This window comes from Pseudonocardia sp. (assembly GCF_029263155.1).
Taxonomy (GTDB): domain Bacteria; phylum Actinomycetota; class Actinomycetes; order Mycobacteriales; family Pseudonocardiaceae; genus Pseudonocardia.
Map to the genome: position 1 here is coordinate 168,121 of NZ_JAJCYB010000044.1, position 44,472 is coordinate 212,592.

General features: G+C 72.3%; 48 protein-coding genes and 2 tRNA genes (1 of these 50 only partly in view). 21 read left to right on the top strand and 29 right to left on the bottom strand.

Annotated features, from left to right (window positions below; translation table 11 throughout):
- The 4 genes in view from Q1K26_RS08550 to Q1K26_RS08565 are tightly spaced (at most 36 nt apart) and all read right to left on the bottom strand, a layout consistent with a single transcriptional unit that may run on beyond the window.
- A protein-coding gene (locus Q1K26_RS08550) for a folylpolyglutamate synthase/dihydrofolate synthase family protein (RefSeq protein ID WP_300009039.1) crosses the window boundary here: on the bottom strand, positions 1-368 show its start. Its footprint begins 1,108 nt before the window's first position; the window shows 368 of its 1,476 coding nt (coding positions 1-368); the start codon lies at positions 366-368; its stop codon lies beyond the left edge, outside the window.
- Complete coding sequence (locus Q1K26_RS08555) at positions 365-2,986, bottom strand: valine--tRNA ligase (RefSeq protein ID WP_300009040.1); 2,622 nt, start codon at positions 2,984-2,986, stop codon at positions 365-367. Before Q1K26_RS08555 ends, Q1K26_RS08550 begins: the two co-directional genes overlap by 4 nt.
- A 36-nt stretch (positions 2,987-3,022) precedes the next feature.
- Complete coding sequence (locus Q1K26_RS08560) at positions 3,023-4,453, bottom strand: GntP family permease (RefSeq protein WP_300009041.1); 1,431 nt, start codon at positions 4,451-4,453, stop codon at positions 3,023-3,025.
- Positions 4,450-4,977 carry a gluconokinase gene (locus Q1K26_RS08565; protein ID WP_300009042.1) on the bottom strand — a complete coding sequence of 176 codons (528 nt, stop codon included), beginning with the start codon at positions 4,975-4,977 and terminating at the stop codon, positions 4,450-4,452. The genes Q1K26_RS08560 and Q1K26_RS08565 overlap by 4 nt, the downstream gene beginning before the upstream one ends.
- Before the next feature lie 116 nt (positions 4,978-5,093).
- On the opposite strand from Q1K26_RS08565, the gene Q1K26_RS08570 reads away from it, so the two are divergent.
- Positions 5,094-5,795 (top strand): FCD domain-containing protein, encoded by a 702-nt coding sequence (locus Q1K26_RS08570; RefSeq protein ID WP_300009043.1) that lies wholly within the window; start codon positions 5,094-5,096, stop codon positions 5,793-5,795.
- 143 nt (positions 5,796-5,938) lie between these two features.
- Here Q1K26_RS08570 and Q1K26_RS08575 read toward each other — a convergent pair whose 3' ends face one another.
- Entirely contained in the window at positions 5,939-6,688 is a 750-nt protein-coding gene (locus Q1K26_RS08575; RefSeq protein WP_300009044.1) for a hypothetical protein, read from the bottom strand.
- A gap of 277 nt (positions 6,689-6,965) precedes the next feature.
- On the opposite strand from Q1K26_RS08575, the gene Q1K26_RS08580 reads away from it, so the two are divergent.
- Positions 6,966-7,388 (top strand): PPOX class F420-dependent oxidoreductase, encoded by a 423-nt coding sequence (locus Q1K26_RS08580; RefSeq protein ID WP_300009045.1) that lies wholly within the window; start codon positions 6,966-6,968, stop codon positions 7,386-7,388.
- A 125-nt stretch (positions 7,389-7,513) separates the two neighbouring features.
- Here the strand turns inward: Q1K26_RS08580 and Q1K26_RS08585 are convergent, their stop codons facing one another.
- From Q1K26_RS08585 to Q1K26_RS08625, 9 genes are all read right to left on the bottom strand, one after another.
- Positions 7,514-7,828, bottom strand: coding sequence for a DUF6457 domain-containing protein (locus tag Q1K26_RS08585; protein WP_300009046.1), 315 nt, complete (start codon positions 7,826-7,828; stop codon positions 7,514-7,516).
- 37 nt (positions 7,829-7,865) lie between these two features.
- The gene (locus Q1K26_RS08590; protein ID WP_300009092.1) at positions 7,866-8,036 is read right to left on the bottom strand and encodes a hypothetical protein; all 171 of its coding nucleotides are present in this window, start codon (positions 8,034-8,036) and stop codon (positions 7,866-7,868) included.
- Positions 8,033-9,427: an OFA family MFS transporter gene (locus Q1K26_RS08595; protein ID WP_300009047.1), complete on the bottom strand. Its 1,395-nt coding sequence runs from the start codon at positions 9,425-9,427 to the stop codon at positions 8,033-8,035. The genes Q1K26_RS08590 and Q1K26_RS08595 overlap by 4 nt, the downstream gene beginning before the upstream one ends.
- A gap of 169 nt (positions 9,428-9,596) precedes the next feature.
- Positions 9,597-10,877, bottom strand: a complete 1,281-nt coding sequence (gene clpX, locus Q1K26_RS08600) for an ATP-dependent Clp protease ATP-binding subunit ClpX (RefSeq protein ID WP_300009048.1) — start codon at positions 10,875-10,877, stop codon at positions 9,597-9,599.
- Positions 10,878-11,053: 176 nt separating this feature from the next.
- Positions 11,054-11,674, bottom strand: a complete 621-nt coding sequence (locus tag Q1K26_RS08605) for an ATP-dependent Clp protease proteolytic subunit (RefSeq protein WP_300009090.1) — start codon at positions 11,672-11,674, stop codon at positions 11,054-11,056.
- 17 nt (positions 11,675-11,691) lie between these two features.
- On the bottom strand, positions 11,692-12,309 hold the full coding sequence (locus Q1K26_RS08610; RefSeq protein ID WP_300009091.1) for an ATP-dependent Clp protease proteolytic subunit: 618 nt from the start codon (positions 12,307-12,309) through the stop codon (positions 11,692-11,694).
- 166 nt (positions 12,310-12,475) lie between these two features.
- Positions 12,476-13,993, bottom strand: coding sequence for a trigger factor (gene tig / locus Q1K26_RS08615; protein ID WP_300009049.1), 1,518 nt, complete (start codon positions 13,991-13,993; stop codon positions 12,476-12,478).
- Positions 13,994-14,089: 96 nt separating this feature from the next.
- Complete coding sequence (locus tag Q1K26_RS08620) at positions 14,090-14,452, bottom strand: hypothetical protein (RefSeq protein WP_300009050.1); 363 nt, start codon at positions 14,450-14,452, stop codon at positions 14,090-14,092.
- A 101-nt stretch (positions 14,453-14,553) separates the two neighbouring features.
- Entirely contained in the window at positions 14,554-14,757 is a 204-nt protein-coding gene (locus tag Q1K26_RS08625; protein ID WP_300009051.1) for a CsbD family protein, read from the bottom strand.
- Between the two features lie 165 nt (positions 14,758-14,922).
- Here Q1K26_RS08625 and Q1K26_RS08630 point away from each other — a divergent pair, with 165 nt between their 5' ends.
- The 3 genes from Q1K26_RS08630 to Q1K26_RS08640 are packed head-to-tail and all read left to right on the top strand — an operon-like array spanning position 14,923 to position 16,468.
- Positions 14,923-15,510 (top strand): sigma-70 family RNA polymerase sigma factor, encoded by a 588-nt coding sequence (locus Q1K26_RS08630; protein ID WP_300009052.1) that lies wholly within the window; start codon positions 14,923-14,925, stop codon positions 15,508-15,510.
- Positions 15,501-16,115, top strand: coding sequence for an Asp23/Gls24 family envelope stress response protein (locus tag Q1K26_RS08635; protein ID WP_300009053.1), 615 nt, complete (start codon positions 15,501-15,503; stop codon positions 16,113-16,115). The genes Q1K26_RS08630 and Q1K26_RS08635 overlap by 10 nt, the downstream gene beginning before the upstream one ends.
- Positions 16,112-16,468: an Asp23/Gls24 family envelope stress response protein gene (locus tag Q1K26_RS08640; RefSeq protein WP_300009054.1), complete on the top strand. Its 357-nt coding sequence runs from the start codon at positions 16,112-16,114 to the stop codon at positions 16,466-16,468. Before Q1K26_RS08635 ends, Q1K26_RS08640 begins: the two co-directional genes overlap by 4 nt.
- Before the next feature lie 19 nt (positions 16,469-16,487).
- Here Q1K26_RS08640 and Q1K26_RS08645 read toward each other — a convergent pair whose 3' ends face one another.
- The 3 genes from Q1K26_RS08645 to Q1K26_RS08655 all read right to left on the bottom strand — a co-directional run bounded on the left by Q1K26_RS08645 (position 16,488) and on the right by Q1K26_RS08655 (position 17,978).
- Positions 16,488-16,892, bottom strand: a complete 405-nt coding sequence (locus Q1K26_RS08645) for a PIN domain-containing protein (RefSeq protein ID WP_300009055.1) — start codon at positions 16,890-16,892, stop codon at positions 16,488-16,490.
- The gene (locus Q1K26_RS08650) at positions 16,889-17,119 is read right to left on the bottom strand and encodes a ribbon-helix-helix protein, CopG family (protein WP_300009056.1); all 231 of its coding nucleotides are present in this window, start codon (positions 17,117-17,119) and stop codon (positions 16,889-16,891) included. Before Q1K26_RS08650 ends, Q1K26_RS08645 begins: the two co-directional genes overlap by 4 nt.
- Positions 17,120-17,201: 82 nt before the next feature.
- Entirely contained in the window at positions 17,202-17,978 is a 777-nt protein-coding gene (locus Q1K26_RS08655; RefSeq protein WP_300009057.1) for an IucA/IucC family C-terminal-domain containing protein, read from the bottom strand.
- 394 nt (positions 17,979-18,372) lie between these two features.
- Here Q1K26_RS08655 and gltB point away from each other — a divergent pair, with 394 nt between their 5' ends.
- From gltB to Q1K26_RS08680, 5 genes are all read left to right on the top strand, one after another.
- Positions 18,373-22,920 (top strand): glutamate synthase large subunit, encoded by a 4,548-nt coding sequence (gene gltB / locus Q1K26_RS08660; RefSeq protein WP_300009058.1) that lies wholly within the window; start codon positions 18,373-18,375, stop codon positions 22,918-22,920.
- The gene (locus tag Q1K26_RS08665; protein ID WP_300009059.1) at positions 22,913-24,364 is read left to right on the top strand and encodes a glutamate synthase subunit beta; all 1,452 of its coding nucleotides are present in this window, start codon (positions 22,913-22,915) and stop codon (positions 24,362-24,364) included. The genes gltB and Q1K26_RS08665 overlap by 8 nt, the downstream gene beginning before the upstream one ends.
- A gap of 317 nt (positions 24,365-24,681) precedes the next feature.
- Positions 24,682-25,434 carry an IclR family transcriptional regulator gene (locus tag Q1K26_RS08670; protein ID WP_300009060.1) on the top strand — a complete coding sequence of 251 codons (753 nt, stop codon included), beginning with the start codon at positions 24,682-24,684 and terminating at the stop codon, positions 25,432-25,434.
- Positions 25,435-25,551: 117 nt separating this feature from the next.
- Positions 25,552-25,929, top strand: coding sequence for a metal-sulfur cluster assembly factor (locus tag Q1K26_RS08675; protein WP_300009061.1), 378 nt, complete (start codon positions 25,552-25,554; stop codon positions 25,927-25,929).
- The gene (locus Q1K26_RS08680) at positions 25,926-26,936 is read left to right on the top strand and encodes an amidohydrolase family protein (RefSeq protein WP_300009062.1); all 1,011 of its coding nucleotides are present in this window, start codon (positions 25,926-25,928) and stop codon (positions 26,934-26,936) included. Before Q1K26_RS08675 ends, Q1K26_RS08680 begins: the two co-directional genes overlap by 4 nt.
- A gap of 42 nt (positions 26,937-26,978) precedes the next feature.
- Here Q1K26_RS08680 and Q1K26_RS08685 read toward each other — a convergent pair whose 3' ends face one another.
- Entirely contained in the window at positions 26,979-27,257 is a 279-nt protein-coding gene (locus Q1K26_RS08685; protein ID WP_300009063.1) for a hypothetical protein, read from the bottom strand.
- A gap of 90 nt (positions 27,258-27,347) precedes the next feature.
- On the opposite strand from Q1K26_RS08685, the gene Q1K26_RS08690 reads away from it, so the two are divergent.
- Both Q1K26_RS08690 and Q1K26_RS08695 read left to right on the top strand, forming a co-directional pair.
- Positions 27,348-28,112: a 3-hydroxybutyrate dehydrogenase gene (locus Q1K26_RS08690; protein ID WP_300009064.1), complete on the top strand. Its 765-nt coding sequence runs from the start codon at positions 27,348-27,350 to the stop codon at positions 28,110-28,112.
- Positions 28,113-28,337: 225 nt separating this feature from the next.
- Complete coding sequence (locus tag Q1K26_RS08695; protein WP_300009065.1) at positions 28,338-30,149, top strand: helix-turn-helix domain-containing protein; 1,812 nt, start codon at positions 28,338-28,340, stop codon at positions 30,147-30,149.
- A 335-nt stretch (positions 30,150-30,484) separates the two neighbouring features.
- Here the strand turns inward: Q1K26_RS08695 and Q1K26_RS08700 are convergent, their stop codons facing one another.
- Entirely contained in the window at positions 30,485-31,075 is a 591-nt protein-coding gene (locus Q1K26_RS08700) for a VTT domain-containing protein (protein ID WP_300009066.1), read from the bottom strand.
- 304 nt (positions 31,076-31,379) lie between these two features.
- On the opposite strand from Q1K26_RS08700, the gene Q1K26_RS08705 reads away from it, so the two are divergent.
- Positions 31,380-31,862, top strand: coding sequence for an ATP-binding protein (locus Q1K26_RS08705; protein ID WP_300009067.1), 483 nt, complete (start codon positions 31,380-31,382; stop codon positions 31,860-31,862).
- Positions 31,859-32,554, top strand: coding sequence for a maleylpyruvate isomerase family mycothiol-dependent enzyme (locus Q1K26_RS08710; RefSeq protein ID WP_300009068.1), 696 nt, complete (start codon positions 31,859-31,861; stop codon positions 32,552-32,554). Before Q1K26_RS08705 ends, Q1K26_RS08710 begins: the two co-directional genes overlap by 4 nt.
- A 28-nt stretch (positions 32,555-32,582) precedes the next feature.
- Here the strand turns inward: Q1K26_RS08710 and Q1K26_RS08715 are convergent, their stop codons facing one another.
- Positions 32,583-32,810 carry a hypothetical protein gene (locus tag Q1K26_RS08715; RefSeq protein WP_300009069.1) on the bottom strand — a complete coding sequence of 76 codons (228 nt, stop codon included), beginning with the start codon at positions 32,808-32,810 and terminating at the stop codon, positions 32,583-32,585.
- Between the two features lie 144 nt (positions 32,811-32,954).
- Here Q1K26_RS08715 and Q1K26_RS08720 point away from each other — a divergent pair, with 144 nt between their 5' ends.
- Positions 32,955-33,458, top strand: a complete 504-nt coding sequence (locus tag Q1K26_RS08720) for a hypothetical protein (protein WP_300009070.1) — start codon at positions 32,955-32,957, stop codon at positions 33,456-33,458.
- Between the two features lie 35 nt (positions 33,459-33,493).
- Entirely contained in the window at positions 33,494-34,924 is a 1,431-nt protein-coding gene (locus tag Q1K26_RS08725; protein ID WP_300009071.1) for a protein adenylyltransferase SelO, read from the top strand.
- 16 nt (positions 34,925-34,940) lie between these two features.
- Here Q1K26_RS08725 and Q1K26_RS08730 read toward each other — a convergent pair whose 3' ends face one another.
- The gene (locus Q1K26_RS08730) at positions 34,941-35,156 is read right to left on the bottom strand and encodes a hypothetical protein (RefSeq protein ID WP_300009072.1); all 216 of its coding nucleotides are present in this window, start codon (positions 35,154-35,156) and stop codon (positions 34,941-34,943) included.
- Between the two features lie 73 nt (positions 35,157-35,229).
- Here Q1K26_RS08730 and Q1K26_RS08735 point away from each other — a divergent pair, with 73 nt between their 5' ends.
- Complete coding sequence (locus Q1K26_RS08735; RefSeq protein WP_300009073.1) at positions 35,230-36,288, top strand: alpha/beta fold hydrolase; 1,059 nt, start codon at positions 35,230-35,232, stop codon at positions 36,286-36,288.
- A gap of 101 nt (positions 36,289-36,389) precedes the next feature.
- Here Q1K26_RS08735 and Q1K26_RS28720 read toward each other — a convergent pair whose 3' ends face one another.
- The 4 genes from Q1K26_RS28720 to Q1K26_RS08755 form a co-directional block, all read right to left on the bottom strand.
- Positions 36,390-36,911: a GNAT family N-acetyltransferase gene (locus Q1K26_RS28720; RefSeq protein WP_363320446.1), complete on the bottom strand. Its 522-nt coding sequence runs from the start codon at positions 36,909-36,911 to the stop codon at positions 36,390-36,392.
- Positions 36,803-38,110 (bottom strand): pirin-like C-terminal cupin domain-containing protein, encoded by a 1,308-nt coding sequence (locus Q1K26_RS08745; protein WP_300009075.1) that lies wholly within the window; start codon positions 38,108-38,110, stop codon positions 36,803-36,805. Before Q1K26_RS08745 ends, Q1K26_RS28720 begins: the two co-directional genes overlap by 109 nt.
- A 12-nt stretch (positions 38,111-38,122) precedes the next feature.
- Positions 38,123-38,287, bottom strand: coding sequence for a hypothetical protein (locus Q1K26_RS08750; protein ID WP_300009076.1), 165 nt, complete (start codon positions 38,285-38,287; stop codon positions 38,123-38,125).
- Between the two features lie 165 nt (positions 38,288-38,452).
- Positions 38,453-39,319: a fumarylacetoacetate hydrolase family protein gene (locus Q1K26_RS08755; RefSeq protein WP_300009077.1), complete on the bottom strand. Its 867-nt coding sequence runs from the start codon at positions 39,317-39,319 to the stop codon at positions 38,453-38,455.
- 108 nt (positions 39,320-39,427) lie between these two features.
- Here Q1K26_RS08755 and Q1K26_RS08760 point away from each other — a divergent pair, with 108 nt between their 5' ends.
- The gene (locus Q1K26_RS08760; protein WP_300009078.1) at positions 39,428-40,120 is read left to right on the top strand and encodes an FCD domain-containing protein; all 693 of its coding nucleotides are present in this window, start codon (positions 39,428-39,430) and stop codon (positions 40,118-40,120) included.
- A gap of 224 nt (positions 40,121-40,344) precedes the next feature.
- On the opposite strand, the gene Q1K26_RS28725 is transcribed toward Q1K26_RS08760, so the two are convergent.
- The 4 genes from Q1K26_RS28725 to Q1K26_RS08785 form a co-directional block, all read right to left on the bottom strand.
- The gene (locus Q1K26_RS28725; RefSeq protein ID WP_363320444.1) at positions 40,345-41,013 is read right to left on the bottom strand and encodes a type II toxin-antitoxin system RelE/ParE family toxin; all 669 of its coding nucleotides are present in this window, start codon (positions 41,011-41,013) and stop codon (positions 40,345-40,347) included.
- 205 nt (positions 41,014-41,218) lie between these two features.
- Positions 41,219-41,289 (bottom strand) — tRNA-Gly (locus Q1K26_RS08775).
- A gap of 111 nt (positions 41,290-41,400) precedes the next feature.
- A complete protein-coding gene (locus tag Q1K26_RS08780) occupies positions 41,401-42,048 on the bottom strand; it encodes a sortase (RefSeq protein ID WP_300009080.1) in 648 nt (215 codons plus the stop codon).
- A 22-nt stretch (positions 42,049-42,070) separates the two neighbouring features.
- Entirely contained in the window at positions 42,071-42,775 is a 705-nt protein-coding gene (locus Q1K26_RS08785; RefSeq protein ID WP_300009081.1) for a CHRD domain-containing protein, read from the bottom strand.
- A gap of 134 nt (positions 42,776-42,909) precedes the next feature.
- Between Q1K26_RS08785 and Q1K26_RS08790 the strand changes: the two genes are divergently transcribed.
- The 3 genes from Q1K26_RS08790 (at position 42,910) to Q1K26_RS08800 (ending at position 44,186) form a co-directional block, all read left to right on the top strand.
- Positions 42,910-42,986: transfer RNA gene (locus Q1K26_RS08790), tRNA-Pro, on the top strand.
- Positions 42,987-43,479: 493 nt separating this feature from the next.
- Entirely contained in the window at positions 43,480-43,857 is a 378-nt protein-coding gene (locus tag Q1K26_RS08795) for a VOC family protein (protein WP_300009082.1), read from the top strand.
- Positions 43,858-43,901: 44 nt separating this feature from the next.
- Entirely contained in the window at positions 43,902-44,186 is a 285-nt protein-coding gene (locus Q1K26_RS08800) for a DUF1905 domain-containing protein (RefSeq protein WP_300009083.1), read from the top strand.
- Positions 44,187-44,472 lie beyond the last annotated feature (286 nt).

Sequence of the window (44,472 nt, forward strand, 5' to 3'; positions counted from 1 at the left end):
GGGCTGGTGTAGCGGCCGGTGCGCAGGCCGATCTCGGTGAGCAGGGCGTCGACCATCCGCGCCGTGGACGTCTTGCCGTTGGTGCCGGTCAGGTGCACCACGGGGTATCCGCGGTGCGGCTCGCCGAGCGCGTCGACCAGCGCGGCGATGCGGTCCAGCGAGGGCTCCATGACCGTCTCGGGCCAGCGCCGGTCCAGCTCGGCCTCGACGGCCAGGAACTCGGCGAAATCCACCACGCCGGAGGTCTCGGGGATCACCGAGGGCGAGTCGGCCCCCCGGATGGCGTCGAGAACGTGTGAGATCACCGCCTCCTCGGGGTCGGGGACGTCCCCCTCGCCCTCGGGACGGTCCTCGTGCGGCCCCGTCACGACGACGGCAGGGCGGCGAGGCGTGCCGTGACCCGCTCGATGTCGGCCACCGCGGTGGCGCGCCGCGCGCGGATCCCGTCGACGACGGCGGCGGGTGCGTTGTCGACGAACTTCGGGTTGCCCAGCTTCTTGTCGGCGGCGTCGAGCTCCTTCTGCGCGGCCGCGAGGTCGCGGCCCAGGCGCGCCCGCTCGGCGGCCACGTCGATGGCACCGGACGTGTCGAGCTCGACGTGCACCGTGGCGGACCCCAGTGCCACCTCGACCGTGGCCGTGGCGGCGAAGTCGTCGCCGGGCGCGTCGAGACGCACCAGCGACGCGACGGCGGCACGGTGCGCCCCCAGCCCGGCCTCGTCGAGCCCGACCAGGCGCGCCGCGACGCGCCGGGCGTCGGGCACCCGCTGCTCGGTGCGGAAGCGCCGCACCTCGGTGGCCAGCTTCTGCAGCGCCACGATCCGGGCCGCGGCGCCGTCGTCGACGGGGCGGCCCGCGTCGACCGGCCACGGCGCGACCACGATCGACTCGCTCCCGGTCAACGGCTGCCACAGTGCCTCGGTGATGAACGGCATCACCGGGTGCAGCAGCCGCAGCAGCGCGTCGAGGACGTGGCCGAGCACCGCCCGCGTGCCGTCGGCGGTGGCCTCGTCGGCGAGCTGGGGCTTGGCCAGCTCCAGGTACCAGGCGCAGAACTCGTCCCAGGTGAAGTGGTAGAGCGCCTCGGTGGCCTTGGCGAACTGGTAGTCCTCCAGCAGCGCGTCGACCTGCTCCCGCACCTGCCCGAGCCGGCCGAGGATCCAGGCGTCGGCGTCGGTCGGCGAGGTGGGCAGCGGCAGGGCCGGCGAGGCGTGGTTGGCCAGCGCGAGGCGCGTGGCGTTCCACAGCTTGGTGCCGAAGCTGCGCGCGGCGAGCACGGCGTCGTCGCCGATGGGCATGTCCGTGCCCGGGTTGGCCCCGCGGGCCAGCGCGAACCGCACCGCGTCGGTGCCGTAGGCGTCCATCCACGCCAGCGGGTCGACGGTGTTGCCGGCCGACTTGGACATCTTCCTGCCGTGCGCGTCGCGCACCATGCCGTGCAGGGCGATCGTGTCGAAGGGCCGCTCGCCGTCCATCGCGTAGTGGCCCATCATCATCATCCGGGCGACCCAGAAGAAGAGGATGTCGTAGCCGGTGACCAGCACCGACGTGGGATAGAACTTCTCCAGGTCCGGGGTCTTGTCGGGCCAGCCGAGCGTGGAGAACGGCCACAGCCCCGAGGAGAACCACGTGTCGAGGACGTCGGGGTCCTGCGTGTACCCGGCGGGCGGCTCCTCGTCGGGGCCGACGCAGACGATCTCGCCGTCGGGCCCGTACCAGACCGGGATGCGGTGGCCCCACCAGAGCTGGCGGGAGATGCACCAGTCGTGCATGTTGTCGACCCAGGCGAACCAGCGGGACTCCATCTCCGGCGGGTGGACCGTGACCGACCCGTTGCGGACGGCGTCGCCCGCGACCTGCGCCAGCGGCCCGACCTTGACGAACCACTGCAGGCTCAGCCGGGGCTCGATCGGCTCCTTGCTCCCGCGCGAGGAGTGCCCGACGCTGTGCAGGTAGGGCCGCTTCTCCGCGACGATCCGGCCCTGCGCGGCCAGCGCCTCGCGGACCTTCACGCGCGCGGTGAACCGGTCCATGCCGTCGAACTCGGTGCCCGTGCCCGCGATGCGCCCGGACTCGTCCATGATCGAGGGCATCGGCAGGTCGTGGCGGCGGCCGATCTCGAAGTCGTTGGGGTCGTGGGCCGGGGTGACCTTGACCGCGCCGGTGCCGAACGCCGGGTCCACGTGCTCGTCGGCCACGACCCGGATCATGCGCCCGACCAGCGGCAGCTCGATCTCGCGGCCGACCAGGTGGGCGTAGCGCTCGTCGTCGGGATGCACGGCCACCGCGGTGTCGCCGAGCATCGTCTCGACGCGGGTGGTGGCCACGACCATCGCGTCGTCGCCGTCCCCGTAGCGGATGGAGACCAGCTCGCCGGCGACCTCGACGTGGTCGACCTCGACGTCGGAGAGCACGCTGCGCATCTCCGGGCTCCAGTTGACCATCCGCTCCGCGCGGTAGATGAGGCCCTCGTCGTAGAGCCTCTTGAAGATCGTGAGGACCGCGCGGTTGGACCGGGCGTCCATCGTGAACCGCTCGCGGCTCCAGTCGCAGCTCTCGCCGAGGCGCCGCATCTGGGCGAGGATCGCGCCCCCGTGCTCGGCCTTCCACTCCCAGGTGCGCTCGATGAACGCATCGCGGCCCAGCTCACGGCGGCTGGTGCCCTCCTCGGCCAGCGCCTTCTCGACCAGCGCGTGGACCGCGATCGACGCGTGGTCCATGCCGGGCAGGTAGAGCGTCTCGTAGCCCTGCATCCGCCTGCGCCGGACCAGGACGTCGATCAGCGTGTGCTCGAAGGCGTGCCCGATGTGCAGGCTGCCGGTGACGTTGGGCGGCGGGATGACGATGCAGAACGGCGGCTTGTCGGAGGTGGCGTCCGCGGTGAAGTAACCGGCGTCGACCCAGCCCTGGTACATGCTCGCCTCTACCTCGCCCGGACTCCACTGGGCGGGCAGGTCGGCAGTACGGGGAGGAAGGGTGTCGGTCACCCTGCCAAGTCTACGAGCCACCCCCGACAGGGTTTCCTAGAGGACCAGGCTGACGGTGAACGCCAGCGCGAAACCGACCAGCCCGATCAACGTCTCCATCACCGTCCAGGTCTTCAGCGTGGTCTTCACGTCCATCTCCAGGAACCGCCCGACGAGCCAGAACCCGGAGTCGTTGACGTGGCTGAGCACCGTGGAGCCGCAGGCGATCGCGATGACGATCAGCGCGATCTGCAGCGGGGAGAGCCCCTGCGCGCCGACGACGGGCGCGATGAGACCGGCGGTGGTGGTCAGTGCGACCGTGGCCGAGCCCTGCGCGACCCGCAGCGCGGTGGCGATCAGGAACGCGGCCACGATCGCCGGCAGCCCGATGTCGGACAGGCTCCCGGCCAGCGCGTCGCCGATGCCGCTGGTGCGCAGCACGCCGCCGAACGCACCACCGGCGCCGGTGATCAGGATGATGGCGCAGACCGGGCCGAGCGAGGAGTTGACGATCTTCTCGACCTCGGCGCGGCTGAATCGCTCGCGGCCCAGCACGTACATCGCCACCAGCACGGTGATCAGCAGCGCGACGGGGGTCTGGCCGAGCAGCCGCAGCGCGCCGACCGTGGCCGCGTCCCCGTCGACCACCCCGGCCGTGGCCAGCGTGTTCAGCCCGGTGTTGAGCAGGATGAGCACCAGCGGGAGCAGCAGCAGGCTCAGCACGGTGCCGAACTTCGGCGCGGTGCGCTGCCCGGTCCGTGTCAGGGTGCTCCCGCCGCCGCCGTCGCCATCCTCGTCGGAGAGCAGGCTCGGCACGGGCACGTCGACCCGCCGCCCGATCCAGCGACCGAACAGGTAGGAGGCGATGTACCAGGTGGGCAGCCCGATCAGCAGGCCGACGACGAGAACCAGACCCAGGTCGGTGCCCAGCCCGAGGATCTCCGAGGCCCCGACCGGACCGGGGTGCGGCGGCACGAACGCGTGCATCACCGCGAAGGCGCCGGCCGAGGGCAATGCGTAGATCAGCACCGAACCGCCGAACTGCCGGGCGACGCTGAAGATCAGCGGCAGGAACACCACGAACCCCGCATCGAAGAAGATCGGGAAGCCGAACAGCAGCGAGGCGACGCCCAGCGCGAGCGGGGCATGCCGCTCGCCGAACCGGTTGACCAGCGTGTCGGCCAGCACCTGGGCACCGCCGGTCACCTCCAGCAGCTTTCCGATCATCGCCCCGAGCCCGACCAGCAGCGCGACGCTGGCCAGCGTCGTGCCGAAGCCCGCGAGCAGCGTCGGCACGGCGTCGGCCACCGGGATACCCGCGACCAGCGCGGTGAGCAGGCTGACCAGGATCAGGGCGACGAAGGCGTGCAGCCGCAGCGCCATGATCAGCACCAGCAGCAGGGCGACGGCGCCGACGGCGATGAGCAGCAGGGGCCCGGTGCCGTACACGGGCACGAACTCGTCCTGGGCGAGCACGGTGGTGATCATGGCTTGCCTCCGGCGGCGGTGGCGGCGAGGTAGCCGTCGACGAGGTCGTCGACGGGGCGGTCGAGGTCGAGGGTGAGGCCGTGCTCGTCGGCGCCCAACGGTTCGAGCGTCGCGAACTGGGAGTCGACGAGGCTGGCGGGCATGAAGTGCCCGGGCCGCCCGGCCACGCGGCGGGCGATCACCTCGGGACTCCCGTGCAGGTGCACGAACAGCTGGGTGGGTGCGGCGGCGCGCAGCACGTCGCGGTAGCTGCGTCGCAGGGCCGAGCAGCTGACGACGCCGCCGCCCGCGGCGTGCGCGGCGAGCCACTCGCCGATGCGGTGCAGCCACGGGAGCCGGTCGTCGTCGGTGAGCGGGACACCGGCCGACATCTTCTCGACGTTCTCGGCCGGGTGGAAGTCGTCGGCGTCGGCGTACCGCACGCGCAGGCGCTGGGCGAGCGCGGCGCCGACGGTGGTCTTGCCCGAGCCGGACACTCCCATGACGGTGAGCAGCGGCGGATCGGGTACGGGATGGATGGGCATCGTTGCCTCCTCGGGACGATGCTCAGCATCCACTTTAAATACTATTTATGCAATACTGTATCGATTCACATCGTATTTATGTACACAGGGCGCCCAAAGGTGACATCATTCGGCGCATGACCACCGGTTTGCACGCCGACCTCCTCGACCGACTCGGCCTGCTGGTCGCCTCCGGCGAGCTCGCCGAAGGCGCGGTGCTCCGCGCCGAGGAGATGGAGGCCCACTTCGGCGTGTCCCGCACCGTCGTCCGCGAGGCCGTGCGCGTGCTGGAGTCGATGGGCATGGTCGCCAGCAAGCGGCGCGTCGGCACGACGGTCGCGCCGATCACGGCCTGGAACGTCTTCGACCCCATGGTCATCCGCTGGCGCCTCGCCGGACCGGGCCGCGACTCCCAGCTGCGGTCGCTCTCGGAGCTGCGGGCCGGGTTCGAGCCGATGGCCGCCGCGTACGCCGCGCAGCGCGCCACCGGCGAGCAGTGCGGGCTCCTGACCGGTGCCGTCATGGACATGGCGGTCCATGGCCGCTCGGGTGACCTGCAGGCCTACCTCGCCGCCGACGTCGTGTTCCACCGCACGCTGCTCGCCGCCACCGGCAACGAGATGCTCGCCGCGCTGGCCGACGTCGTCGCCGAGGTCCTCGCCGGACGCACCCACCACGGCCTCATGCCCGCCACGCCCGAACCCGCCGCGATCCGGCTGCACGCCGACGTGGCCCAGGCGGTGCAGTCCGGCGACGCCCCCGCCGCCCGCCGGGCGATGGAGGCGATCATCTCCGAGGCCGCGGACGCGATGCTGGACGGCGACCCACACCCCCGCTGACGGCCGCCCGTGCCGGGTTCGGGTGGGCGCGTCCTTGCGCAGGCCGCCTCTCGCGCGCCGAACCGCGTCTCGCGCGCCACCGGCAGCGCGCGAGGCTCCGTTCCGCACGCGAGACACCAACCGGCGCGCGAAACCCCCGGGGGTCAGCTGGGGAGCAGGGCGGCGTGCAGGCGGTCGAAGCCGAGGACCTGGCGCAGTGCGCGGCGGCGCAGCAGGTCCAGATCCAGCACGCGGACCTGACCGCTCGTGGGTTCGTACACCGTCCAGCCGTCCTCGTGGGCTCCGAGCGCCATCACGTAGTGCCGGGGCACGACCGTGCCGACCAGCAGCGGTACCGGCCGTCCGACCTTGAGCGCCACCCCGACCGCCCCGATCAGGGCGGAGACGTCACGGGCGTCGGCGTCGTCGACCAGTCGCACGCGGTACGGCCCGGCGGACGGGACGTTGCGGCGCAGCCAGGTGACCATGCCCCACGGCGGCGTGCCCAGCGCCCGGGGCCAGAACCGCGCCGACTCGCGGTGGATCTGCTTCTGCCGCGCGTCGTAGCGCACCCCGAACCCGGCGCTGACGCCCGCTGCGGGCGCCGTCGCGATCCCGTACGACCCGCCCACCGCCGCCCGGTCGTCGGTGCCACCACCGTCCGGCCCGTCGAGGCGCCGGATCTCCGCCGGATCCGCCCAGGCCGCGAGCGCGACGAGCACCGCGCTGCCGCAGGTGGTGCCGTCGACCTGGTCGAGCTTCACCCCGGCCCGGCGTTGGTCACCGATCCGGTCGCTCAGCAGCGGGTTGCGCCCGGCGGCCAGCGGGCGCACCGCCGACACCGGCACCGCGGCCGGCCGCCAGGACCGGACGAGCCCCTGCACCCGACGCGCCCACCCGCAGACCGTCCGCATCGCCCGTCTCCCTCCGACACCCACTCCGGACCCAACAGTAAACGACAGCCGGGGCGTCGCGCGCGGCTCCGACCGACGACGCCGGGTGGTCGCCGGCACCGCGCCCACCGCGCCGAGGACCGACCCGATCGCCGGTCGCGGACCCCCGGTGACGCGCACCCTCCGGCCGTGCGCGTATGTCGGGACGTGCGCGGGTGACCGGAAGGTACGCGGCGGGCACCAGACCGCCCGGGGTCTCCGGCACGGGCACCCGGGTGTCGTTCCCTATGCTCACCAGATGGCTGAGCTGACTGCCGAGGTACGCACCTTCCTGTCCGAGGGCACCCGCACCGGCAAGCTGGGCTTCGTCGCCGCCGACGGTCGCCCGCTGGTGGCGCCGATCTGGTTCGTCGTCGACGGCGACGACCTGCTGTTCAACACCGGCCGCGACACCGCCAAGGGCCGGGCGATCGCGCGCGACCCGCGCCTGGTGCTCTGCGTCGACTCCGAGGTGCCGCCGTTCGGGTTCGTGCAGATCCAGGGAGTGGCGTCGACCTCGGAGGAGCCCGCCGAGCTGGTCCGGTCGGCCACCGAGATCGGCGGGCGCTACATGGGCGCCGAGCGCGCCGAGGAGTTCGGGCGGCGCAACGGCGTGCCCGGCGAGCTGCTGGTCCGCCTGACGCCCACGAAGGTGATCGCCCAGCTCGACATGACCGGCTGACCCGGCGGCATCGCCGGCTCTCCCCCGGGGTCCTCCCGCTCCGCCGCGGGCGGCAGCGACGAGCAGCGCGCGCGACGAGACGATGGCGGTCGTGCGCGCAACCGGGCCCGGCCGTCGAACAGGTGCTACCCGCGCTGTTCCTGGTCGTTGGCGGGCACGCCCCGCTCGGCGTCGCTCCCCCAGCCCTGCGCCAGCTTGCTGATCTTCCCGGCGAAGTCGCGGGCGGCCACGGCCGGGTCCTCGGCCCGCCCGGCCGCGACACCGATCAGGAACGCCGTGACCGGCGCGCCCGGACGGCTGACGTCGTGCGCGACGTCCGCGGTCATGTCGAGCACCGTGTCGACGAGCCCGTCGGCCTCCACCGTGTCGCCGAGGCCGAGCTCCCGCGAGACCGCGGCCAGCCAGTCGGTCAGGGCGTTCGCATCATCGCTAGCAGCCATGACCCGACCGTAGCCGCGATCGCCGCACCCCGCCCGCTCAGCTCCCGAACAGCGCCGGGATCTTGATCACGAGTTGGGAGAAGCCGTAGCCGAAGGGCACGACGACCCACAGCCAGGCGAGCGCGGTGAGAGCCGGGTGCAGCCTGCCCTCGTCGGAGCCGCCGTCCGCGGACTGCGTGGAGGTGCTGGTACCGGACTCGGTGCTCATGAGCGTGCTCCCGCCGTTGCGCTGGTCGATGTCTCGGTGGGCTCGTGGAACCGCTCGGACACCGGCCGGATCAGCTCGTTGGCGATGAAGCCGACGACCAGCAGCCCGATCATGATGCTGAACGCGAGGGTGTAGCGGCCCGGGCCCTCCACGCCGGCGGCGATCTGCGCGTCGGCGATCGCGTTGACGATGACCGGGCCGAGCACGCCCGCGGTGGACCAGGCGGTCAGCAACCGGCCGTGGATCGCGCCCACCTGGTAGGTGCCGAACAGGTCGCGCAGGTAGGCCGGCACGGTGGCGAACCCCGCCCCGTAGAAGGACAGGATCACCAGCGCGCAGGCCAGGAACAGGACCTTGTTGGTGTTGGTGGTCAGCGTGATGGTCAGGTACAGCAGGGCGCCGACGCCGAGGTACATCCGGTAGACGTTCTTGCGCCCGACGACGTCGGAGGCCGAGGACCAGATGAACCGGCCCAGCATGTTGGCCAGCGACAGCAGCGCCACGAACCCGGCCGCCGCGGCGGCGAGCGCCTGGGGGCTGGTGGCGTCGGGGAAGAAGTCCTGGTAGATCGGGGCGGCCCGCTCCAGGATACCGATGCCCGCGGTGACGTTGAAGCACAGCACCACCCACAGCAACCAGAACTGCGGGGTGCGGATGGCGTTGTTGGCCGACACGCTCGCCGTGGTGACCATGCTCTTGCCCGACTTCTGTTCCGGATCCCAGCCCGCGGGCTTCCAGCCCTCGGCGGGCACCCGGATCAGCAACCAGCCCAGAGACATGAACACCGCGTAGATCAGCCCCATGACGAGGAAGGTCTGCGCGATGCCGCCGGCGGCGGCGTTCTCGCCCGCGCCGCCGAACGTGACCAGCAGCTGGTTGGTCAGCGGCGAGGCGATCAGCGCTCCCCCGCCGAAGCCCATGATCGCGATGCCGGTCGACATGCCGGGGCGGTCGGGGAACCACTTGATCAGTGTGGAGACCGGCGAGATGTAGCCGATGCCCAGCCCGATGCCGCCGAGCACGCCGTAGCCGAACACGACCAGCCAGTACTGCCCGATGGCCACCCCGAGCGCGGAGACCAGGAACCCACCGGAGAAGAAGACCGTCGCGAGGACCATCGCCCAGCGCGGCCCGTTCTCGTCGACCTTGGTCCCGAGCACGGCCGCCGAGATGCCCAGGATGACGATGCCGAGGGTGAACGGCAGCGCGCTCAGGGTCCCGGCGATCGGGCTGCCCTCCAGCAGCGTCGAGGTCAGGGGAAGCTTGAACACGCTCCAGGCGTAGACCTGACCGATCGCGAGGTGGATCGCCAGCGCCGCCGGAGGGACGAGCCACCGGCTCCATCCGGGCGGAGCGACGATGCGCTCACGCTGCAGAAAACCTGCGGCCATGTGGACCCCCCTCACGAACCTGTGACACGACCGCGCGAACGTAAGTTGCCATGGCAACGGTCGCAACCGCTGGCGACGCACACGCCCGCGACGCCGGGCCCGGCGGTGCGGGCCCGGCGTCGCGGGGATGGATCAGCGATCGGAGGCGGGCGCTCGGGCCCGCCGGAGGTCAGGCCGAACGCTCCTGGCGGGTGCGTCGGGCCGGGGTGCGCGGCACGATCGTGGGGTTGACGTTGCTGCGCACCGTCTGCTCGGTGACGACGACCTTGGCGACGTCGTCGCGGCTGGGGATGTCGTACATGACGGGGAGGAGCACCTCCTCCATGATCGCGCGCAGGCCGCGCGCGCCGGTGCCGCGCAGGATGGCCTGGTCGGCCACCGCGTCGAGCGCGTCGTCGGTGAACTCCAGCTCCACGCCGTCCATCTCGAACAGCTTGCAGTACTGCTTCACCAGCGCGTTGCGCGGCTCGGTGAGGATCTTGACCAGGGCGTCCTTGTCCAGCGAGGTGACCGACGCGACGATCGGCAGCCGCCCGATGAACTCCGGGATCAGGCCGAACTTGATCAGGTCCTCGGGCAGCGTGTCGCCGAAGCTCTCCGACGCGTCGACCTCGTTCTTGCCCCGGATCTCCGCACCGAAGCCGAGACCGCGCCGACCCACCCGGTCACCGATGATGCGCTCCAGGCCGGCGAACGCGCCGGCCACGATGAACAGCACGTTGGTGGTGTCGATCTGGATGAACTCCTGGTGCGGGTGCTTGCGCCCGCCCTGCGGGGGCACGCTCGCCGTGGTGCCCTCCAGGATCTTCAGCAGCGCCTGCTGCACGCCCTCACCGGAGACGTCACGCGTGATCGACGGGTTCTCCGACTTGCGGGCGATCTTGTCGACCTCGTCGATGTAGATGATCCCCGTCTCGGCGCGCTTGACGTCGTAGTCGGCGGCCTGGATGAGCTTCAGCAGGATGTTCTCGACGTCCTCGCCGACGTACCCGGCCTCGGTCAGCGCGGTGGCGTCGGCGATCGCGAACGGCACGTTGAGCAGCTTCGCCAGCGTCTGCGCGAGGTAGGTCTTCCCGCAGCCGGTGGGGCCGAGCATCAGGATGTTGGACTTGGCGATCTCGATGCCGTCGCCGTCGGGCCCCCGGCCCTTGTCGCCGGCCTGGATGCGCTTGTAGTGGTTGTAGACCGCGACGGACAGCGTCCGCTTGGTCTGGCCCTGCCCCACCACGTACTGGTCGAGGAAGTCGTGGATCTCGGCGGGCTTGGGCAGCTCGTCGAGCTTGACCTCACCGGCCTCCGCCAGCTCTTCCTCGATGATCTCGTTGCAGAGATCGATGCACTCGTCGCAGATGTAGACGCCAGGCCCGGCGATCAGTTTCTTGACCTGCTTCTGACTCTTCCCGCAGAACGAGCACTTGAGCAGGTCACCGCCATCGCCGATGCGTGCCATGAGTGCAGACCCCAAATCTCATCTCGCGCGACCATCCGGCGTGCCCGGTAGGCGCGGCCCTCGTGACGGTACCCGCCGAATGCGTCACCGGGGGAGCTTCCGCGTGCTCCGATTCGGGGACGAGTCGACGGACGGTCGGCACCGGGCGGTGAGGACCGGTGCCGACCGGGTGTTCGTTAGGAGACGGCCGACAGCTTCCGGCTCTGGATGATCTCGTCGACGATCCCGTACTCCTGCGCCTCGGTGGCGGTCAGGATCTTGTCGCGCTCGATGTCGAGGCGCACCTGCTCCTCGCTCTTGCCGGTGTGCTTGGCGAGCGTGGACTCCAGCAGCTTGCGGATCCGGGAGATCTCCGCGGCCTGGATCTCGAGGTCCGAGACCTGGCCGTAGGTGCCCTCGGTGGCCGGCTGGTGGATGAGGATGCGCGCGTTCTGCACGGCCAGCCTGCGCCCCGGGGTGCCCGCGGCGAGCAGCACGGCCGCGGCCGACGCGGCCTGCCCGAGGCAGACCGTCTGGATGTCGGGACGGATGAACTGCATCGTGTCGTAGATGGCCATCAACGCGGTGAACGAGCCACCGGGCGAGTTGATGTACATGCTGATCTCGCGGTCCGGGTCGGCGGACTCCAGGCACAGCAGCTGCGCCATCACGTCGTTCGCCGACGCGTCGTCGATCTGCACGCCGAGGAAGATGATGCGCTCCTCGAACAGCTTGTTGTACGGGTTGGACTCCTTGACCCCGTAGCTGGTGCGCTCCACGAACGACGGCAGCACGTACCGCGCCTGCGGTGAGTACATGTTCCCGCTGTTGATCGTCACTGCGAGCTCCCGTCGCCGTTGCTCTCGTTGCCGTCCGGCAGCTGTCCCGCCCGCGTGATGACGTGGTCGACGAAGCCGTACTCCAGCGCGTCCTGCGCCCGGAACCAGCGGTCGCGCTCGGAGTCGGCGGTGATCTGCTCGACCGTCTGCCCGGTGTGCGCGGCGATCAGCTCGGCGAGCTCCCGCTTCAGCAGCCGCGACTGCTCGGCCTGGATCACGATGTCGGACTCGCTGCCGCCCACCCCGGACGACGGCTGGTGCATCATGATCCGCGCGTGGGGCAGCGCGTAGCGCTTGCCGCGCGCGCCCGCCGACAGCAGGAACTGCCCCATCGACGCCGCCATGCCCATCGCGAACGTCGCGACGTCGCACGGCACGAACTCCATGGTGTCGAAGATGGCCATGCCGGCCGACACCGAACCGCCGGGTGAGTTGATGTAGAGCTGGATGTCCGCCGACGGGTCCTCGGCGGCCAGCAGCAGCATCTGCGCGGCGATCCGGTTGGCGATGTCGTCGTCCACCTGCTGACCCAGCACGATGATCCGCTGCTGGAGCAGCCGCTCGTACACCGAGTCGGACAACGTCAGCGACGTGTTGTTGCCGCCGCGGCGCATGTCCGCACCGGTGGGTCGGTCCGCCGTACGCGGGCCGGTGTCTTGGGTACTCACTTCCACCCTGCCTTCTCGTCAGCTCGCGTGTGATCCGGGTCGACCCTACGCGGACGGGCACGGCGCCCGCCGCGTTCGGGCCGGATGTTCGCTCTGGGCGTGTTGGCGCCGGTCAGGCGCCGGTGGGCGACCTGTCCTCCGTCGAATCCGCGTCACCCGCGGGCGTCGCGTCGGCGGTGGCGTCGGCGCCGGCGGCTGCGTCGTCGTCGGCGGCGTCGCCGGAGGGCGCGTCGTCGCCGGCGGCGTCGTCGTCGGCGGTCGTGTCGACGACCTCGCCGGGCACCTCGGTGACCTCGACGCCGTCGTCGTCGTCACCGAGCAGGTCCGACAGGTCGATCGCCGACCCGGAGGCGTCGGTGACGGTGGCCGCACGCAGCGCCGAGAGGAGCGCCTTGGTGCGGCGCACGTCGGCGTAGATCGCGCCGAGCTGGCCTGCCTCCTGGATGCGGCGCACGAACTCCTCGGGCGGCATCTGGTACTGCTGCGCCTGGTAGACGATGCGCTCGGTGAGCTCCTGGTCGCCGACGGTCACCTGCTCCGCGTCGGCCAGAGCGTCGAGCACCAGCCGGGTACGGACCGACTTCTCGGCGTCGGAGCGCACGTCGGCGTCGAAGTCCTCGCGCGACTTGCCGTCGGCGGCGAGGAACTCGGCGAAGCGGTCCTCGTCGTGGTCGAAGCCGTGGACCGCGTCGTGGGTCATCGAGTCGACCTCGGCCGCGACGATGCTCTCCGGCAGCGGGACCTCGGTGCCGTCGACGAGCGCCTCCAGCACCTTGTCGCGCGCCGCGGTGACCTGCTCCATACGCCGGACGCGGCCGAGCCGCTCGCGCAGGTCGGCGGTGAGCTCGTCGAGCGTGTCGAACTCGCTGGCCAGCTGCGCGAACTCGTCGTCGGCCTCGGGTAGCGAGCGCTCCTTCACCGCGGTGACCTTCACGGTGACCTCGGCGTCCTTGCCCTCGTACTCGCCCGCCACCAACGTGGAGGTGAACGTGGTCTCCTCGTCGGCCGACAGACCCTGGATCGCTTCGTCCAGCCCGTCGATCAGGCCGCCCTGGCCCACCTGGTAGGAGAACCCGGTGGTGGCGGCCTCCTCGACGACCTTCCCGTCGACGGTGGCCGAGAGGTCGATCAGGACGAAGTCGTCCTCGGCCGCGGCGCGCTGGACGCCGGCGAGGGTGCCGAAGCGCTCGCGCAGGCTGTGCAGCTGCTCGTCGACCGCCTCGTCGGTGACCTCGACGTCGTCGACCGACACCGAGATCGAGTCCGGAGCCGGCAACGCCAGCTCGGGTCGCACGTCGACCTCTGCGGTGAACGCGAGGCGCTCGCCGTCGGCGATCTCGGTGACCTCGATGTCGGGGCGGCCGATCGGCTTCACCTCGTCGGCGGCGCTGACGGCCTCCCCGTACTTCGCGGGCACGGCGGCGTTGACGACCTCGTCGAGGACCGCGCCGCGACCCAGGCGGGCGTCGATGATGCGGGCCGGGACCTTGCCGGGGCGGAACCCGGGGACCTTGACCTGCTGCGCGATCTTCTTGTAGGCGCGGTCGAAGTCCGGCTTGAGCTCGTCGAACGGCACCTCGACGTTGATCCGGACCCGCGTCGGGCTCAGCCTCTCGACGGTGCTCTTCACTGTGGGGTACTCCTCGATTCCTGGATCAGGTGCGACCCGAGGAGAACCCGGGCCGCGGCGACGCGGCGTGGCCGCGCGTGCGCAGTCCGGGCGAGTCTAGGTGAACCGGCGACGCGGCATCCGTCCGGCCGCCATGGCGGGCGCCGCGGTCACGGCGGGGACGACGTCGGAGAACGTCACCTCGACCCGGACCGGCCCGAGCACGTCGCGCACCGTGGCCCCCACCTCGTCGGCGAGCTGGGGCAGCGGGACACCGAGCCGGGCGACGACGGCGATCTCGACCGGTTCGTCGCCGGTCCCGATCCGGACCCCCACGACCCTGCGCCTGCCCGGCAGGTGGGAGGCGACCGTGCCGAACGGGCCACCGTCCAGCCGGGCGATCCCGGGGTGTCCCAGTACCGCGGCGGCGACGTCCTCGACGGCGCGGTCCGCGGACGCGGCGCGGTCGGGAGCGGGCATGGGCGCAGGGTAGCCCGCGGGTGCGGCGTCCGGGGACGCCGAAGGGCGGCTCCCCCGGCTCGCACGTCCGGGTGAACCGCCCGCGGGCGCTGGGCCCGGTGTCAGCTCCGGTCGCCCTTGAGCCGCTCGCCCAGGTTCGACGCGGTGTCCTTGACCGAGTCGCCGGTCTGCTTGACGTTGCCGCTGACCTGGTCCTTCTGGCCCTCGGCCCGGAGCTCGTCGTTGCCCGTCAGCTCACCGACCTTCTCCTTGACCTCACCGATGACCTCCTCGGCCTTGTGCTTGGCCTTGTCCACGAAGCTCATGACAGTCCCCTTCGGTCGGGGGACGCGGGCGGCCGCAGCGGATGCCGGCGGCTACCGTGTCCCGTGCCAGATCTGACGCCGTCGAACCGACCGCCCTCACGGTGACGCGTGTCACTCCCGGAAACCCCTGATCGGAGCGCGGTGCAGGTGAGCCAGGGAGCGGACGTGCACGCTCCCGCACCCCGCGCCGCCGCCGAGGAGCGTGCGGGCACCCCGACCGGCGAGCTCGACGAGCTGACCCTGGTCGTCCGTGCCCAGGAGGGCGACGTGCACGCGTTCGAGGTGCTCGCCCGCCGCCACCAGGAGGCGCTGTTCCGGCTCGCGCTGCGCGTGATGGGCGACCGGGGCGAGGCGGAGGACGCGCTGCAGGAGGCCCTGCTCGACGCATGGCGGCGGATCGGGAGGTTCCGCGGGGACTCCGCGTTCTCGACGTGGATGTACCGCGTCGTCACCAACCGCTGCCTGGGGATGCTGCGGCGCCGCAGGCCCCTCCCGGTCGAGACGATCGAGACGCCCGCCCCCGCGCAGGACTCCCCCGAGCGGGCCGCCGAACGCGACGCCGGCATGGCCGCGCTCACCCGCGCCGTCCAGGGACTGCCCGACGACCTGCGCGTGTGCTGGGCGCTGCGCGAGATCGAGGGACTCGGGTACGCCGAGATCTCGGCGATCACCGGGGCGGGCGAGGATGCCGTGCGCGGCCGGATCCACCGGGCGCGCACCAGGCTGGCGGAGGAGATGCGCGCATGGCGGTGAACCCCTCCCCCGAACCCGGCGCTCCCGAACCCGGCGCTCCAGAACCCGGTGGCCGCCTCGCCTGCGGACGGGACGCCGCGCTCGTCTGGGACCGCGCCGCCGCGGGCGAGACGCCCGACGCCCACGAGCGCGACTGCCCGCACTGCACGGCCACGGCCGCCGACGCCCGCGGGCTCGACGCGCTCGTGCACCGCATGGCCGCCGAGCCGCTCGAGCCGCCGCAGTCGGTGCTCGACCGCGTCATGGTGGCCGTGCGCACCGAGCTGCGCCCGCACGACGTGATCGTCCTGCCCTCACCGCACGGCCCGGCCCGGCTCTCCCGCGCGGCCGCCGCCGCGGTGCTGCGCCACACCGTCGACGGGATGGGCGGGCTGCGGGCGCGCAGCTGCCGGATCGACCAGGTGGCCGACACCCTGGCCGGCGACCCCGGGCAGCTGCACGCCGTGGACGTCGCGATCACGGTGACGGCGCGGTTCGGCGTCGACCTCGCCTCGGTGACGGCGCGGGTGCGCCAGATGGTCGCCGCGGCGGGCGAGCAGGCACTGGGGGTGCCGGTGCGGCGCGTGGACATCGAGGTCGTGGACCTGTTCGGGGAGGATCGGTGAGCGAGCCGGTGGTGCGGGTGCACGTCGGCGACACGGTGGTGGCGCGGGTGGCCGCCCAGCGCGCCCGCCGGGTGCCCGGCGTGGTGGCGCTGCGCGCCGATCTCGCCCAGGCGCTGCTCGGCTTCGCCGACTCGCTGCTGAACGCCGGGGGCGGCGCGCTCCCGACCGACGGCGTGCACGCCTCCGTGCGCGGCGGCTCGGCCGAGGTGTCGATCACGCTGGCGACGCGGCTGGGGCACAACTGCCGCGACGTGGCCCAGGCCGTGCAGCAGGAGGTGGCGGCGGAGGTGCGTGCCTACACCGGGCTCGACGTCGTGGTGCGGGTGACGGTGGCCGAGGTCCTGCTCGGCTGATCGCCGACCGCCGCGCGGCTCAGGTCAGGCGCAGGCGCTCGACCGGCTGTCCCGTGACCTCCGCGATGAGGTCGAAGTCCTTGTCGACGTGCAGGACGGTCAGCCCGGCCAGCTCCGCTGCGGCGGCGACCAGCAGGTCGGGCACGGACGGCGCACGATGCCGACCGCGGTCGGCGAGCAGCTGCTGGACCTCGACCGCGCGGTCCTCGACCATCGGCGTCAGGTACTCGATCGGCAGCATCGACAGGGGGGGGCGTCGGGCCTCACCACGGAGATCCACGCCGGAGCGGGCCGAGAAGCCGATCTCCAGCCGCGTGGCGGTGGTGATCCGGATGAGAGCCCGCTCGATCCGGTCGATCCAGACCTCGGCGTCCCGCCCGGTTCCCAGCCGGGTGTAGGCGGACTTGTCGAGCAGCCAACTCACGCGTGCCCGTCCCACGCATCCGCCATGACCTCCGGGGCGTCGAGGTCCCGGAACACCTCCGCGGACCGGCGCAGGTCCTCCCGAGTGCAGCTGGCCGCCGACCGGCTCGCGTCCTGGGCCAGCAGGCGGCGCAGGTACTCGCTGCGGGACATGCCGAGCCGCTGGGCGTGCGCGTCCAGCGCGGCGATCGCCTCGTCGGGCACGTCGCGGATCAGGATATCGGTCATGCGGACACCTCCGACCCCATGATAGCGAGCGCTATCACCGGGTCGTCCGGAGCGCGCGGACCCGAGGCCGGGGAAGGGCCGTTCAGCGGCGGGCGGGAGCGTCGGCGAGCACGCAGTCGCCGCACAGCCCGTCGCGGGCGCGGTAGTAGAGGCAGCAGGTACGGCGGCGGTAGGTCCAGTGCCGGTCCGGGGGCTGTGGGGCGAGCAGCTCCCCCAGGTCGGCGAGGGCCGGTTCGTCGAGCAGCCGCCGTGCGACCGCGGCCGCACGGTCCGCGGAGCCCGGCCAGTGCTGCGCCACCATCCGGCGGGCCGCGGCGATCGTCGAGGCCGCGTTGCCCCACAGCACCCGCGGCGACACCGCCGCCTGTGCTCGCACCGCCGTGACCAGCGGGGCGAGGTGCCCGTCCAGCAACGCCGCGGCCAGCCCGGCGGCCGCGGCGTCCACGTCGGGCACGGCCCGACCGGCCGGGTCCGGGCTCCACAGCGCCCACGGCCCGTCCGCCGAGGGGGCCCAGTGCAGCGTGCGCGCGGTGAGCTCGGGCAGCACCGCGTGCACGACCGCCGCGGCGAAGGGGGCCGACACCAGCAGCGCCGCGAGGCCCTGGAACGTGATCGACGCCGCCACGCGGTCGTCGGAGCCCAGCACCCGGCGCACGTGGGCGATCCGTTGCGCCAGCACGCGATCACCCGGACCGCAACCTGACGATCCGCTTGCGATCGCGGCACCCGGGTCGGGCCGCTCGGCGTACAGATCCGCGACCGGACGGCATCCGGGGTCGGGGTGTCGGTCGGGGCCGGTGCGCACGGTGAAGAACGGTCCGGCCCTGGCCACATCGGTGAGCACGGCGGATGGGTCCATGCCCGCAGTCTGCCCCGCCGGGACCGGCGCGACACGGTACCTGCTCGAATCCACGACGGGCGGCTCCGTCGCTGGTCATCGTGCTCACGTCCGCAGCAGTGGCGCATCGTCGTTCCCGCATGCAACGCTGTTCGACGCGCAACCGCACCCGCTGACGCGTGCCTGCGTACGACGCAGCAGTCCCCCGGCCGGCGCCCACCACGACGCCCGGCCGCAGCGCCGCACCCGGGCCCACCACCGCCCGGTGGCGGCGCACCCCGATGCACCCGTTCGGACCAGAACCGGCGTCCGCTCGGAGCCGTCAGATATTCTCCCCCCACTCATCACGTCGTCCCGATAGCCCCAGATCCTGGGTGTCGCCAGTCGGGGTGCACCGAGACGACAGGAGGCACAGTTGGCTGCCAACACGGCGGGCGGGCTCTACGCCCCTGAGTTCGAGCACGACGCGTGCGGTGTCGCCATGGTCGCCGACCTCGCCGGTCGCCGCGATCACGGCATCGTCCGCAAGGCCCTCACCGCGCTGCTGCGCCTGGAACACCGCGGCGCCCGGGGCGCCGAGGCCAACACCGGCGACGGCGCCGGCATCCTCATCCAGGTCCCGGACGCGTTCTACCGCGAGGTCGTGGAGTTCGAACTCCCGGCCGAGGGCACCTACGCCGCCGGCATCGCGTTCCTGCCCACCGACGGCACGGACGCCGCGATCGCCGAGATCGACCGCCTGGCCGCCGACGAGGGGCTGCGCGTGCTGGGCTGGCGCGAGCTGCCCGTCGACCCCGACGGGGCCGACATCGGCCCGAGCGCGCGCGCCGCGATGCCGGTGTTCCGCCAGCTGTTCGTGGCCGGCGCCGCCGGCGAGGCCGGGATCGAGCTGGAGCGGCTCACGTTCTGCCTGCGCAAGCGCGCCGAGCACAGCGAGCGTGCGAAGGGCACCTACTTCCCCTCGCTGTCCCCGCGCACCATCGTCTACAAGGGGATGCTGGCCGAGCCGCAGGTCGAGGCGTTCTACCCGGACCTGTCCGACGAGCGCGTCACGAGCGCGATGGCCGTGGTGCACTCGCGCTTCTCCACCAACACGTTCCCCGCGTGGCCGCTCGCGCACCCCTACCGCTACGTCGCGCACAACGGCGAGATCAACACCCTGCGCGGCAACCGCAACTGGATGGCCGCGCGCGAGGCGCTGCTGGAGTCCGACCTCATCCCGGGCGACCTCACCCGCCTGTCCCCCGTCGTCACCCCGGACGCCAGCGACTCGGCCACGTTCGACGAGGTGCTCGAACTGCTGCACCTGGGCGGGCGCAGCCTGCCGCACGCGGTGCTGATGATGATCCCCGAGGCGTGGGAGAACCACGACGAGATGGACCCGGCCCGCCGGGCCTTCTACGAGTTCCACTCCACGCTGATGGAGCCCTGGGACGGCCCCGCGCTGGTCGCGTTCACCGACGGCACCCTGATCGGCGCCGTCCTCGACCGCAACGGCCTGCGGCCGGCCCGCTACTGGGTCACCGACGACGGCACCGTCGTGCTCGCCTCGGAGGTCGGCGTGCTCGACGTCGAGCCGTCCGGCGTGGTGCGCAAGGGCCGCCTGGAGCCCGGCCGGATGTTCCTCGTCGACACGGCCGCCGGCAAGATCGTCGACGACGCCGAGATCAAGGGCGCGCTGTCGGCCGCGCACCCCTACGCCGACTGGCTGCACGCCGGCCTGATCCGGCTGGAGGCGCTGCCGGACCGCGAGCGCGAGGTCTACAGCCACGCCGCGCTGACCCACCGCCAGCAGTCGTTCGGCTACACCGAGGAGGAACTCAACGTCCTGCTCAAGCCGATGGCCGCGGCGGGCGCGGAGCCGATCGGGTCGATGGGCAACGATGCGCCGCTCGCGGCGATCTCGCAGCGCCCGCGCCAGCTGTTCGACTACTTCACCCAGCTGTTCGCCCAGGTCACCAACCCGCCGCTGGACGCGATCCGCGAGGAGCTGGTCACCTCGCTGGGCAGCGCGCTGGGCCCGGAGCAGAACCTGCTGCAGGCCACGCCCGCGCACTGCCGCACGATCGTGCTGCCGTTCCCGGTGCTGGGCAACGACGACCTGGCCCGCATCGTGCACATCAACGACGACGGCGAGTACCCGGGCTTCGAGTCCGTCACCGTCAAGGGCACGTTCCGCGCGGCCGAGGGCGGCGAGGGCCTGCGCAGGCGGCTGCACGAGATCTGCACCCAGGTCTCGGAGGCCATCGAGGACGGTGCCCGGCTGATCGTGCTGTCCAATCGGGGCGTGTCCAAGGACCACGCGCCGATCCCGTCTCTGCTGCTCACCGGCGCCGTGCACCACCACCTGGTGCGCGACCGCACCCGGACCCGGGTCGGGCTGGTCGTCGAGTCCGGCGACGCCCGCGAGGTGCACCACATCGCCCTGCTCATCGGCTACGGCGCGGCGGCGGTCAACCCCTACCTGGCCATGGCCACCGTCGAGGACCTCGCAGAGCGCGGTGACATCCCCGGCGTCGACCCGGCCACGGCGGCCAAGAACCTGGTCAAGGCGCTGGGCAAGGGCGTCCGCAAGACCATGTCGAAGATCGGGGTCTCCACCGTCGCGTCCTACACCGGCGCGCAGATCTTCGAGGCCATCGGCCTGGGCCCCGAGGTGATCGACGAGTGCTTCACCGGCACCACGTCGCGCCTGGGCGGTGTCGGCTACGACGTGCTCGCCGAGGAGGTCCTCCGGTCGCACCGGCACGCCTTCCCCGCCGACGAGGTGCGGGCCAGCCACCGCGCGCTGGAGGTGGGCGGGGAGTACCAGTGGCGGCGCGAGGGCGAGCTGCACCTGTTCAACCCGCAGACGGTGTTCAAGCTGCAGCACTCCACGCGGTCCGGGCGCTACGAGGTGTTCAAGGACTACACCCGCGCCGTCGACGAGCAGGCCGGGCGGCTGATGACGCTGCGTGGGCTGTTCGCGTTCCGGGAGGGCGTGCGCCCGCCGGTCCCGATCGACGAGGTGGAGTCCGTCGACTCGATCGTGAAGCGCTTCGCCACCGGCGCCATCTCCTACGGGTCGATCTCGCAGGAGATGCACGAGACCCTTGCCATCGCGATGAACCGCCTGGGTGGCAAGTCCAACACCGGTGAGGGCGGCGAGGACGCCGACCGCTTCACCCCCGACGCGAACGGCGACTCCCGCCGCAGCGCGATCAAGCAGGTGGCGTCCGGGCGCTTCGGGGTCACCAGCGAGTACCTGGTCAACTCCGACGACATCCAGATCAAGATCAGCCAGGGGGCCAAGCCCGGCGAGGGCGGCCAGCTGCCCGGCGGCAAGGTCTACCCCTGGATCGCGAAGACCCGCTACTCCACGCCGGGCGTCGGGCTGATCTCGCCGCCGCCGCACCACGACATCTACTCCATCGAGGACATCAAGCAGCTCATCCACGACCTGAAGAACGCCAACCCGCGCGCCCGCATCCACGTGAAGCTGGTCAGCCAGGTCGGCGTCGGCACGGTCGCGGCGGGCGTGGCGAAGGCCTACTCCGACGTCGTGCTCATCTCCGGCCACGACGGCGGCACCGGCGCGTCGCCGCTGAGCTCGATCAAACACGCGGGCGGGCCGTGGGAGCTGGGCCTGGCCGAGACGCAGCAGACGCTGCTGGCCAACAACCTGCGCGACCGGATCGTCGTGCAGGCCGACGGCCAGCTCAAGACCGGCCGGGACGTGATGATCGCGGCGCTGCTCGGCGCCGAGGAGTTCGGCTTCGCCACCGCCCCGCTGGTGGTGTCGGGCTGCATCATGATGCGCGTCTGTCACCTCGACACCTGCCCGGTCGGCGTCGCCACCCAGAACCCGGAGCTGCGCAAGCGGTTCGACGGGCGTCCGGAGTACGTCGTCAACTTCATGCGGTTCGTCGCCGAGGAGGTGCGCGAGTACCTGGCGAAGCTGGGCTTCCGCACGCTCGCCGAGGCCGTCGGGCACGCCGAGATGCTCGACACCGCCGAGGCCGTGCGGCACTGGAAGACCGAGGGTCTCGACCTGTCCCCGATCTTCGCGATGCCCGAGCCGGTGAAGGGCACCGCCCGCCACAACACACGCGGGCAGGACCACGGCCTCGAGAAGGCCCTGGACAACACGCTGATCCAGCTGTGCGAGGGCGCGCTGTCCTCGGGCGACAAGGTGCGCCTGGACCTGCCGGTCCGCAACGTCAACCGCACCGTCGGCACGATGCTCGGCTACGAGCTGACCAGCCGTTGGGGCGGGGAGGGACTGCCCGACGGCACGATCGACGTCACCCTCACCGGCTCGGCCGGGCAGAGCTTCGGCGCCTTCGTGCCCCGGGGCATCACGCTGCGACTGGTCGGCGACACGAACGACTTCTTCGGCAAGGGCCTGTCCGGCGGGCGCCTGACGCTGCGCCCCGACCCGACAGCGCCGATCGTGGCCGAGGACAACATCATCGCCGGCAACGTCATCCTCTACGGGGCCACGTCCGGCGAGATCTTCGTGCGCGGCATCGTCGGCGAGCGGTTCTGCGTGCGCAACTCCGGCGCGCTCGCCGTCGTCGAGGGCGTGGGCGACCACGGCTGCGAGTACATGACCGGCGGCCGTGTCGTCGTGCTGGGCAAGATCGGGCGCAACTTCGCGGCGGGCATGTCCGGCGGCGTGGCCTACGTGCTCGATCTGGCTGCGTCCGACTCCTTCCTGGCCAACCGGGTCAACCCCGAGATGGTCGATCTCGACCCCCTCGACGACGACGACCGGCTGTTCCTGCGCGACGCCGTCGAGCGGCACTACGCGGAGACCGACTCCGCGGTGGCGAAGGCGCTGCTCACCGACTGGGACGACGCGCTGCCGCGGTTCGGCAAGATCATGCCGCGGGACTTCAAGCGCGTGCTGCAGGCACGCGAGGCCGCCGAGCGAGACGGCCGCAACGTCGACGAAGCGATCATGGAGGCCGCTCATGGGTGACCCCAAGGGGTTCCTCACCACCAGGCGCGAGACTCCGCAGCGCCGCCCGGTCGACCTGCGCCTGATGGACTGGCGCGAGGTCTACGAGGACTTCGAGCGCGGCACGCTGGAGCGTCAGGCCGGGCGCTGCATGAACTGCGGCATCCCGTTCTGCCACCAGGGCTGCCCGCTGGGCAACCTCATCCCGGAGTGGAACGACCTCGTCTACCGCAAGGACTGGCGGGAGGCCACCGAGCGGCTGCACGCCACGAACAACTTCCCGGAGTTCACCGGCACGCTCTGCCCCGCCCCGTGCGAGACGGCGTGCGTGCTGGCGATCAACGACGACGCGGTCACGATCAAGCAGGTCGAGATCGAGATCATCGACCGGGCCTGGGACGAGGGTTGGGTGCCGCCGCAGGTGCCGACCACGAAGACCGGGAAGAAGGTCGCCGTCGTCGGGTCCGGCCCGGCCGGGCTCGCCGCCGCCCAGCAGCTCACCCGCGCCGGGCACGACGTCGTCGTGTTCGAGCGGGCGGACCGCATCGGCGGGCTGCTGCGCTACGGCATCCCGGAGTTCAAGATGGAGAAGTCCCGGCTCGACCGGCGGCTCAAGCAGATGCAGGACGAGGGCACCCTGTTCCGTGCCTCGGTCGACGTCGGTGCCGACGTCACGGCCGCGCAGCTGCGCGCCGACTTCGACGCGGTCGTGCTCGCGGGCGGGGCCACCGCCTGGCGCGACCTGCCCGCGGCCGGCCGCGAGACCGAGGGCGTGTACCAGGCGATGGAGTTCCTGCCGTGGGCCAACCACGTGCAGCAGGGCGACATCGACGCGCCGCCGATCACGGCGGAGGGCAAGGACGTCGTGATCATCGGCGGGGGCGACACCGGCGCCGACTGCCTGGGCACGAGCCACCGGCAGGGCGCCCGGTCGGTCACCCAGCTGGAGATCATGCCGACGCCCCCGGAGCACCGCACCGATTCCATGCCGTGGCCGACCTACCCGATGGTCTACCGGGTCTCCTCCGCCCACGAGGAGGGCGGCGAGCGACTGTTCTCGGTGAACACCACCGAGTTCGTCGCCGACGCCGAGGGCAGGCTGTCGGCCATCCGGATCGTCGAGGTCACCCGCGGCGAGAAGGGCTTCGACCCGGTGCCCGGCACCGAGCAGGAACTCCCGGCCCAGCTGGTGCTGCTCGCGATGGGATTCGTCGGGCCCGAGAAGGGCAAGCTGCTCACCGATCTCGAGGTGGAGCTCGACGAGCGCGGCAACGTCGCGCGCGACGGCACGTACATGACCAACGTCGAGGGCGTGTTCTCGGCGGGCGACATGGGCCGCGGGCAGTCGCTGATCGTGTGGGCCATCGCGGTGGGCCGCGCGGCGGCGGCGGGCGTCGACGCCTACCTCACCGGCCGCGACGTCCTCCCCCGCCCCATCGAGCCAACGGACCGCCCGCTGGTCTGACCCCGGGCTCTCGTTCCGGACAGCGGAAACCCCGGCCACCCGACGCGTGGGGCTCGCGCGCCGACCGGGGCTCGCGCGCCGAGTGGGGGTTCGCGCGCCGACTGGGGGTTCGCGCGCCGAGTGGGGGTTCGCGCGCTGCCGACGCCGCGCGCGACCCGGGCCGGCGCGCGAACCCGCCGTCCGCCGCCTCGTTCGGAGGGCCTGCGCGAGGTGCCCGGACCCGCACTGCGGCATCGGTGACACTCACCCGCAGGATCGGGCTTCCGCTCGGCCGCCGGGCTCTGCCACCCTGGGCACACAGACCCCGAGGGGGCCCGATGACCGCGCAACGGGGCGGACCGACACTGATCCGGTCGGTGCAGCGGGCCCTGAGGTTGCTGGAGGTCGTCGCCGAGAGCGACGGACGCGCGCACGCCAAGGAGATCGCCCGGGCCGCCGGACTCCCCCTCGCCACGACCTACCACCTGCTGCGCACCTGCACCCACGAGGGCTGGCTGCAACGCCTCGACGACGGCACCTACGCGCTCGGCCACCGGATCGACGCGGTCCGCCTGCACGGCGGAGCGGCGCGGGGTGTCGCCCGGGCCCGCCCCGCGCTGGAGTGGCTGCGCGACGAGCTCCGCAGCGCGGTGTACCTGGCGCGCTACGTCGACGGCGAGATCGTCGTCGTCGAGATCGTCGACAGTTCCAAGGCCCCGCGGATCGATCTGTGGGTGGGTGTGCACGACGCGGCACACGCCACCGCCCTGGGCAAGTCGATCCTGGGGCAGCTCTCCGACGGCGACCGTGACGAGTACCTGTCCAGCCATCCACTGCACGATCTGACCCCCCGTACCGTCGTCGACCGCCACAGGCTGTGCCTGCCCGAGCCCGACGAGCTGGCCGTCGACGACGAGGAGTACGCGCTCGGGGTCACCTGCATCGCCACCCCGGTCGTGCCCGGCGACGGCGTCGGCGCGATCGGCATCGTCACCCCGCCGGGTGTGCCCGCGGCCCGGGACCGGGCCTGCCGCACCCTGCGCGCGGGCGCCGGGCGGATCTCGCGGGCGCTGGCGATGAGGGTGCCCTGACCGGCCGGGTCATCATCTGAGATCCGCGCACTGGCAGCGGCGTGGCGCTCGTCACAGGATGGGCGGATGGTGATGCCCCGCGCTGAGTTACCCGGTCCCGAGTCACCCGACCCCGGCGTGCCCGGATGGGCGCTCGACGCCCTCTCCGCCGTCTACGACCCGTGTTGCCGCGAGAAGGGCATCTCGGTGGTCGACATGGGGCTGCTCCGGTCGGTCGCGGTGACCGACGGCCGGGCCCGCGTCGAGCTGATGCTCACGTCGGGCTGGTGCCCGTTCGCGGCTCACGTCCTCACCGAGGTGCAGGAGGCGATCGCGGCACGTCCCGGGGTCGACTCGTGCGAGGTGGAGATCGTCTGGGACGAGGCGTGGACGGCCGACCGGCTGTCCGCGTCGGCAGCGCGCAAGCTCCGACTGCTGCCCGACCCCGCGTCCGTCCCCGACCGCGACGCCTACGTCGCGGCCAACCGTCCGGAGATCGAGGAGACCAACCGATGATCGGCGACGCATTCGTGTTCGACGGGGTGGCGCACCCCTTCAACTTCACCCCCAAGAACGCCTTCGGCGCGGCGGGCGAGATGTTCGTCAACCATCTCTACGCCTTCCACCAGGTGCTCACCCCGGACACCGAGCCGAAGCTCTCGGCCGAGGAGTACCTCAAGGACTGGACCCCGTCCGACATCCACGAGATGGTCTACGACCACTCCGACACCGACATGCTCGTGGCGATGCCGCTGCCGCTCACCGACCTGTTCCGGGACGGCCTCTCGCCGTGGGAGGACTGCGCCGAACTCGCCTCCCGCGACCCGGAGCGCACGATCTTCTGGGGCTCGGTGAACCCGCTGGAGGGACGCCGGGCGCTGGACCTGATGGAGCGTCAGGTGAAGGAGTTCGGCGCCAGGGCGTTCAAGTTCTACAACGTCCGCTACGACTACGGCTCGCCGTTCCCCTGGCGGATGGACGACCCGAAGATCGCGTTCCCGATCTTCGAGAAGGCCCAGGAGCTGGGCATCGACCTGATCGGCGTGCACAAGGGCGTCCCGCTCGGCCCGCAGCCGATCGAGGCCACCCAGACCTGGGACATGGACGGGGCCGCGGCGAACTTCCCCGACATCAACTTCGTGATCTTCCACGTCGGGCTGCCGTTCATCGACGAGGTCTGCTGGCAGCTCATCCGGCACCCCAACCTGTACGCCTCGATCGCCGCGACGCTGAACTTCGTGGTCCGCTCGCCGCGCCAGTTCGCCGAGAACCTGGGCAAGCTGCTGTTCTGGTGCGGCGAGGACAAGATCATCTACGGTTCGGAGGCGCCGATCTGGCAACCCCAGTGGGCACTGCGCGCGTTCAAGGAGTTCCAGATCCCGCAGGACCTCTGCGAGGGGTACGGGTACCCGCAGCTCACCGACCAGGCCAAGCGCAAGATCCTCGGGGAGAACCTGCTCCGGTTGCACGGGATGGACGTCGCGGAGACCACGGCGCGGCTCGGGAGGCCGCAGGCGCACTGACCCACACCGCACCGGGAGGGCTCCGGCCGCTCGCGGCCGGAGTCAGCCCTCGTCGAGCTCCAGCTCCCACGCGTCGTCGCCGATCCAGACCCGCAGGCCCTCGGCGTCGTCGGTGAAGAAGCCGTCCTCCTCCTCGCCGAGCTCGCGGGCCGCACCCAGGGCGAGATGGCTGTACCGGATCCGGCCGTCACCCTCGTCGACCGGGCGGTACTCGCGGGCCAGGCGGGCGGTGCGGCTCTCCGTGGCCAGCCAGGCCGCGTTGTCGACGCCGACGTCGGCCACCCAGCTCTCGTTGCGCATGCCCAGCAGTATGGCGGCCATGGCCAGTGGCGCCTTCTCACATTGAGATCCGGCCCGAAGTGTGCGGCAGGCACACGGTCGGGTGTCACGCCGGCGGCTACCGTCGGCGACATGCTTCTGGACGGGCGGACGGCACTGGTCACCGGGGCGGCGTCCGGGATCGGGGCGGCGATCGCCCGCCGCGTGGCGGCCGACGGGGCGCACGTCGTCGCCGTCGACCGCGACGAGGCCGGGCTCAAGGCGCTGCACGACGACCTGCAGGGGCTCGACGACGTCGCGGGCATCGAGACCATCGCCTGCGACCTGTCCGACCTCGACGCCGTCGACGCGCTGCCCGCCGCCGTCGACGTGCTGGTGAACAACGCCGGCATCCAGCACGTGGCGCCGGTGCACGAGTTCGACCCGGAGCGCTTCGGGCTGATCCTGCGGGTGATGCTGGAGGCGCCGTTCCGGCTGGCCCGGCTCGTGCTGCCGCACATGTACTCCCGCGGCTGGGGGCGGGTCGTCAACGTCTCCAGCGTGCACGGCGTGCGCGCGAGCCCGTACAAGTCGGCCTACGTCAGCGCCAAGCACGGGCTGGAGGGCCTGTCCAAGGTGATCGCGCTGGAGGGTGCCGCGCACGGCGTGACCAGCAACTGCCTCAACCCCGCCTACGTGCGCACACCGCTGGTCGAGAAGCAGGTCGCCGACCAGGCGCGCACGCACGGCATCGACGAGTCGCAGGTCCTGGAACAGATCATGCTCACCCCCGTCGCGGTGAAGCGGCTCATCGAACCCGCCGAGGTCGCCGACCTCGCCGCCGTCCTCTACGGCCCGGCGTCCGGATCGATCTCCGGGACCTCCCTGCTCATGGACGGCGGCTGGACCGCCCACTAGTGTCCCCCGCCGGAAGTTCACCACATATCTCGGCGGCCCAGCTCCCCGCTGACCAGGCCGCCGGGCGGCCCGAGTACGCCCGGTACGAGGGCCATCCGACGACCCGGCCAGCGGAGACCTGCATCCACCGATATACGCAACGAACTTCCGGCGGGGGACACTAGAGCTGCCGGCGGCAGCGGCCGAGGACGCCGAGCACCGATGCGCGGTGGCAGTATCGCGGCCGTGTCGCAGATCGCGCTGGAGCTGCTGCGCCTGCTCGCCCAGGATGCGTCCGCGGACCACATCGACGAGCAGGCGCGCCGGCTCGTCACCTCCGATCCGGGGTCCGGCGAGCCGGCGCGCGGCCTCGCGCTGCGGGTACGGGCCGGGATCGACGCGCACCGCAGGCGCGAGTCCGAACTGTCCGCCCTGGTCGACACCGCCCGCGACCTCGCATCGGTGGACGGACCCCGCGGCGTCCTCGACGCGATCGTGCGCCGCGCCCGGAGCCTGCTGGGCACCGACGTCGCCTACCTGACGTTGCACGACGCCGAGCGTGGCGACACGTTCATGCGGGCCACGGCGGGTTCGGTGTCGGCGCGGTTCCAGGCGCTGCGGCTCCCCGTGGGCGCCGGGCTCGGCGGGCTCGTCGCCCAGACCCGGCGCCCGTACTGGACCGCCGACTACCCCGCCGACCGGCGCTACGACCACACCGCGGAGATCGACGGCGCGGTCGGCGAGGAGGGACTCGTCGCGATCTGCGGCACCCCGCTGATCGTGGACGGCGAGTTCGTGGGCGTGCTGTTCGCCTCCCACCGCAGCCGCCGGGAGTTCCGTCGCGCCGAGGTCGCGCTGCTCGGGTCGCTCGCGGCGCTGGCGGCGGTGTCGCTGGTGCAGGCCCGGCGGGCCGCCGAGACCGCCGACGCGCTGGCCGCCCTGTCCGCGGCGCACGCGGACATCGAGCAGGCCGCGGCGGCGCACGACCGGTTCGCCCAGGTGGTGCTCTCCGGCGGCGGGGTGGACGAGATCGTGGCGGTGCTCGGCGAGCTGCTGGACTGCTGGGTCACCGTCCTCGACGTGGACGGCGAGCCCGTGGCCGGGCACGGCGCCGTGCCCGGCACGGACCTGCACGACACCGGGGCGGTGCGCCGGTCGGTGGCGTCGGGTCGCCTGGCCGGCGCGGACGGGCTCTGGGCGGTGGCCGTGCGGGCGGTCGGGCAGCGGCTGGGCACACTCGTGCTGGGCGGGTGTGCGGAGCTCGACGGCGGGCAGGGCCGCACCGTCGAGCGGGCGGCGATGGTCACCGCGCTGGTGCTGCTGTTCCGGCTGCGCGCCGCGGAGGCCGACCAGCGCGTCCGCACCGACCTGCTCGCCGACCTGCTCGCGCGGGCCGAGGGCGAGCTCGACCCGGGGCTGGTGGAACGCGGGCGGCTGCTCGGGCTGCGGCTGCAGCATCCGCACGTGGTGGCGGTGTGCCGGGGCCGCTCCCCCGGCCTGCTGGCGGCCGCGGCCGACTCCGGTGACGGGCGCGGCCTCGCCGGATCCCACGGCGAGGACGTGGTGGCGCTGGTGCCGGGCACCGACCCGTCCGCCGTGGCCGAGGGCCTGTCGCGACGCCTCGGCGACGCCCCGGTGACGGTCGGCGCGGCCGGGCCCGTCGTCCCCGGTGCCGGCCTGCGCGACGCCCACGCGCACGCCCGGCGCACCACCGACGCGCTGGTCGCGCTCGGCCGCCCGGCCGGGTCGGCGCGCGAGCTCGGGTTCGCGGGGCTGGTCGGGCACCCGGCCGACGTCGACGACTACCTGGCGCGCGTACTCGGCCCCGTCGCCGACTACGACCGGCGGCGCGGCAGCGACCTGCTCGGCACGCTGGAGGCGTGGTTCGCCACCGGGGCCAGTCCGCGCCGCGCGGCCGGGGAGCTGCACGTGCACGTCAACACCGTCTCGCAGCGCCTCGAGCGGGTGGCCGCGCTGCTGGGCGCGGACTGGGCCGAGCCGGCACGGGCCCTGGAGATCCAGCTGGCCCTGCACCTGCGCCGCCTGCGGAACCCGTGACCTGCGGGGCATACGGCTGCTCCCGGGTCGCGGACACTGGACGTAGCGGGAGCGATCGGCCGAGGTCAGCGCCGCGATCATCGACTTCGCGGGGTCGCCGGGCGCGTCCCCCACGTGAGGGAGCGGCGCGCCGCCGCGCGCCCGTCGGCCGCCGCCGGTCGCTCGGCGGCGACCGCTGACCGGCCAACCGCCGGTCGACCGGTCACCGATCGTGATCGTCCGCTCGACGGAGAGCCGGAATCTGCCGCACCCCACCGAACCGGGATCCGTTGACCCTCATGACCGGTGCCGGTGGAACGGGGAGCCTCTGCCGGCACCGGTCGATCCAGTCCGGATCAGACCCGCACCGTGTTGCGGCGCACCGCCTGCGCCAGCGCGAACAAGCCCCCGGTCAGCACCGCGAGCACCGTGCCGCCGACGACGCACAGCAGCGGATTCCCGCCCGTCATCGGCTCCAGCACCCGGCCAACGCCGAGCATGTACGCGCCCCACGCCGCGGAACTGATCACCGACCACGGCAGGAAGCGGCGCAGCGACAGCCCGAACCTCCCGGCCGCCGCCGTGCTGACCAGCCTCCCTCCCGGGACGAACCGCGCGCCGACCAGCGCCATCCCGGGGCGGCGCAGCAGGTGCCTGCGCACCCACTGCGCGGACCCGCCGCCGTGGTCGACCGCGACGATCCGGTGCGACGAGCGGCCCAGGCCGAACGTGACGAGATCCCCGGCCACCGACCCGACGACCGCGGCGACGAACAGCGCCGCGACCACGACGAGGTCGTCCTCGGCGAAGGCCACGGCCGCCGCGGTCATCAGGAGCGTCTCGCTGGGCAGCACCGGGAACGGCGCGTCGACGGCGATCATCACGATCAGCACCGGCAGCAGCCAGGCGCTGTGCACGACGGCACCCAGGGCCGACACCACATCCACGCGAGTCGTCCCCTCGTCACCGGCCCCGTTCCCGCTCCAGCCTGACAGACGGCCACGGCCGTCCCCCGCCCGGCCGGTAGCGCCGGGGCCCGCGGAGCACCTGATCCCGGTCCGCCGCTCGGAGGTAGGGGGCCACCTCGTCGTGCACGTCACCGGCGAGGTGGAGGCGATGACCGCACCGCGGTGCGCCGACGCCGTCACCGCGGCGCCGGGCGAGGGCTCTACGACTCGGTCGAGGACGCGACCTCGTAGGGCGACTGGCCCATCCGGCGGAGCCGACGCTCAGTTGGCATAGTGCGCGCCGATGGGTGACAGGGGTGACGCGGTGCACATGCGCCTGCTGGCCGTGCCGGCCGCGGCGTCGCTCGTGCGCGAGCGGATGCGCGGCTGGCTCGGCGCGCTGGGCTGGGCCGAGGCCGACCTGGACGACGTGGTGCTCGCGGTGCACGAGGCCGTCACCAACAGCATCGAGCACGGGTACGCGGGCTGCGAGCCGGGCGAGGTGGAGGTCGTCGGCACCCGCACCGTCGACGGGGGCGTGCAGCGCGCCCGGTTCACGGTGCGCGACGAGGGGCGCTGGCGGCCGCCGCGCGATCCGGGGTTCCGCGGCCGGGGCATCACCGTCATGCGCGGGTGCATGGCCGAGGTCACGATCCGGCCCGGGGAGGGGGGTACCGAGGTGGAACTGCTCAGCAGGCCGGTTCCTGCGCACCGGTCACGGACGTCGGCACCGATGTCCGTGCCGGCACCGGAGGTGCGTTCGGCGGTGCAGCGGTACGAGCCGTGACGACGGCGCCGACGGAGCGGCTGCTCGCGAGCATCGAGGCGGACGGCCACGCGCTGGGCGCGGCGGCCCGGTCCGGCCGCGATGCCACCGTGCGCACCTGCCCGGACTGGACGGGGGCCGACCTCCTGGCACACGTGAGCGGCTTCGCCCGCTACCTCGCCGGCCTGTTCGCCGGCCGCATCCCGCTGGCCGGCCCGGTGCCGGTGGTCGCGGCGCGGGAGGCCGAGCAGGCGTGGGACGCCGACCTCGCCGCGCTGGTGACGCTGCTGCGCGACACGCCCGCCGACGCGCCGGTGCCGAACTGGTCGGTGCTGCCCGACACCGCGTCGTTCTGGACCCGCCGGACGGCGCAGGAGCTCGCGGTCCATCGCTGGGACGCCCGGACGACCGGCGAGGACGAGCCGGATCCGGTGCCGGCCGACATCGCGCGCGACGGTATCGCGGAGTACTTCGAGGCGTTCGCGGCCACCGCTATCGCCGCGGGCATGGCACCGCGGGCGCGGGCGACCGTCGCGCTGGAGCTCACCGACACCGGGGATCGCCTCGAGCACCACCTACCCGATCCCGGCCCTGCGACGGTGCTGCGCGGCTCCGCCTCGGACCTGCTGCTCGCGCTGTGGCACCGCCGCGACCTGCTGGCCCACCACGTCGAGGGAGACCGCCTGGTGCTGGAACGGTGGCCGCGGATCTGAGCGGACGGCGCGCGGGTCGGGTCGGCCGTCAGTCGTCGCCGCGCAGCGACAGCACGACCCGCAGCACGTGCTCGACGGCCGACTCGAACACCCCGCCCCGCAGCTCGCCCCTGGCGGCCAGGTTCTGCGCGGCGAACTGCACCATCGGCTCGTGACCGAGCCGGCGCACCAGCGTCGCGGCGATGTCCTCGAGGTCGAGTCCCGGGTGATCCAGGCGCGTCAGCGCGAACTCCACGACGAGCTGGTCGTCGGTCACGATGCCGGCCCGTGACGACGACGGGGGATCCGGCGCCGCAGCCGACCGGTGCGCGGCCACTGCATGGTCCGCATGCTTCCAGAACGCGACCGGTAGGACACCAGTTCGATGGCCCGGGCGCGGACCCCCTGGGATGATCCGGACATGCTGCCCTGGATCGCGCTCGCGGTGAGCGGCCTCGTCTACGCAGCTGCGGTGTGGTGGTCGACGCTCCGGCTGCCCGCCGACGGCGTGCCCCGGCACTTCGACGCGACCGGCGCCGCGGACGCGTTCGGGTCGCGGTCCGACGTGGTGGGCGGCTTCGTCCTCATCGGCGCGGTGATGCTGGGGATCGGCGTCGCCGCGGTGTGCCTGGCCCGGTGGGGGTCGCTGAGACTCGTCAACGTCCCCCACAGGGCGTACTGGCTGCAGGGCGGGCGGACACCGAGGCTGCGGCGGATGCTCGCCACCGACCTGGGTCTGCTGCTGAGCGCCACGGTGGCGTTCCTCGCCGTGATCCCGCTCGCCACCGTGTTCGCGCTGCGGTCCGAGCCTGCCGGGATCCCACCCGCGCTCCTGTGGGGCGCGGTCGGGGCGTTCGCCGCGGCGGTGATCGCGTGGTGCGTGTGGCTGGGGAGGTACCGCTACCACCCCGCCCGGGACAGGTGAGGGTCCCGCCGTCGCACCACCCGTAGCCTCGGGGGATGACCGCCGCACGGACGCTGTTCGAGTTCGACAACGCCTACGCCCGCGAGCTGCCGGGCCTGTCGGTGCCGTGGACGGCCGCACCGGCGCCGCAGCCGCGGCTGCTGGTCCTCAACGAGGAGCTGGCCGCCGAGCTCGGCACCGACGCCGCGCGGCTGCGGGAGCCGGCCGGGGTGGCGCTGCTGCTCGGGCACGGGCTCCCGGACGGCGCGACACCGGTGGCCCAGGCCTACGCGGGCCACCAGTTCGGCAGCTACGTCCCCCGCCTCGGTGACGGCCGGGCGCTGCTGCTCGGCGAGGTGATCGACACGGAGGGCCGCCGCCGCGACGTCCACCTCAAGGGGTCGGGACGCACTCCGTTCGCGCGTGGGGGCGACGGCAAGGCGGTGGTCGGTCCGATGCTGCGGGAGTACCTGATCGGCGAGGCGATGCACGGCCTCGGGATCCCGACGACGCGGGGGCTCGCCGTCGTCGCCACCGGGGAGGAGGTGCTGCGCGAGCGGGGCCCGCTGCCGGGTGCGGTGCTCTGCCGGGTCGCGGCGAGCCACCTGCGTGTGGGCACCTTCCAGTTCGCCGCCGCCTCCGGCGACCGCGCGGTCCTGCGCGCGCTCACCGACCACGCCGTCGCCCGCCACCATCCGGGCGCCTCCCCCCTGGAGTTCTTCCGCCGCGTGGTGCACGCCCAGGCCGAGCTGGTGGCCCGGTGGATGCTCGTCGGCTTCGTGCACGGCGTGCTGAACACCGACAACACGACGATCTCCGGCGAGACGATCGACTACGGCCCGTGCGCGTTCATGGACGCCTACGACCCGGCCACGGTGTTCAGCTCGATCGACCACGGGCGCCGCTACGCCTACGGCAACCAGCCCGCGATCGTGCAGTGGAACCTCGCCCGGCTCGCCGAGAGCATCCTCCCGCTCATCGACGACGACACCGACGCCGCGGTGGCCGCCGCCACCGCCGTGCTGGGCGAGTTCACCGACGTCCACCAGGCCCACCTCGACGAGGGCATGGCGGCGAAGCTCGGGCTCGCGGCACCGGACCGGGAGCTGGCCGCGGACCTGCTGGAGCTGCTGCACGCCCAGCGGGTCGACTACACGGGCTTCTTCCGGGCTCTGGCCGCGGGCACCGCGCGGTCGCTGTTCGCCGAGCCGGAGCCCTTCGACGCCTGGGCGGCGCGGCGCGCGGCGTCGCTGCCCGCGGACCCCGTCGCCGTCGCCGCGTCGATGGACCGGGTCAACCCGCTCTACGTCCCCCGCAACCACCGTGTGGAGGACGCGCTCACCGCCGCGACCGGGGGCGACCTCGCCCCGTTCCACGAGCTGCTCGACGCCGTCTCCCGCCCCTACGAGCAGCGCCCCGGCCTGGAGGCCCACACCGGGCCGGCGCCCGCGGGTGGTGCGCCGCACGTCACCTACTGCGGGACCTGAGGCGCCACGGCCGGGGTCAGGGCCCCGACGGGTCCCGCGGCCCTCGGCCGTCCGCGTACTGCTTGTCCAGGTACATCGCGGTGTCCGCGGCGGCCAGCAGGTTCTCGAGGGCGTCGGCGCATCCGATGCCGTCGCGCGAGCGATGGCGCCCGGGCCGGAAGACCTGCTGATCAGCACCGCGCCCATCGCCCATCGCCCATCGCCCGTCGTCCTCGACCTCTGCGGGGGACACCTGGACGCGACCCGGACGGCTCGTTACGGTCGCCGTGGGAAATATTTCCGTTCGGACCGAAGGGGCGTCCCCGATGGCCGCAGATTTCGTGCAGGACTACCAGACCTTCGATCTCGGTGACTTCGCGCTCCAGCAGGGCGACACGCTCAAGGACGCGAAGCTCGCCTACAAGACGTTCGGCGAGCTGAACGCCGACAAGAGCAACGCGATCGTCTATCCGACGTGGTACTCGGGCTTCCACTGGGACAACGAGTGGCTGATCGGCGAGGACATGGCCCTCGACCCCCGCAAGTACTTCATCATCATCCCGAACATGCTCGGCAACGGGCTCTCGAGCTCGCCGAGCAACACGGCGCCCCCGCACGACCGGGCGAACTTCCCGCACGTCACGTTCCACGACCAGGTCGAGGCACAGCACAGGCTGGTCACCGAGCACTTCGGGATCGAGACGCTGGCGCTCGTCACCGGCTGGTCGATGGGCGCGGGGCAGACCTACCAGTGGGCCGTCAGCCATCCCGACATGGTGCAGCGCGCCGCCCCGTTCTGCGGGTCCTCGAAGACCAGCGAGCACAACGTCGTCTTCCTCGAGGGCGTGAAGGCGGCCCTGACCGGCGGCGACAGCTTCCAGGGCGGCTTCTACGACACGAAGCCGGAGGACAACCTGCGCAGGACGGGCCGCGTGTACGCCGGGTGGGGGTTCTCCCAGGCCTTCTTCTGGGACCGCGTCTACACCGACATGGGCCACTCGCACCGGCTCGGCGTCGACCTGGCCTTCCCGACGCTCGAGGACTTCCTCGTCCAGTACTGGGAGGGCCACTTCCTCGACCGCCGCGACGTCAACGACCTGCTGTCGATGCTCTGGACCTGGCAGCACGGCGACGTCGGCCGGACCCCCGGGTTCGACGGCGACCACGTCCGGGCTCTGCGGTCGATCAAGGCCCGGCTCATCGCCATGCCCGCCCGGAAGGACCTCTACTTCCCGCCGGAGGACGAGGAGTACGCGTCGCAGTACATCCCCCACGGGGAGGTCCGGGTCATCCCGGGCGTGTGGGGTCACTTCGCCGGCAGCGGTGACTGCGCGGTCGATCGCACGTGGATCGATGGCGTCCTGAGGGAACTACTCGCAAGCTGACACCCCGCGGTCGGCGACGGCCTCTACTCGCCACCGGCGAAGCAGCCACCCGTTCCCGCTGGTCGGGGACGAGCTCGCGGTCGGCGCCCCGTCGCCACGGGTCACGACACGCGCTCGCGGTGCGCGGCGTCGACCAGCTCGACGTACTCGGGGTGTCGGCGGATGTAGGCCGCGATGTACGGGCACAGCGGGATCACCTGGAGCCCCCGGCCCCGGACTCTCCCGAGTGCCGCCTGCGCGAGTCGCCCAGCCAGGCCGCGGCCCTGCTGATCGTCGTCGATCTCGGTGTGGGTGAACACCGCCCGGCCCGATCGCAGCCGGTACTCCGCGAAGCCGGCGAGCTCACCGTCGACGGTGATCTCGAAGCGCGAGCGCTCAGGCGCATCGGCCACAGCCACCTCGTGCGCGTGCTCGTCCATACATCCCTCCTCTCGTGGTCGGATGCCGATCGGCTCCCGGTGATGACGCTGCTGGGTTCGCCGTCTCCTCCGCCGAGGACGACCGTGCAGGCACGTCAGCGGGTGCGGCCGCGTGGCCGCAGCGGCGTTCGCGGCATGGTCGGGGCCGGCATCGGGTCGCCCTCGTAGCCGGTCACGGTGCCGAACCGCTCGCCGGCGACCCAGGCCTCGCGCGCCCCGGCGACCTCCTCCCCGCTGGAACCCAGGAAGTTCCACCACATGACGATCTCCTCGGCGAACGGTTCACCACCCATGAGCAACAACCGGGCCGGGGCGTTGGTGCGCAGCCGCAGCTCGCGGCGGCCGGTGCCGAGGTAGAGCAGGGCCCCGGGACCGAGTCGGGCGCCGGCGACATCGGCGCTGCCGGTCGCGGTGAGGACGCCGTGCTCGAAATCCGGTTCCAGCGGCAGCACCACGTCAGCACCGGCGTCGAGGGCGAGGTCGACCCCGATCAGCGGCGAGAACACCCGGCCCGGCGAGTGCGCCCCGGCCATCTCGCCCAGCAGCACGGTGGCGGTCATCCCGCGCTGGGTGAGCACGGGGAGCGCGGTGTGGTGGGTGAAGTCGGGCGCGATCCCGCGGTCGGCCTCGGGCAGCGCCACCCACAGCTGCGCGCCGTGCAGCAGGGCGGGATGAGCCACCGGGGACTGCTCGGCGTGCGCGATCGCCCGGCCGGCGGTCATCAGGGCCAGCTCGCCGGGGCGGATCAGCGCGTCGCAGCCCGTGCTGTCGCGGTGGTGGATCTCGCCGGCGAGCAGCCAGCTCACGGTCTGCAGACCGATGTGCGGGTGCGGTGGGACCTGCATCCCCGGCCCGACGGCGATGTCGTCGGGCCCGTAGTGGTCGATGAAGCACCAGGCGCCGATCAGGCGCCTGCCCAGGGTGGGCAGCAACCGACGCACCCTGGTGCTCTCGCCGAGGACGACCTCGCGGCCGGGGAGCACCTCGACCACGGGCTCGGCCGGGACGTCGCCGCGGCCGCCGCACACCAGCACGCCCGGATCGCGTTCCAGGTTGCTCATCGCCGTCCTCCAGTCGCCGATCCGCTCAGCCCGCTCGGCCACCCTGCCCGGCGACCCGTATGGAACGTAGCTCGCGGGGTCGAGGCCGGGCCTGCCCACCTGGTCGTCCTCGAGGGCGTGCCCGACCTCGGCCTCGGTGTTCATCACGGACGGGCCTGCCCGGACGATCGGTTCGTGGATCGGGTGGCCACCCAGGGTGACTACGTCCAGGCCAGGCAGCCGGGTCTCCTGCCGATCGGCGCTGGCGACGATGAGCGTGTCGCCGGCGCCACACCCGCGGTCGTTCACCGCGTTGTCCGGGCTGAGCAGGTGGTCATCGGGCCGGACCGGTTCGGCTGACATCTTCGGTCCCCCTCACGCGGCCCGGAACCCGGCGACCGGTTCCCGGGTGAGCAGCGCGCCGCCCTCGCGGCTGACCGGCAGTTCCAGCTTGTGCAGCGATGCGGCCGCGGCGTCGAGGTCATCGGGGTCGTCGACACCGACCCGGATCTCCACCAGGCGGCGCGCCGGGGCCGGCACCAGGCGGAGCTGGCGCCCGCCGTCGGTGGTGGCCAGCCGTCCCCGGCGGGCGCGAGCCCGAACTGCCGGTAGTAGTCGATGGTCTCCTCGACGTTCGGCACGCCGACGGTGATCGAGGCCAGCCGGTGCAGCGGCATCGTCGCCACCTTCCTCTCTGGTGTGCTCTCAGGCCTCGGCCGGGGCGACGAGGCGGTGCCGCATCTCGCCGATACCGTCGACGTAGCTGACCAGCTCGTCGCCGTCGGCGAGAAAACGTTGCGGGGTACGGCCCAGGCCGACCCCGGCGGGGGTTCCGGTGAAGATGACGTCACCGGGCAGCAGCGGGGTGACCGCGGACAGCCGCTGCACCAGCTCGGCGATCGGGAAGACCATGTCGCGGGTCCGGCCCTTCTGCACCTGCTGCCCGTTGATCAGGCAACCCAGCTCGAGGTCGTCGCGGTCGGCGAGCTCGTCGGGAGTGACCAGGACCGGACCGATCGGGCCGAAGCCCGGGTGCGATTTGCCCAGGCTGAACTGCGGCGCCGGGCCGGTGAGCTGCAGGCGGCGCTCGGAAAGGTCCTGGCCGACCGCGAGGCCGGCCATGTGTTCCCAGGCCCTGGCGGCCGGAACCCGGTGCGCCCGGGCACCGATCACGACCACCAGCTCGACCTCCCAATCGACGTCGCCCGCGGGAAGGGTGATGTCGCCGGTCGGGCCGGTGATGCTGGTGACGAACTTGGTGAACACCGGTGGCTGCTCGGGGACGGACAGCCCGGACTCGCCCGCGTGGTCGACGTAGTTCAGCCCGATCGCGAACACCTGCCGCGGTTCCGGCGCCGGGCTGCCCAGCAGCGTGACGTCGAGCGGCGCGCGGTGCGCGGGCTCGATCGCGTCCGGCTCCATCCCGGCGGCCCACCCCGCGAACTCGTCCCAGACCTCGAACACGTCCTGCGGCTCCGGCTCGAACTTGCCGCCGCTCGCCCCGTACACGTCGACGGCCGAGCCGTCGGCGGCCACCAGCACCAGTCGCCCCGCGAGGTTCGCGATCCGCATGTCCTACCTCCTGCAATCGGAATGGACTCCTGTGTACTCGCCCACATTCGACGCGTCAAGAAAGTTTCGAATGTTGCTTCAATGATCGTATCTAGCTACTGTGATGGCATGGTGAGACGGGCGGCGGGCCGCACCAGGACCGACCTGGTGCACGACCGGCTGCGGTCGGACATCCTTGACGGGCACCTACGCCCCGGGCAGCGATTGAAGTTCCCCGACCTGTGCGAGCAGTACGACGCGAGCGTCGGCGTGGCCCGCGAGGCGCTGGCGCGACTGGCCGCGCAGGGGCTGGTCCGCGGGCAGAGCCGCCAGGGCTACCAGGTGGCTCCGCTCTCGCAGGACGACCTGTCCGACCTGACGAGCGCGCGGGTCGAGGTCGAGTCCCTGGTGCTGCACCGCTCGGTCGTCGAGGGCGACGTGGAGTGGGAAGCCACGGCGATCGGCGCGCACCATGTACTGGAGCGGGCCCACTTCACCGCCCCGGACGACCCGCGCCGGGTCACCGACCAGTGGGCGGACGCGCACGCGGCCTTCCACAACGCCCTGCTCGCCGGCTGCACCAACCGGCGGCTGATGCAGACCGCCGCGTCCCTGCGCGCGGAGGCCGAGCTCTACCGGCGCTGGTCGGTCTCCCTGGGCCACGAGCCCGACCGCGACATCAGCGCCGAACACCGCGGGCTGTTGGACGCCGCTGTGGCGCGCGACCCCGACCTCGCCGCGGAGCGGCTGCGCCAGCACATCGCGCACACCGCACAGCTGCTGATCACCTGCGCCGACGAGGATGCGACGGACCTGCGGTGATTGGAGCACACGGACATCGGACGACGATCATGAGGCTCCGGGGTACGAAGCGAGCAGTGTCGCGCCTGGCATCTCGCGGTGACCGGTCGTGCACTTCGAGGGGCGTGGCCGCGGTCGATGTCGCGCAGGAGTATGCGGGCTCTTCGATCTTGGCCGGGAAGTGCAGTACAGACCATGATCGTCCGATCGGCCGAATTGACCGAGGCCTCGCTGCCCGTACGGCGTCAGCCGACCTTGATCTGCTCATCACCGAAGTTCGCCACAAGCTGGAGATCGCCGCCGAGCGCGCTGACGTAGCGATCGAGTACGTCGATCCCGGCCAGCTCGCCGTTCTCGATCTGGCTCACCCGCCCGACCGTCACGCCCATCGCCTGCGCGACCTGACGCTGGGTGAGTCCCCGCCGCTTGCGCATCTCGGCCAGACGATGAGCACGGACCTGCGCGAGCAACCGGGTCTTGCCGTGCTCGACGTCCTGCTCACCGATCGCCTCGACATGCTTGCCCCGGATCTCCGACCACCGAACCGTGCTCATAGCCCGCCCTCCTCGACCTCTGCCGTGCGTTCCTTCAGATACGTCTCGCGGGATCGCCTGCCGATACCACTCGCGCCACCGACCGGACTTGTCTCCCGCCACCAACAGCACCGAGCTGCGCCACGGGTCGAGCGCGAACAAGATCCGCATCTCCGTCGTACCCGCAGACCTCGGACGCAGCTCCTTCAGGTTGTGCAGCGACGACCCCTTGATCCGGTCCACCAGCGGACGGCCGAGGTTCGGACCACTCTCAGCCAACGCCTCGATCGCGTACACCGCCTGACGGTGGCTGTCCGGGTCGTCGGCGGCCAGTCGATCGAGCCACCGGTCGATCTCGCCGGTCAGGTAGATCCCCCACACGACCCCTCCTCGACCGCATCGAGTTTAGCTTCCGCTATACCTGGGCGCTAGACCATAGAACCCCGACCGAGCACGACGGCCTCGGTACGCATCGACCTCAGGAGTCATCCCGAGTTCGCACCACCAGTTGACTCGTGCCACATTTCGCACCACGCGGGGCGAGTGAAGATGGCAATTACACTGCAAAGCTGCAGGTCAAACGTAGAGCGGGCGACGGGAATCGAACCCGCGTAGCTAGTTTGGAAGACTAGGGCTCTACCATTGAGCTACGCCCGCAGCGTCCGGTGAACCGGACTTCCGCAGCCTAGCCGATCCCGTGCCGTGCACACCTCCCGGTCGCCGTGCACAGTTCGGAGCGTGTGCACGGCGACCGAAGAGTGTGCACCGTCAGGCGCTGCGGCTCGCGTGCACCACGAGGTTGTCCTCGTAGCTGCGCTCGCCACGGTCGAACTCCCCCGCGCAGGTGACCAGGCGCAACACGTCGTCGCGCGTGGCGCCGAACACCTCGAACGTCGGGAACTCGTCCTTGCTCACCTGCTCGATGCGGTCCACCGAGTAGACGGCGACGGCACCTCCCGCGGTTCTCACCTCCACGACGTCACCGGGAACGAGGTCACGCAGGCGGTAGAAGACCGCCGGGCCGTCGGGGGAGTCGACGTGCCCGAGCACTACCGTCGGCCCGATCACCCCGGGGCGGCCGCCTTCCCGGAACCAGCCGGCGAGGGCGTAGTCGGCCGGCACCTCCGCACTGCCGTCGGGCTGCAGGCCCAGGTCCAGGAGCTCGGACCCGACCCCGATCGCCGGGATGGCGATGGCGGTGGGTTCGGCGGCGGCGAGGACGTCGTCCGGGATGACGTCCGGGACGGGTCCGGCGTAGAAGGTCACGCCGTCGTGGACCATCGACCCGTCTGCGGCCACGGTGTGCCCCCCACCGTGACCCGGTCCGTGGCCCTCCGAGCCGGCCGTGGCCAGCCCGGACATCAGCAGCCCGGCCGCAGCCAGGGCTACCGCGGACCCGATTGCCTGCGCCAGCACCGACCGCCGGGATCCGGTCGACTCAGTCCGTGGCACGGCGACGCACGGCCGTGATGCCGACGCCCGCCGCACCGAGCAGGGCCAGCGCGCCGAGCGCGGCCGGCATCCACTCGCCGTCCGCAGCCGCCGTGCCACCGGCACCGGTGTCCACGCCACCCATCGGCACGGCGCTGAGCTGCCCACGCATCGCGCCGGGCACGAAGTCCGCCGTGTGCACGTCGGCGTAGTAGCCCGCCGGGTCCGACTCGATCTCGGCCAGGGTGAACCCGTCGCCCGTGTCGGTCCCTTCGGGGGCCACGCCCGTCGTGAACGGGCCCTGCAGGCAGCCGGAACTGGTCAGGGTTCCGTCACCGGCGTCGGTGGGGTTCGGGAACACGATGCGCGGGGGACCGGAGGTGCCGGCCGCCGCCTCGTGGATGTGGGTCGCCGTCCGGGCCGGACTCTCGTACTCGGCGGTGATCCCCTCCACCGTGATGTCGTAGCAGATGATCTCCTGGTCGCTGTTGATGCGGAAGTTCCAGGTACCGGTCGCCCCCTCCGGCCCCGGAACCGCCATCCCGTCGGCGTTCACGACCATGTCCGGCGTCGTCGTGGTGGTGAACATGCTGGTGAACGTGTCGGGCTCGGGCACCTCGGTGTCCTGAGCGAAGGCGGGCCCTGCGGACAGGGCGAACGCGGCGGTGGTCGTCGCGCTCAGGATCGCGACTCGACGGACGGTGGTTCGCATGCGGTTCCTCCCGGGGGATACGTGTCGGTTCGTCCGTTGCTACGCAGGTGAGACCTCCACCGTTCAAGCCCGTCCGACCCTTTCTCGACGTCGGCCTGCAACCCGTTCGGGCAAGCGGCATACACTCCCCCGGACGGGGTGTGGCGCAGCTTGGTAGCGCACTCGCTTTGGGAGCGAGGGGCCGTGGGTTCAAATCCCGCCACCCCGACCAGGTCAGACAGGGCAAGGATGCCTTGCAAGATCGTTTGACAGCGATCGTTGAGAGCAGCGCGGGTGATCGCAGTCCGCCCGTGAGCTGGTCGTCGAGCACGGCGAGCGCGGCGCGCTGACCGTCCAGGAAGACGTGCGCGTAGACGTTCATGGTCATCTCGATGGCCGAGTGTCCGACGATCTCCATCACGACGCGCGGGCTGACACCGAGCGTGCGCAGCAGGTTGACGCACGTGGCGCAGGTCGTGCGGCCGGCCACGGCGCAGGCCGTGCCGGGCGCACGGGGCGTGGGAGGTGCGGGTGGGCGTGCGCGGTTCGAGCGGCGTCCCGACCGACGACGTGAAGCCGGAGGGAGTGTCCCGCCGGCGCCGGGCGTCGGCCCGCCCCGCCTCGTCCCCGACGTCGACCCGATCCGCCGCCGTCCCGTCGACGGGGGTGTCCTTGCTTGCGAGGCGACGAGTTTCGGTCCGCTGTGGCGTCCAATGAGCATGCCGATGACGACGAGAGTGCTGAGTGAGTCCGTTCCGGTGTCCGACCAGAACGCCGCACTGAGGTTCTATACCGAGGTGCTGGGGTGCGACCTGCGCACCGATGTGCAGCTCTGGCCAGGAGCGCGGATGGTCGAGGTCGCGCCGCCGGGCTCGAGTGTCTCCGTGGTACTGCTGCCTCCCGACAGCCAGATCCCGGTCGCGATCCGGCTGGGCACCTCGGACGCTCGACGGGCCCACGACACGCTCCGTGACGCCGGTGTGACGCTGCACGACGCCGAGCTGGTCCTCATGGACGGCGTGCCGGCGATGTTCTCCTTCACCGACCCCGACGGCAACGGCGTGGTCTACATGGAGGAGTACGACCCGCGCGAGCCCCGCTGACCACCGCGACGTTCCGCTGATCGACACGAAGGAGGACCACGATCATGGCGAACCCCGAGGAACTGGACATCACGTTCACCGCTCGGCTGGGCAAGGTGCGCCCGGGTGACACCTGGACCTGCGTCCAGCTACCCGACTCAGCGACGATCTTCGGCACCCGGGGCCTGGTCAAGGTCGCCGGTACCGTCGACGGCCAACCGTTCACCGGGGCGTTCATGGCCCTGGGCGACGGGACCCACAAGCTCCCGGTGGCCGACCCCATCCGTAGGGCCATCGGCAAGAGCGACGGTGACGACGTCGAGATCCACCTCACCGAGCGGCTCAACTGAACCGCATCCGCGGGCGCCCGGGGCCGGGCCGTCACCTCCGGCGGCGATGGCTCGGCCCAGGACCCGGCACCGCCTCGCCCACCGGCGGGGTTGGTCGCGGGGGTGCGACGGCGCTGTCGCGCGATCACGAAGCCGCCCGACGCGAGCCCGCGTTCCGCGTAATTCGGCCGGTCTGGAGATCCTGGGCGGGTGAGGCTGCAGGTCAGGGCGGTGCGGGTGGCTGTCGAACCGAGAAACGCCTAGAGAAACGCCTGGCTGGGTAGCTGCTGCTGGGCGAGCCGTGATG

Bases quoted from the DNA above. Each gene is read 5' to 3' on its own strand.
- Q1K26_RS08575 (WP_300009044.1), bottom strand. From the start codon at position 6,688: ATGCGGACGGTCTGCGGGTGGGCGCGTCGGGTGCAGGGGCTCGTCCGG.
- Q1K26_RS08670 (WP_300009060.1), top strand. From the start codon at position 24,682: ATGACCGCGCAACGGGGCGGACCGACACTGATCCGGTCGGTGCAGCGG.
- Q1K26_RS08610 (WP_300009091.1), bottom strand. From the start codon at position 12,309: ATGCGCCGCGGCGGCAACAACACGTCGCTGACGTTGTCCGACTCGGTG.
- Q1K26_RS08605 (WP_300009090.1), bottom strand. From the start codon at position 11,674: ATGTACTCACCGCAGGCGCGGTACGTGCTGCCGTCGTTCGTGGAGCGC.
- Q1K26_RS08745 (WP_300009075.1), bottom strand. From the start codon at position 38,110: ATGTCAGCCGAACCGGTCCGGCCCGATGACCACCTGCTCAGCCCGGAC.
- Q1K26_RS08720 (WP_300009070.1), top strand. From the start codon at position 32,955: ATGCTGCCCTGGATCGCGCTCGCGGTGAGCGGCCTCGTCTACGCAGCT.
- Q1K26_RS08685 (WP_300009063.1), bottom strand. From the start codon at position 27,257: ATGGCCGCCATACTGCTGGGCATGCGCAACGAGAGCTGGGTGGCCGAC.
- Q1K26_RS08650 (WP_300009056.1), bottom strand. From the start codon at position 17,119: ATGACCGATATCCTGATCCGCGACGTGCCCGACGAGGCGATCGCCGCG.
- Q1K26_RS08625 (WP_300009051.1), bottom strand. From the start codon at position 14,757: ATGAGCTTCGTGGACAAGGCCAAGCACAAGGCCGAGGAGGTCATCGGT.
- Q1K26_RS08565 (WP_300009042.1), bottom strand. From the start codon at position 4,977: ATGCCCATCCATCCCGTACCCGATCCGCCGCTGCTCACCGTCATGGGA.
- Q1K26_RS08590 (WP_300009092.1), bottom strand. From the start codon at position 8,036: ATGAGCACCGAGTCCGGTACCAGCACCTCCACGCAGTCCGCGGACGGC.
- Q1K26_RS08585 (WP_300009046.1), bottom strand. From the start codon at position 7,828: ATGGCTGCTAGCGATGATGCGAACGCCCTGACCGACTGGCTGGCCGCG.
- Q1K26_RS08800 (WP_300009083.1), top strand. From the start codon at position 43,902: ATGGCGAACCCCGAGGAACTGGACATCACGTTCACCGCTCGGCTGGGC.
- Q1K26_RS08655 (WP_300009057.1), bottom strand. From the start codon at position 17,978: ATGGACCCATCCGCCGTGCTCACCGATGTGGCCAGGGCCGGACCGTTC.
- Q1K26_RS08560 (WP_300009041.1), bottom strand. From the start codon at position 4,453: ATGATCACCACCGTGCTCGCCCAGGACGAGTTCGTGCCCGTGTACGGC.
- Q1K26_RS08580 (WP_300009045.1), top strand. From the start codon at position 6,966: ATGGCTGAGCTGACTGCCGAGGTACGCACCTTCCTGTCCGAGGGCACC.
- Q1K26_RS08725 (WP_300009071.1), top strand. From the start codon at position 33,494: ATGACCGCCGCACGGACGCTGTTCGAGTTCGACAACGCCTACGCCCGC.
- Q1K26_RS08785 (WP_300009081.1), bottom strand. From the start codon at position 42,775: ATGCGAACCACCGTCCGTCGAGTCGCGATCCTGAGCGCGACGACCACC.
- Q1K26_RS08735 (WP_300009073.1), top strand. From the start codon at position 35,230: ATGGCCGCAGATTTCGTGCAGGACTACCAGACCTTCGATCTCGGTGAC.
- Q1K26_RS08665 (WP_300009059.1), top strand. From the start codon at position 22,913: ATGGGTGACCCCAAGGGGTTCCTCACCACCAGGCGCGAGACTCCGCAG.
- clpX (WP_300009048.1), bottom strand. From the start codon at position 10,877: ATGGCACGCATCGGCGATGGCGGTGACCTGCTCAAGTGCTCGTTCTGC.
- Q1K26_RS08680 (WP_300009062.1), top strand. From the start codon at position 25,926: ATGATCGGCGACGCATTCGTGTTCGACGGGGTGGCGCACCCCTTCAAC.
- Q1K26_RS08760 (WP_300009078.1), top strand. From the start codon at position 39,428: ATGGTGAGACGGGCGGCGGGCCGCACCAGGACCGACCTGGTGCACGAC.
- Q1K26_RS08595 (WP_300009047.1), bottom strand. From the start codon at position 9,427: ATGGCCGCAGGTTTTCTGCAGCGTGAGCGCATCGTCGCTCCGCCCGGA.
- Q1K26_RS08635 (WP_300009053.1), top strand. From the start codon at position 15,501: ATGGCGGTGAACCCCTCCCCCGAACCCGGCGCTCCCGAACCCGGCGCT.
- Q1K26_RS08755 (WP_300009077.1), bottom strand. From the start codon at position 39,319: ATGCGGATCGCGAACCTCGCGGGGCGACTGGTGCTGGTGGCCGCCGAC.
- Q1K26_RS08570 (WP_300009043.1), top strand. From the start codon at position 5,094: ATGACCACCGGTTTGCACGCCGACCTCCTCGACCGACTCGGCCTGCTG.
- Q1K26_RS08795 (WP_300009082.1), top strand. From the start codon at position 43,480: ATGACGACGAGAGTGCTGAGTGAGTCCGTTCCGGTGTCCGACCAGAAC.
- Q1K26_RS08620 (WP_300009050.1), bottom strand. From the start codon at position 14,452: ATGCCCGCTCCCGACCGCGCCGCGTCCGCGGACCGCGCCGTCGAGGAC.
- Q1K26_RS08705 (WP_300009067.1), top strand. From the start codon at position 31,380: ATGGGTGACAGGGGTGACGCGGTGCACATGCGCCTGCTGGCCGTGCCG.
- Q1K26_RS08690 (WP_300009064.1), top strand. From the start codon at position 27,348: ATGCTTCTGGACGGGCGGACGGCACTGGTCACCGGGGCGGCGTCCGGG.